Consider the following 57,671-nt stretch of genomic DNA (forward strand, 5'->3'; position numbering starts at 1 on the left):
CATGCCTTCTTCTCCTTGCCTCGCGGCGGGTAAGAGGCTAACTTAACGTTGTGATGCGTTAGAGTAGGCCTCGGGTTGATGGATATCGACTCGGGGCTTTTCTCTTTGTATCTTTCACGCAGGCTCCAGAGACAAAGATCCAGAGCACCCGCACGCAGTATATTCACCTCCCCCTCTCTTCCCGCGTTCCTTTTCACGTTAAATGTCTTTCTTGCGCAGCGACACGCAACGCCTTGCAAGGCGTTGAAAAAAGGCCCAGCAACGCTGGACCCTTGATGGCGAAGAAGGCAAAGTAGGGGTGAAGCTTACGACGTCTGCTTACGCAACAGATAAACGAAGTACGGCGCGCCGATAAAGGTCGCCAGTAACCCCGCGGGGATCTGATACGGAAACAGCAGCATCCGCCCGCACCAGTCGGCAAATACCATCAGCAAACCGCCCAACAGCGCGGCGATCACCATTTGCGGCAGCGCGCGGCGGAAGCCCAACATGCGCGCCATGTGCGGCGCCATCAGCCCGACAAAGCTCAGCGGCCCCACGGTCAGGGTTGCCATGGCGGTCAGCGTGGCGGCCAACAACAGGATGGTCAATCGCGCAGGCGTCAACGCAATCCCCACCGAACGGGCGGTGGCGCCGCCGAGCGGCAGAATGGTCAGCCAGCGGCGGCACAGCGGCGCCAATATCATCAATCCGGCGGCGATCAGCGCGGTGCGCAGCGCCTGCGCCGGCTCCACCGAATAGGTTGAACCGGAGAGCCAGGTCAGCAAGCCCCCCATACGCGGATCGCCGCTGGCCAGCAGCAGGAAGATGACGGTGGTAAAGGCGGTGCTGAGCGCGATGCCGGCGAGCAACATGCGTTCGGTAGAGAAACCGCCGCGGCCGGCGGCAATCATGATGATCAGCAGCGTAACGGCCGCCCCCAGACTGCCGGCGGGCAGCAGCCAAACGAAGGCGTCGCCCGGCACCATAAACAGCATCATCACGACGCCAAAAGCGGCGCCGGAGCTGATGCCCAACACTTCCGGGCTGGCCATCGGGTTGCCGGTCAGCTTCTGGATCAGCGTGCCGGCGACCGCCAGCATCATGCCCGCCGCCAACGCCGACAGCACCCGCGGCCAGCGCCACGGCAGCAAGGCGTCCAGCTCCTCGCCCAGGCTCCAGTGCCAGCCGCCGGCGTTTTTGCCCAGCATCAGCGCCAACGTCAGGCCGATCAACAGCACGACGCCGGCCAGCGCTGCCCAGCCAGGCAGATTCCCGCGCTCGGCAGGCACCTTGTCGCCAAGGTTCATCGGTGGCGGCGTGGCGGCGCTGCGCAAACGCGGCAGCAACCACAGCAGCAGCGGCGCGCCGAACAGCGCGGTGGCCGCCCCGGTCGGGATCTCACGCCACACCTGCGCCACCCCAATCATCACCTGATCGGTCAGCCACAGCAGCAACGCCCCCAGCAACGGCGCCAACATCATGCGATGCGCCAGGCGGCGAGCGCCCAGCATCTTCGCCATCAGCGGCGCAAACAGGCCGATAAAGCCGATAACGCCCACCGCGCTCACCAACATGGCGCTGAAAATGATGGCCAGCCCCAGGGCGCAGAAGCGCGCCATCGACAGCCCCAACCCCAGGTTGCGCGCCACGCCGTCGTCCAGCCCCAGCAGCGTCAGCGGGCGCAGCAATAGCGCCGCCAGCGCACCGGCCACCAGCAAACGCGGCAGGATAAACTGCACCGCGCTCCAGTCCTGTTGGTTCAACGCGCCAGTGCCCCACAGGAACATGCCCTGCAGCTGATCGTAATTAAACAGCGCCAACAGACTGTTGACTGCGCCGCAGTAAAGCCCCAGCACCAGCCCGGCCAGAATCAGCGTCACCGGCGACATCCGCTTGCCCCAGGCGACGCCGAACACCAGCCCGCCCACCGCGATCGCCCCCACCATAGCGGCCAGCTGACGAGTGAACTCGCCCCCCGGCAGCACCCACAGCGTGGCGATGGTCAGGCCGAGCTGCGCGCCGGCGGCCACGCCGAGCGTCGACGGTTCCGCCAACGGATTGCGCAACACCTGCTGGAACAATACGCCGACCAATCCCAGACCGGCCCCGGCCAACAGCGACACCGTCAACCGCGGCAGCAGGCTGTAATGGAACAGCATTTGCCGCACGTCGTCGATGTCCGGCGCGCTCAGCGCCCGCGCCCATTGCGCCGGCGGCAGTTGCTGCGTCAGGTTGTATATCGTCAAACCGCCTGCCGCCGCCAGCAACAGCAGGATCAGCGTCAGCGGCAATTTCCGAATGCCCGCATTCATGCCGCACTCTCCTGAGCCTGCGCCAACAGGCGGCAAAACCGCATCGTCGACAGCGTGGCACCGTAGAACCACACCGCCGGCACCTGCCGCAGCTGGTTTTGCCGCACGAAGGGCAATGACTGCCACAGCGGCGTCGCGCTGACCTTGTCCATCATCGCCTGATTGCCGTGATCGAGATAAATGACTCGGGCGTTACGCACCGTGGCCAACCGTTCAATCCCCACCACCGCCGTGCCCCAAAAGTCGGTTGGCTCCTGCCAGGCATTGCGGATGCCCAGTTGGTCCATCGCTTCCTGGAACAGGCTTTTCTGGCCGATGATCAACGCATGGCGGGTGTCGATCAGGGAAAACAGCAGCAACGGTTGCCGGGTGTAGCTTTGCAGGCGCTGACGCGCATCCTGCATAAAGCTGTCGAACTGCGCCAGGTGGTTTATCGCCCGGCTTTCTATGCCTAATCGTTGCCCCAGCGCCAGCAGCGACTGGCGGGCGACGGTCAGCGGTTTGCCGCTGCCGTCGTTGAAGCCGAAGCTCATGGTTGGCGCGATGGGTTGGATTTTTCGCGGCGTCGGGCCATAGCCTTGCGACAGCAACACCAGCGAAGGCTGGAGCTGCTGCAGCAGTTCGAGATTCGGTTCGGTACGCTGCCCGACGTCGACGACCGTCGCCGGCAGCTTCGGTTCCGCCACCCACAGGTTGTAGTTATGGACATCGGCCACCGCCAGCGGCGTCACGCCCAATGCCAACAGCAGCTCGATCGGCAGCCATTCCAGCGCCGCAACGCGCGCGATATCCGGCGGCGCATCCGCCGCTCGCCCGGGCAACGATCCCAACAGGGGCGACAGCGCCAGCGCCATCAACAGGCGGCGGCGCAGCGGATCGTGAGAAGAAGTGAATGCAGAGGACATCAGTAGACAAAACTCACCGGCGCGCCGCCGCTCGGGTGCGGCAACGTGCCCATAGGAATACCGTAAATTTGCTCCAGCACCGGCCCCTGCATCAGTTCCAGCGGGCCGCCCTGAGCGATCATTTCACCGCCGCGCAGCGCAACCAAATGGTCGCAGTAGCGCGCCGCCATATTGATGTCGTGCAGTACGGCGATCACCGTGAGATCGCGTTCGCGGCTCAGGCGCTGGATCAGCGCCAGCACCTCGACCTGGTGCGCGATGTCCAGCGCCGACGTCGGCTCGTCGAGCAACAGGCAGCGGCTATCCTGCGCCACCATCATCGCCAGCCAGGCGCGTTGGCGCTCGCCGCCGGAAAGGCTGTCCACCAGGCGGTGGGCGAACGGCTTCAGCCCCACCAGCGCGATGGCCTCTTCCACCTGTTGGCGATCGTTGGCGCCAAAACGCCCCAGCGCGCCATGCCACGGATAGCGGCCGACGGCCACCAGCTCGCGCACCGTCATGCCTTCCGCCGCCGGCAACTGCTGCGGCAGGTAGGCCACCTGGCGGGCGAAGGATTTGCTGTCCCACTGCGCCAACGGCTGCCGATTGAGCAAGACCTGACCGCCGCTGGGCGCATGGTGCCGCCCGAGCAGTTTCAACAGGGTGGATTTACCGGAACCGTTATGGCCGATCAGGCCGCAGACTTTGCCCTGAGGAAAACGGAGCGACAGCGGTTGCAACAGCACCCGGCCGGGAACGGCGAAGCTGGCGTTATCCAGTGCGAACGTCGCGCCGGGATTAAGAAGTTTGTCCTGCATAGATCCTGCTTTTTCCGGGGCGACGCGCCGCCGCCCCGGCTATCCGGTTAGAAACGGAAGGTTGCGGTGGCGACCACCTGGCGTTCTGCGCCCCAGTAGCAGGCGTAGTCGCGGTAGCAGCTCGATACGTAAGTCTTGTCGAACAGGTTGTTGATGTTGACGCCCACGGACGAGCCCGGCAGGCCAAAGCGCGCCAGATCGTATTTAATGGTGGCGTCCACCAGCGTGTAGTCCGGCACCTTGAAGGTGGTGTTATCGCTGTTGAAGCTCGAGCTGGAGCCAACGTAACGCACGCCGGAACCCAGCGTCAAACCGCTCACCGCTGTTTCGTGGAAGGTATAATCCGCCCACAGCGACGCCATGTGTTTCGGCACTTCGACGGTCGGTTTGCCCTGATAGGTGTTGTCCTTGGTGTACTTCGCATCGGTGTAGGTATAGGAGGCGATCAGGTTGACGTTGGCATTCAACGCCGCCTTGGCTTCCAGCTCCACGCCGCGCGAACGGATCTCGCCACTCTGCACGCTGAACTGCGCGTTATCAGGATCCGGTGTCAGGTTGTTGTTCTTGGTCAGCTGATACAGGGCGCCGGTCAGCACGATTGGGCGATCCTTCGGCACGTATTTCACGCCGGCTTCATACTGCTTGCCGATCGAAGGTTTGAACGTACTGCCCCCTTGCGTCGTGCCCAAATTCGGCTCAAACGACTCGCTGTAGCTGAAATACGGCGTCACGCCGTTGTCGAACAGATAGTTCAGGCCGCCGCGCCAGGTGAACTGCCGGTCGGTCTGCTGGCTCGTCGAACTCGCATCACGGTTGTAAGCGGAGGTCTTCGCCCAGTCATAGCGCCCGCCCAGCGTCAACAGCCACTGATTCCACTCCCCTTGCTCCTGCACATACAGGCCGGTTTGCTCCTGACGGTTCAGATAATGGTAGGGGAAGTTGATGTTGACCGCGTCATTCCCGTATTGCGGATGGGTCATGCTCAGCCCGTCCGCTGTGCCAAATGCGGCATTGATATCGTTACGCATGCGCATGTAGTCCACGCCGAACAACAGCGTGTGGTCGATATCGCCGGTTTTCACCTTCGCCTGCGCCTGAGTATCCACCGAGAAATTGTTCAGGTGCTCTTTCGACTGAACATAGGCGCGGTTAATCGTCGTCGGCGTCGCAGCAGAAACGCCACTGCCATAAATACTCTTCATGTCGGTGTCCAGCTGCAGATAGCGCAGGTTCTGGCGCACCGCCCAGGTATCGTTGAAGGCGTGTTCGAAGCTGTACCCGATCATCCGCTGTTTGCGGGAGGTATAGTTGCTGGCTTCGCCTTCGTTGAAATCGGTCGGCAGCTTACCGCCGTTCGGCAACGGGATCAGCGTGCCCTGCTTCGGCAACCAGCCGTAATAACCGGTATAAGGATCGTTTTGAATGTTGGCCAGCAGCGTGAAGTTGGTTTTGTCATCCGGGCGCCAGCTAAAGGACGGCGCGATCGCATAGCGCTTCTCTTTGCTCATGTTTTGCTGCGCATCGCTGTCTTTCGCCAGGCCGGTCAGGCGATAGGAGTAGATGCCCTGATCGTCCAGCGCGTCGCTGAAATCGAAACCGGTTTGGAACAGGTTATCGGTGCCCATCTTGAACTGGATTTCGCGCAGCGGCTCGGTGGTTGGCCGCTTGCTGACCAGGGCGACCAGGCCGCCGGGGTTGCTTTTGCCGTACAGCACCGAGACCGGGCCGCGCAGCAGCTCGGCGCGCTCGAGGAAATAAGGATCGATGGACGCTTCGCTGTAGTTATCGCCCAGCAGCCGCAGGCCATCCAGATACTGAGTGGTGTTGGTGGCCGGGAAGCCGCGGATCGCCACCGCGTCATAGGTCGTGGAGCTGCCGCGGCTGGCGAATACGCCCGGCGCATAGGCCAGCGCGCCTTTCACCGTATCCGGCTGGCGCATGTCCATCTCTTCACGCGTTACCACGGAAACGGACTGCGGGTTCTTCTCGATCGGCGTATCGGTTTTGGTGCCGGTGGCGCTGCGCTTGGCGACATAGGTGCCGACCGGCCCCCAGGCGCTTTCCTGCTGGGCGGTGTTGCTGCTGCCCACAACGGTAATCGTGTCTTCCTTGGCGGCCGGCTTGGCGTCGGCGGAAAAAGCCGGCATCGCCAGCGTACCCAACGCCGCAGCGACGGTGATCGCTAACGCGCTGACGGGGGTACGGCCCTGCTTGGCCGCGGATGATGAAAGACGCTTGGTCGGCATAGTTGATTTCTCTGATGAATTATTAAATGACGAATGTAAACGATAATAATTATTATAAGCGTCGCATTTTATGCAGAAGCCAAATTAAACTGCAAGCCGAATTCATAGGGCAAATAGGTTAAGGATTAGGCGCTTAGCCATGCGGTTAACAGGGAAATAAAACGAGCGGAAAAACAAAAAAGCCCGCAACCAAGGTTACGGGCTTAATAACAAAGAAAAAATTTTCACCGGGGCCGACGCCCCGGTAGCGATTACTGGCCGAACATATCCTTGATCCAGCCGGCGACGCCATCGCCATCTTTTTGCTCACCCGCCGCCGGTTGCTGCTGTTGCTGCACCGCCGCCTGGCTGGCCTGGCACAATCCCTGCGGATTGTCGGTCCAGACCGGGATGGTGCGCCAGCTGCCGCCGCCGCAAATGAAGTTGCCGGCAGAGTCGATACTCATCTGGTTAATGCCTTCCGGCGGCTGCAGCATCAGCGGCAGCGGCGTCTGGTTTTCCAGATAGCGACGATAGAGGGTCAACGCACCGTTGGCGCCGGTCAGCTTGGCCGGGCCGTTGTTGTCGCGCCCCACCCAGGCGATCGCCACTTCCTTGCCGTCGATGCCGGCGAACCAGCTGTCGCGCAGATCGTTGGTGGTACCGGTTTTCGCCGCCAGGTTATAGTTCGGGAACTTCACCGACAGCGAGCGGGAAGTCCCGCGCGCCACGCCCTGCTGCATCGCGTACAACGTCAGGTAAGCGGCCTGCGCCGGCACCATGCGTTCCGCCTGAGGGAAGCTCTGGTACAGCACCGTGCCGTCTTCGGCGATCACCGAACGCACCGCCGACAGCGGCGCACGGTTACCGCCGCTGGCGATGGTCTGGTACTCCTGAGCGACTTCCATCGGCGTCAGGCCAATCGCCCCCAGCAGCATCGAAGGCACCGGGTTGATCTCCGCTTTCGGGATACCCAGGCGTTGCAGCGTAGCGCTGATCTGATCCAGCCCGACCGACAGGCCGAGATTCACCGTCGGCACGTTCAGCGAGTTGGCCAACGCATCCACCAGCATCACCTGACCGCGGAATTTGCGATCGTAGTTGTTCGGCTGCCAGACGGCGCCGTTCGGCTGTTTCAGCGACAGCGGCGCATCCGCCAGCCAGGTGTTGAGGCGGTATTTGTCCGGCTCGGACAGCGCGGTCAGGTACGTTGGCGGTTTGGCCAGCGAGCCGACCAGGCGTCGCGCCTGCATGGCGCGGTTGAAACCGGCGAACTGCGGGTTGGCGCCGCCGACCATGGCGCGCACTTCACCGCTGAAGCGATCGACGATCACCATCGCCGCTTCCAGATCCTGCAGGTGACGCGCAGCGCGCAGCGCCGGGATGCCGTCTTCGACCGCTTTTTCCGCCGCGTCTTGCGACACCGGATCCAGCGTGGTGAAGATCTTCACGCCGGACAGGTCATTCACCTTATCGCCCAGCTTGGTCTGCAGTTCCTGACGCACCATCTGCATAAACGCTGGCTGCGGCGTAATGACGCCGCCTTTCGGCTGCACGCCCAGCGGACGCGCGCTCAGCATGTCATACAGCTCGCCGTCGATCACGCCCTGGTTCTGCAGCAGTTTGAGAACCAGATTGCGGCGTTCCAACGCCAGTTTCGGGTTACGCCACGGGTTATACAGCGACGCGCCCTTGACCATGCCGACCAGCAACGCCTGCTGATCGAGGCTCAGCTCATCCACCGGGCGGCCGAAGTAATACAGGCTGGCCAGCGGGAAGCCGCGGATCTGGTCGCTGCCGCTCTGGCCGAGGTATACCTCGTTCAGATACAGCTCCAGGATGCGGTCTTTGCTGTAACGGTAATCCACCAACAGCGCCATATAGGCTTCGTTGGCCTTACGCCACAGCGAACGTTCGTTGGTCAGGAACAGGTTCTTCACCAACTGCTGCGTCAGGGTGCTGCCGCCCTGCACCGCGCGGCCGGCGGTCAGGTTGGCCAGCACCGCGCGGCCGATGGAGTACGGGCTGATGCCGTCATGCTCATAGAAGTGGCGGTCTTCCGTGGCGATCAACGTATCCACCAACAGATCCGGGAAACCGGAGCGCGGCACGAACAGCCGCTGTTCGCCGTTCGGCGACTGCAGCATGGTGATCAGACGCGGATCGAGGCGGAAGAAGCCGAAGCTGCGGCCGCTGTCCAGGTTTTCGATCTTCGCCAGGCGGTTATTCTGGAAATCGAGGCGGGCGCGGATCTGCCCTTCTTTACCATCCGGGAAGTCGAACGGGCGGCGCAGCATCTCGATGCTGTTGGCCTGCACGGTAAACTCGCCCGGACGCGTCATGCGGCTGACCTGGCGGTACTGCATGCCTTCCAGCAGGTTAACCATCTCCTTCTTGCTGTACGGCATGCCCGGTTCCAGGTTGACCATGCGGCCGTACACCGCCGCCGGCAGCTGCCAGACTTTGCCGTCGATGCGGCTGCGGATCTGCGAGTCCAGGTAGACGCCATAGATCGCCAACAGGACGGCGAGCACCAGGATCAGTTTGATAAACAGGCCGAGCCAGCGGCGTTTTTTACGCGGCGGAGTCGCTTTCACCTTACGCGGCATGCGTTCCTCCTCCTCTTCATACTCGTCATCGTCATACTCGTCTTCTTCGTAATCGTCATAATCGTCGTCTCGGCGACGGCGCGGCGGCTTGCGCGACGCGGTGCTTTTTGGTTGTTTTCCTTTGCGCCCGATGGGCTCGCGGTCATCCCCAGCCATGGCTGTTGTTCTCCGAGCTTGCCGACACTGCCGGCCATAATGAGTCGTTTAATCTGTGCCGACGCCGTGGCGCTGAACAGAAGAAACATCTGAATTCCAAACCTTAAACGATCGCGGCCTACTGATATTTCTTCGTTCGGCGCGTCGGGGCCGCCGTGGCCGGATCGTCCGGCCAAACGTGTTTCGGGTAGCGGCCCTTCATCTCTTTTTGCACCTCGCGATAGGCGCCTTGCCAGAAGGCCGCCAGATCGCCGGTGATTTGCAACGGCCGGTGCGCCGGTGAGAGTAACTCAAGCACTACCGGGATGCGACCCTCCGCCAACATCGGGCTGCGCTGCTCGCCGAACATTTCCTGCAAACGCACCGCCAGCGCCGGCGGTTTGCCGGCCTCATAACGGATCGGCAGGCGGCTGCCGGTCGGCACAGTGTAATGAGTGGGTAATGCATTATCCAGCCGCTGTTTTTGCTGCCAGTCCAACAGCCGGGACAACGCCTCGGCGAGGTTGACCTGCTTCAATCCGCGCAGATCGCGCACGCCGTTCAGCGACGGCAGCAGCCACTGCTCCAGCGCCGCCAGCAGCGGCTCTTCATCCATCGCCGGCCACTCCGCCTCCGGCAGCCAGACTTGCGCGCACTGCAGGCGCACCCGCAGTTGTTCAGCTGCGCCCTCCCAGTTGAGCACCGCCAGCCCCTGCGCGCGCACCCAGTCGAGCAGCGCCTGCTGCAGCTCTTCGTCCGCCGGCTTGGCCAGCGGCTGCGCGCGCAGCGTCAGACGGCCGATCTGCTGGCGTTTCCAGGCGCGCAGCGTCCCCTTCTCTTCATCCCACTCCACCGCCGTGCGCTGCATAACCATCGCCGGCAGCTGCGCCGCCAACGCCTCGATATCGACCGGCAACGCCAACAAAATACGCGCATCGGGGCTGTTGTGGCCCTGCAACAGGTTGGGGACAATCAACCAGGGCGCGCGCGACAGCGCCTCGTCCTGGTTCATCGCCGCGCCCAGGCCGTTGGCCAGCAGGTAGCGGCCATCCTGACCGCGACGCTGGGCGATGCGATCGGTAAATGCCAGCGCCAACAGCCGCGGCGCCAAATCGGCGTCAACTTGCCCCGCACGTTGCGGCAGACGTTTGGCCAACTGTGCGGCGCGCTGCCGCCAGTTCGGCTGCGAGCGGCTCAGCCAATAACCGATATCCATCTGCCCGCCGCGCGGCGGTTCTTCCAGCAATGCCGCCAGCAACGCGGCCGTCGCCAGGCCGTCGGCGCTCAGCGCCGCGCCGGCGACCAGCATCGCCGCCAGCCGCGGTTCACATCCCTGAGCGGCCATTTGGCGCCCCGGCGCGGTGAGTTTGTCGCCGTCATCCGTGGCCCCCAGCCGGTGCAACAACGCCCTGGCCGCCGCCAATGCCGCTGCCGGAGGCGCGTCAAGCCAGGTCAGCTGCGCCGGATCATGGCACCCCCACTGCAGCAGCTCGAGCCAGAAGCCGGTGAGATCGCTCTGTAAAATTTCCGGCTCAGCATGTTCCACCGCGCGCTCCGCCTGCTCTTTGGCGAACAGATGCCAGCAAATGCCCGGTTCCAGACGCCCGGCACGCCCGGCGCGCTGCACCATCGAGGCCTGACTGATGCGCTGCGTCGCCAGCCTCGTCAAACCGTTGCGCACGTCGTAACGCGCTACGCGCTCCAGGCCGCTGTCCACCACCAGCCGAATGCCCTCGATCGTCAGGCTGGTCTCGGCGATGTTGGTCGCCAACACCACTTTGCGGCGGCCCGGCGCCGCCGGCTGAATCGCTTTTTGCTGTTGCGCCAGAGGCAGAGCGCCATACAGCGGGCAAAGATCGGTATCACTCGCCACTTCGCCGGTCAAACGTTCCAGCACCCGGTTGATCTCCGCTACGCCCGGCAGGAACAGCAGCAAAGACCCCGGCTGTTCGGCCAGCATGCGCTTCACCGCCGCCGCTACGCCATCCTCCAGCCGCTGATGGCTGGCCAACGGCTGATACAGGCGTTCAACCGGGAAACTGCGCCCCTCGGACACCACCACCGGCGCCTGCGGCAGCAGCTGCGTCATACGGGCGTTATCCAGCGTGGCCGACATGATCAGCAGTTTCAGATCGTCGCGCAGCCCTTGCTGCACGTCGAGCAGCAGCGCCAGCGCCAAATCGGCCTGCAGGCTGCGTTCGTGGAATTCGTCGAGGATCACCAACGACACGCCCTGCAGCTCGGCATCCTGCTGCAACATGCGGGTGAGAATGCCTTCCGTCACCACTTCCAGCCGGGTCTGCGGCCCGCTTTTGCTTTCGGCGCGCATGCGGTAGCCCACGGTCTGGCCGGGCTCCTCCCCCAGTTGCTGCGCCAGGCGATAGGCGACGTTCTTCGCCGCCAGCCGCCGCGGCTCCAGCATGATAATGCGCCCCGGCAACCCGGCCTTCGCCAGGAGCTGCAGCGGCAGCCAGGTGGATTTACCGGCACCGGTCGGGGCGTGCAACAGCACCTGCGGGGCAGACTGCAGCGCAGCCAGCAACTCATCGAGCACTGCGCTGACGGGCAATGAAGACACTGAATTCTCCGTAGTGGTTAGCGTTAAACGGCGTACAGTGTAGCATTAGCTTTATCCCCGTAACCTTTCAAACTGTTGCCGCGTTAGCTATAGTACGGAGCTCATTCGTGCGCCGCGCCCCTCGCGGGGCCGCTGCCAGTAACGTTTACCGCTGTTCCCGACCGTATTGTCATGCATTTGCCGAGCCCTTATGTCCAATTCGCGCCGCCTGTTTTTCGCCCTGTCCTTGCCTGACGCCCTGCAACAGCAGGTGGTCCGCTGGCGCGCCGAGGCGTTTGCACCGGAGGCCGGTCGGCCAGTGGCGGCGGCCAATTTGCACCTGACGCTGGCGTTTCTCGGTGAAGTCAGCGCACAGAAAGAACTGGCGCTGCGTAAGTTGGCCGGCCGTATCGCTCAACCCGGCTTCAGCATGCGGCTCGACGATCTCGGCCATTGGCCGCGGCCCGGCGTGGTCTGGCTCGGTACCCGCCGCGCGCCGCGCGGATTGCTGCAGCTGGCCGAGCTGCTGCGTTCGCAGGCCGCACGCAGCGGTTGCCATCAAAGCGCGCTGCCGTTCCATCCGCACATCACGCTGCTGCGCGCCGCTACCCAGCCGGTGGCGATCCCGCCGGCGACGCCGGGCTGGGCGTTCAGCGCCGACGCCTTTTCCTTGTATGAATCGGTGTTCGAAAACGGCCGCACCCGTTACCAACACCTTGAACAGTGGCCGCTGGCCAAGCAGGCATCCCCATGATTTTTTCTCCACCGCTGCGCTCCGCCACGCTGATCAAACGTTACAAACGCTTTCTGGCTGACGTGATCACCCCGGAAGGGGAAACCTTTACGCTGCACTGCGCCAATACCGGCGCCATGACCGGCTGCGCCACGCCCGGCGACACCGTGTGGTACTCCACCTCGGACAACCCCAAACGCAAATACGCCCACAGCTGGGAGCTGACCCATACCCAACAGGGGCACTGGATCTGCGTCAACACCCTGCGCGCCAACGCGCTGGTGCGCGAGGCGATCGAACACAATTTAATCAATGAATTATCCGGTTACAGTAAAATTAGCGGCGAAGTGAAATACGGCGGTGAAAACAGCCGTATCGATTTGTTATTACAGGCAGAAAATCGGGTTAACTGCTATATTGAAGTTAAGTCAGTCACATTACTGCAACAACAACGTGGTTACTTTCCTGATGCGGTAACGCTCAGAGGGCAAAAGCACCTGCGTGAGTTGCTCAGCGTGGTTGAAAGCGGGCAACGGGCGGTATTGTTCTTTGCCGTGTTACACAGCGGTATTGAGCAGGTCGCACCGGCACATCATATAGATGAGCGCTATGCGGCGCTGTTGGCACAGGTCCGGCAGTTGGGAGTGGAAGTGGTTTGCTATGGGGCAAAATTATCACCTGACGGTATTTATCTCTGCGATAAGCTGCCGTTTTTTATCGATTAGCGCAGCCGGGTCCCTATAAATAGACAACCGGCCAGCACGATCGCCAAATACGCCTTCCTTCACACGATTGTCAAGCGGGCGACAGGAATAATTGCCAACCTACCTTCCTTCTGTTATTTATAGCGGCCTGTTTTTCCCCCGCATTGGGGATTCGATAGTGCGTGTGTATGTAGGAGAAGCAACATGCAAGAAGGGCAAAACCGTAAAACCTCGTCCTTGAGCATTCTCGCCATCGCTGGGGTGGAGCCGTACCAAGAGAAGCCGGGCGAAGAGTACATGAACGACGCCCAGTTGTCGCATTTCAAGCGCATTCTTGAAGCGTGGCGCAACCAGCTCAGGGACGAAGTGGACCGTACTGTATCGCATATGCAAGAAGAGGCAGCCAACTTCCCTGATCCGGCCGACCGCGCTACTCAGGAAGAAGAGTTCAGCCTTGAACTGCGCAACCGTGACCGTGAACGCAAACTGATCAAAAAGATCGAGAAAACGCTGAAGAAAGTGGAAGACGATGATTTCGGCTACTGCGAATCTTGTGGCGTGGAGATCGGTATTCGTCGCCTCGAAGCGCGTCCGACCGCCGATCTGTGCATCGACTGCAAGACGCTGGCTGAGATCCGCGAAAAGCAGATGGCCGGCTAATACCGCTACTCTACATGATTGGAGCTGCATCATGGCGGCAAAAATGCGCATGCCGATGAGCTTACTCAAGTAAGTGATTCGGGTAAGCAGGCGCAGCTAACACAGATGCAGTTTCAAGCATAACGAGTATGTTACCGCTGCGGCGTGCGCATCCGCGTGCGCCGCACAGAGAAAAGGGAACCCCTCCCCTCTGATATGCAAGAAAGTCATTATGTGGGGCGCTTTGCCCCATCGCCTTCCGGGGATCTGCATTTCGGCTCGCTGATTGCCGCTCTGGGAAGCTACCTTCAGGCTCGCGCCCAACGCGGGCAGTGGCTGGTTCGCATCGAAGATATCGACCCGCCGCGCGAAGTCCCCGGCGCCGCCGCTCGCATCCTGTCCGCGCTGGAACATTATGGTCTCCACTGGGACGGCCAGGTCATCTATCAATCCCAACGTCACGACGCCTATCGCGCCGCGCTGGATCTGTTGCAGCGCCAGGGTCTCAGCTATTACTGCACCTGCACCCGCAGCCGCATCCAGCAAATCGGCGGATTGTACGACGGCCACTGCCGCGATTTGCAGCTCGGCCCGCAGGGCGCCGCCATCCGCTTGCGTCAGACCGCCCCCGTTTACCGGTTCCACGATCGCCTGCAGGGAGAATTGCACGCCGATCCGGCGCTGGCGGGAGAAGACTTTATCATTCGCCGCCGCGACGGGCTGTTCGCTTACAACCTGGCGGTGGTGATCGACGACCATTTTCAGGGCGTGACCGAGATTGTCCGCGGCGCCGATCTGATCGAACCGACGGTGCGCCAAATTGCCCTTTACCGCCAGCTGCAGGCGCCGGTGCCCGCCTATGTGCATCTGCCGCTGGCGCTGAGTGCCAACGGCATCAAGCTGTCGAAGCAAAACCATGCGCCGGCGTTGCCCGCTGGCGATCCGCGGCCGGTGCTGATCGCCGCGCTGAAATTTCTGCGCCAACCGCTGCCGGAAAGCTGGCAAGATCTTGACCTGCCATTATTATTGAGCTGGGCGATCGAACACTGGCGGTTGGAAAACGTGCCGCGTCAGGAGGCTATCCCTCTGGATGAAAACACGCCGGCATTCTCAAAGGAGCCATGGTGAGCTATGATTAGCCGCTATTTTTTGTTAGCTCCATTTTTATCAGTCACTATCGAGGTGTACCATTTTTACCCGAGTAGCCAACTTCTGTCGTAAGGTACTGACCCGCGATGACAAGCTGCCCCGCGACGACGCGGCGGCCGGCGATAAAAACGTAGTCCGCGAAGAGCGTGCCGCGGCGCCAAGCCGCCCTGCGCCGCAGCCGCGCGCCGCCGATAACGGCAGCAACGCCCCTGCCCGCCGCTCAACGCCGCGCAAGCGTCCGCCTTTCCCCCTCGCCGAGAGCAACGACTCGATGACCGTGATCCCGCGCGAACAGCACTCGATTTCGCGCAAAGACATCAGCGAGAATGCGCTGAAAGTGCTTTATCGCCTGAACAAGTCAGGCTACGAGGCTTATCTGGTCGGCGGCGGGGTGCGCGATCTGTTGCTCGGCAAAAAGCCGAAAGACTTCGACATCACCACCAACGCCACGCCGGAGCAAGTACGCAAGCTGTTCCGCAACTGCCGCCTGGTCGGCCGCCGCTTCCGTCTGGCGCACGTGATGTTCGGGCCGGAGATCATCGAAGTGGCCACCTTCCGCGGTCACCACGAACAGAATCAGGAATCCGACAAGAATTCCTCCCAGCAGGCGCAAAACGGCATGCTGCTGCGCGACAACATCTTCGGTTCGATCGAGGAAGACGCCCAGCGCCGTGATTTCACCATCAACAGCCTGTACTACGGCGTGGCGGATTTCACCCTGCGCGATTACGTCGGCGGCCTGAACGATCTGAAACAAGGCGTGATCCGCCTGATCGGCGATCCGGAAACCCGTTACCGCGAAGATCCGGTGCGCATGCTGCGCGCGGTGCGCTTCGCCGCCAAGCTGGATATGCGCATCAGTGAAGAGACCGCCGAGCCGATCCCGCGTCTGGCTTCGCTGCTGCATGAGATCCCACCGGCGCGTCTGTTCGAAGAATCCCTCAAGCTGCTGCAGGCGGGTTACGGTTTCCAGACCTACCTGAAGCTATGCGAATATCAGCTGTTCCAACCGCTATTCCCGCTGATCGCCCGCAACTTCACGCCGAACCACGATACGCCGATGGAGCGCATTCTGGTGCAGGTGCTGAAGAACACCGATCATCGCCTGCAGAACGACATGCGCGTCAATCCGGCCTTCCTGTTTGCCGCCATGCTGTGGTACCCGCTGCTGGAGCACGCGCAGAAACTGGCGCAGGAAAGCGGCCTGGCGTACTACGACGCCTTCGCGCTGGCGATGAACGATGTGCTCGACGAGCAGTGCCGCTCGCTGGCGATCCCGAAACGCATTACCACGCTGGTGCGCGATATCTGGCAGCTTCAGCTGCGCCTGTCTCGTCGTCAGGGCAAACGCGCGCACAAACTGATGGAACATCCGAAATTCCGTGCCGCCTATGATTTGCTGGCGCTGCGTGCGGAAGTGGAAGACAATCAGGAGATGCTGCGTCTGGCCGAGTGGTGGGGTGAGTTCCAGGACGCCACGCCGGCGCGGCAGAAAGCCATGCTGAGCACCCTGGGTGACGATCCGGCGCCGCGTCGCGCGCGTCAACGCCGTCCTCGTCGCCGGGCACCGCGTAAAGAAGGGGCATAATGATCCGCGTTTATATCGCGCTGGGCAGCAACCTGGCGCAGCCGCTGCAACAGGTTAACGCCGCGCTGGAGGCGCTGGAGCATCTCCCGCGCACCCGGCTGGTCACCTGTTCTTCGTTTTACCGCACCAAGCCGCTGGGGCCGCAAAACCAGCCGGACTTTCTCAACGCGGTGGTGGCGCTGGATACCCTGTTGCCGCCCGAACAGCTGCTCGACCATACCCAGGCGATAGAACGCAATCAGGGGCGCGTGCGCAAGGATGAACGCTGGGGGCCGCGCACGCTCGATTTAGACATCATGCTGTACGGCGACAAAGTGATCCATACCGATCGCCTGACCGTACCGCATTATGGCCTGAAAGAGCGCGAATTCATGCTCTACCCGCTGGCGGAAATCGCCCCCGATCTGATTTTCCCCGATGGCGAACCGCTCGCCAGCTGCCTCAAGCGCGTGCCGGAAAACGGCATGGCGCTGTGGCACTCGCCAAAACCGAAATCCTGACCCGCCTACAGCGCCAGCCGCGCGACGAACCCGCCTGTCGGGCGATTGGCGAAACTGACCTGTAAACCATGCAAGCCGGCGATACGCTGCACGATCGATAACCCCAGCCCGCTGCCGGTTTGCTCCTGTCCCGGCGGGCGATAGAAGCGTTCCCCCAACCGCGCCAGATGCTCTGTCGTCACCCCCGGCCCCTCATCCTCTACCGTCAGCGAGCGCTCGCTCAACGTCACGGTGACCGCGCCGCCCTGCGGGGTGTAACGCACCGCGTTGTCCAGCAAGTTGCGCAATAACAGTGACAGCAGCAGAGTCTGCCCCTGACGCACCGGCGGCGTTCCCTGCTGTTCATAACGCAGCGTCACGCCCGCCGCATGAGCCAGCCGATCCTGTTCCGCCAGGGTCATCATCACCAGTTCGTTCCAGTCAATGGGCGCCAGCTCGGCCAGATCCGACAGCGAATCCAGCCGCGACAACGTCAACAGCTGATCCACCAGCCGGGTGGCGCGATCGATGCCGACCGTCAGATTGTCCAGCGCGTGCTCGCGCATCGGCGCATCCTCCCCCGCCAACTGTACCACTTCGGTCTGCACCCGCAATGCCGCCAGCGGGCTGCGCAATTCGTGCGCGGCATCGGAGGTGAAACGCCGCTCCCGCACCAGCAACGCATTGATGCGGGCGAACAGCGCGTTGAGCGCATCCACCAGCGGGCGCACCTCGGTTGGCACCTGGCGCGCATCCAGCGGCGTGGCGTCATCGGGTGCGCGCCGACGCAAACCGGCGGCCACCGCACGCAGCGGCCGCAGCTCGCGCCCGACCATCAGCGCAATCAGCAACATCAGCACCGGCAGCGTCGCCAGCCAGGGCACCAATTGGCCGGTCACCATGCCCAGCGCCATATCGCGCCGGTAATCCCACTCCTGGCCGACCACGATGCGGTAGCGCCCGTCCGGGCTGGTCAACCATACCAGGCGCCAACTGTCGTCATCGCCTTTGCGTTCGCCGTCGGTAAAACCTTCACGCTCCCCGTCAAACAGGAAGTCGGCACCGTTCTCGCCGTCGTTGAGCAGCATCTTGCCTTGGCGATCGAAGATGGCGAACGCCAGCGCGTCATCATCTTGCTCGCCCCGTTTGCCATGATGCACCAGCTTCTTGGTTTTCGGCAGGCTGCGCGCGCTTTCATCGGCCAGCAGATCGCCGAGGTTGGCGGTCGCCAGCCGCTTGGCGAACAGCATCTGCTGGGTGTCGAACACTTCGTTGATGGTATTGCGCGACATCACCCAGGCCACCACGCTGGCAGTGCACCAGGTCAGCAGCGCCAACAGGCTGAAAATCAGGATCAGACGCAGCCGCAGGCTGAGGCGCTTCACGGGGCATCCCCCAGCGTATAGCCCACACCGTGGATAGTACGAATGAAGCCGTTGCCCAGCTTGCGCCGCAGGTGGTGAATATGCACCTCCACCGCGTTGCTGCTCACCTCGTCGTCCCAGTTGTACAGCTTCTCCTGGATCAACGGCCGCGCCAACACGCGCCCTTTGTTGTGCAGAAACAGCTCCAGCACCGCCAATTCGCGCGGCGTCAGCGTCACCGGTTCGCCGTTGCAACTCACGCTGCGGGTGGCGCTGTCGAACACCACGTTGCCGTGCGTCAGCTGTGGCATCAGTTGGCCGTGACGACGGCGGATCAGCGCCTGCAGGCGCGCCGCCACTTCGGCCAGCGCGAACGGTTTGCACAGATAGTCGTCGGCGCCGCTTTGCAACCCGCTGACCCGTTGCTCCAACGCATCGCGGGCGGTAAGGATCAGCACCGGCACATCCTGCCCGGCCTGGCGCCACTGGCGCAGGAGATCCAGTCCATCGAGGCCCGGCAGGCTGAGATCGAGGATCACCGCGTCATACGGCGCGCTGCCCAGGGCGTTTTTACCAACCGCGCCGTCGGTGAACCAGTCCAGATTGAAGCCGAGTTTGGTCAGCCCGGCCTTGATGCCGTCCCCGATCAGTTTGTCATCTTCGATCAGCAGAATTCGCATGAGTATCCCTTTTGAGTCATGACGCCATTGCACCACAAGGTTCTTAAGAACCGCTTAAGCATGGCGATCCGCGCTACCCACCCCGATCGGGTTACAGTAGAATGGCTGCACTTTTTTGCAGTCTGGGCCTGCGTAAGCCGCACGGCCCGTTTCAGGAGACGTTGTGATGAAACCCACCACCGTGACCCATTTGCGCCAGTGGAAACAGGAGCAACGCAAGTTTGCTACCCTTACCGCCTACGATGCCAGCTTTGCCAAGCTGTTTGAAGAGCAAGGCATTAAAGTCCTGTTGGTGGGCGATTCGCTGGGCATGACGCTGCAGGGCCACGACTCCACGCTGCCGGTCACCGTCGCCGACGTCGCCTATCACACGCGCGCCGTGCGCCGCGGCGCGCCGGCCTGCCTGTTGCTGGCCGATTTGCCGTTCATGAGTTACGCCACCCCGGAACAGACCTTCGCCAACGCCGCCGAGCTGATGCGCGCCGGCGCCAACATGGTGAAACTGGAAGGCGGCAGCTGGCTGTGCGACACGGTGAAAATGCTCGCCGAACGCGCGGTGCCGGTATGCGGCCACCTGGGGCTGACGCCGCAGTCGGTCAACGTGTTCGGCGGTTATAAGGTGCAAGGGCGCGACGAACTGGCCGCCAAACAGCTGCTGCAGGACGCGCGGAATCTGGAGCTGGCCGGCATTCAGCTGCTGGTGCTGGAGTGCGTGCCGACCGAGCTGGCACGCCAGATCACCGAAGCGCTCTCCATTCCGGTCATCGGCATCGGCGCCGGCAACGGCACCGACGGCCAAATCCTGGTGATGCACGACGCCTTCGGCATCACCGGCGGCCACACGCCAAAATTCGCCAAGAACTTCCTGGCGCAAAGCGGCGATATCCGCACGGCGGTGCAACACTACATTCAGGAAGTAGAGCAAGGCCTCTATCCGGCGGCTGAACACTCTTTTAACTAAGCGATGGTTCCAGGAGTCACCCAATGATTATTATCGAAACCCTGCCGCTGCTGCGTCAGCAGATCCGCCGCTGGCGCCAGGAAGGCAAGCGCATCGCACTGGTGCCGACCATGGGCAACCTGCACGACGGCCATATGACGCTGGTCGATGAAGCGCGCGCCCGCGCCGACGTGGTGGTGGTGAGCGTCTTCGTCAACCCGATGCAGTTCGATCGCCCGGACGATCTGGCGCGCTACCCGCGCACGCTGCAGGAAGACAGCGAGAAGCTGACCCGCCGCGGCGTCGATCTGGTGTTCGCGCCGGCCCCGGCCGCGGTCTATCCGCACGGGCTGGAGCAGCAAACCTATGTCGACGTGCCGGGCATCTCCACCATTCTGGAAGGCGCAAGCCGGCCGGGCCACTTCCGCGGCGTTTCCACCATCGTCAGCAAGCTGTTCAACCTGGTGCAGCCTGATTTGGCCTGTTTCGGCGAGAAGGACTACCAGCAATTGGCGCTGATCCGCAAAATGGTGGCGGACATGGGTTACGACATCGACATCGTCGGCGTGCCGACCGTGCGCGCCAAAGACGGCCTGGCCCTCAGTTCACGCAACGGTTACCTGACCGCCGAAGAGCGCAAGGTTGCGCCGCAGCTGAGCAAAATCATGAACGCGCTGGCGCAGCAGCTGGCCAATGGCGAGCGCCATGTCGAAACGCTGTTGGAACAGACCGCCGAGCAACTGCGCGCCGCCGGCTTTACGCCGGATGAGCTGTTTATTCGCGATGCCGACAGCCTGCAGCCGCTGACGGTGGACAGCCAACGGGCGGTGGTGCTGATGGCCGCCTGGCTGGGCAAAGCGCGGCTTATCGACAACCAGCAGGTTGACCTGACGCTGTAAGTCATTTTTTATACTGTCGTCATCCTGCCGCCCTGACCATAGGTAGACAATGGCGGAACGATCGGTGACGATAGAGATTGCAGGGATGCAGGAGAGATGTTCAACCCCAACGCCTGTGAAGGCCGATATTCAGTTAGGTAAAGCTATGATACGTACTATGCTGCAAGGCAAGCTGCATCGCGTCAAAGTCACTCAGGCTGACTTGCACTATGAAGGATCCTGCGCCATCGATCAGGATTTCCTGGAAGCGGCCGGCATTCTGGAATATGAAGCGATCGATATCTACAACGTGGATAACGGCCAGCGCTTCTCCACCTACGCCATCGCCGCCGAGCGCGGTTCGCGCATCATTTCGGTCAACGGCGCCGCCGCGCGCTGCGCCTGCGTGGGCGACAAACTGATCATCTGCTCCTATGTGCAAATGACCGACGCCGACGCCCGCCAACATCACCCGAAAGTCGCCTATTTCGAGGGTGACAACAACCTGCAGCGCAAGGCGAAAGCCGTGCCGGTTCAGGTCGCCTGACGGTAAAACGGGCGCCTCGCGCGCCCGTTCTTTTCCTTACTGCACCACCGTGCCCGGCTTGTTGGCTATCCGATCCGCCATGGTCTGGATCGAGTCGGTGCGCAGAATATACAGCCGCTTCAGCGTATAGGGATTATCCCCCGGCTTCACCTTGCCCTGCACCGTGGTCACCGCCAGATGGAAACCGGCGTCCTGTGCCGCCTGGATAGCCCGCTGGTTATAGCCGCCGAACGGGTAGGACAGATACAGCACGTGCGGGTTGAACTGCGACAGCGCGCGGCGCGAACGCTCAAAATCGAACTCGATATTGTGCAGCGAACGGCTCAGCAAAATCGGCTGGCGATTGCCGTCGGTGCGATGCAGGAAGTGGGTGTGCGACTGCACGTCGAACACGTCCTGAATCTGCTTGAGCTCCGAGACGCTCATAAACTGCAGCGAGTCCGGGTTCCATTTCTGCGGATGACGCTTGATGCGCGAAGAGATGATGAACGCCGTCGCGCGGAAACCGTAATCCTTCAATACCGGGTAAGCGTAGCGATAAACCGATTTCAGCCCGTCGTCGAAGGTCAGCACGATCGCCTTGCCCGGCAGGTTGATCTGATTCTTCAGGTAGGCTTCCAGCTGATACAGCGAAATGGTGTCGTAGCCCGCCTGCTTGAGGTAGGTCATCTGGTTGCTGAACGCCACGTCTGAGGTGGTGGTCGAAGTATGGCGGAAGCGCTTGTTCTCTTCGTTTTTCAGCAGGTGATGGTAAGTCAGCACCGGTATGCCGTTATCGATCTCGCAGTCCAGCTCATTGACGAACCCCAGCCGATCGCCGATGTTGACCTCGTACCAGGTATTGTTCAGCCGATCCTTCAGCTTGCCGATGATCGGATAACGCAGATTGCCTTCCAGCGTGCCGAAGACCTCGCTGTCCTTGTCCGCCGCGGTGTATACGTCGATCGCCTTTTGGGTGATCAGATTCTGGTTGGTCAGCGGCTTGTTCAGCTCGCCCAGATCGTCTTGCACCTTGCGCGACTTCTTCAGCTCGCGCACGTCGTCTTTATCGATAAAGCCGGTGCCGTGCCCGAATTTGAATTCGTAGTATTCCGCATCCGCCGGGAACACCTGGATCAGTTGCCCGCGCTTCACTTCCCCTACCGGGATCACATGCTCGCCCACCAGCGAATAGACTTCGCTGTCGCGCTGCGCTTCCATGTATTCAGATTTAACCGCGCCGTCTTCCGACAGCAGATTCGCCAGGCTCACAGGGGAAACCAACGACATCAGAATGCCGAGTAACCCAGTCGCCAACTTGTATTGAGGCCGCATGATGATGTTCTGCTTACGAGTGCGTAATGACAAAAATGAAGGAAATGTGGAGCGCCAGCATAGCACGATTTGAACAGCGGGGAACTAGCGGTTATTTGAGCGATTCTATTGATTTACGCGCCGCCTGCGCCAAATCGGGAAAAGCGCCCCCGCCGGGAAAACGAGGGCGCATCAGGATCAGCTGCGCAGGCCGCGGCCGCGTTCGATCAGGTACCAGGACAGCAGGTAGAACACCGTGATAAACGCCACCAGCACCGCCATGGTGAACGCCAGCGGCACGTCGTTGATGCCGAGGAAACCGTAGCGGAAACCGCTGATCATATAGACGATCGGGTTCAGCTTCGACACAGCCTGCCAGAACGGCGGCAGCAGCGACAGCGAGTAGAACACCCCGCCCAGGTAGGTGAGCGGCGTCAACACGAAGGTCGGGATCAGGCTGATGTCGTCGAAAGTGGTGGCGAACACCGCGTTGATCAGCCCCGCCAGCGAGAACAGGATCGCCGTCAGCAACAGCGTCAGCGCAATCACCCACCAGGCGTGCACCTGCAGCGGCACGAAGAACAGCGAGATGATGGTCACCAGCACGCCGACGCAGATACCGCGCGCCACGCCGCCGCCGACATAACCGGCGATCACCACGTGGGTCGGCACCGGCGCCACCAGCAGTTCCTCAATGTTGCGCTGGAATTTGGCGCTGAAGAACGACGACGCGACGTTGGCGTAAGAGTTGGTGATCACCGCCATCATGATAAGGCCGGGCACGATGAACTGCATGTAGCTGAAGCCGTGCATATCGCCGATGCGCGAACCGATCAGGTTGCCGAAGATGATGAAGTACAGCGTCATGGTGATCACCGGCGGCACCAGGGTCTGGATCCAGATGCGCGCGAAGCGGTTCACCTCTTTAGCCCAGATGCTCTGTAAGGCCACCCAATACAAACGCGTCATGCTTTCTCTCCATTGCCGTTAACCAGGGTGACAAACAGCTCTTCCAGGCGGTTCGCCTTGTTGCGCATGCTCAGCACCTGCACGCCCTGCGCGCTCAGCTGGGCGAACAGGCCGTTCAGCCCCTGTTCACGCATCACCTCCACTTCCAGCGTCGAGGTATCCGTCAGGCGGCTGCGGTAACCGTCCAGCTTCGGCAGCGGGCTTTTCGCCGCCAGATCGAGGATAAAGGTTTCCGACTTGAGCTTGGCCAGCAGCCCCTTCATCGAGGTGTTTTCCACCAGCTCCCCGTTCTGGATGATGCCGATGTTGCGGCACAGCATCTCCGCCTCTTCCAAATAGTGGGTGGTGAGGATGATGGTGGTGCCCTGGGCGTTCAGCTCTTTCAGGAAGCCCCACATCGAGCGGCGCAGCTCGATATCCACCCCGGCGGTCGGTTCATCGAGGATCAGCAGCTTTGGTTGGTGCATCAACGCGCGGGCGATCATCAGACGGCGCTTCATGCCGCCGGACAGCATGCGAGCACGCTCGTTGCGCTTGCCCCACAAGTCCAGCTGATTGAGGTACTTTTCGGCGCGCGCCATCGCTTCACGCCGCGTGACGCCATAGTAACCCGCCTGGTTCACCACGATCTGCAATACGGTCTCAAACGGGTTGAAGTTGAACTCCTGCGGCACCAGGCCAAGCTGGCGCTTGGCGTTGACGATGTCTTTATCGATGTCGTAACCGAACACCCGCACGCTGCCGGCGGTTTTATTCACCAGCGAGCTGATGATGCCGATGGTGGTGGACTTTCCGGCGCCGTTTGGCCCCAGCAGGGCATAAAAATCCCCCGCCTCGACGCTCAGGTCGATGCCGCGCAGCGCCTTGACGCCACCGGCGTAAGTCTTGGTCAGCTGCGCTAATTCCAGTGCATAATTCATATGTAAAATAGTACCTTATAACGATGAGTATGCCGCCGCGCCCCCTGTTTGCGAGGCTTGAAACAATAACAATAATCCTAGCATCGACGGCGTTTTCACTGCGTCGAATCCGTGCGGTAAATGAGGTTGCACCACTGTTCCGATTTCCAAATTGTGACGCTTACCCTATATTACCCCAACGCAATCTGTTCGTTACGGGTCAATCACCTCCATGAAAGAAATCGAAGAGCTTATCGCCAACAACCAGGCCTGGTCGGCCAATATCAGTCAGGAAGACCCGGATTTTTTTGAACGTTTAGCCCAGGCGCAAAAGCCCCGCTTCTTATGGATTGGTTGCTCTGACAGCCGCGTTCCCGCAGAACGCCTGACCGGCCTCGAGCCGGGTGAACTGTTCGTCCATCGCAACGTGGCGAACCTCGTTATCCACACCGATCTTAACTGCCTGTCGGTGGTGCAGTATGCGGTAGATGTGCTGGAGGTCGAACACATCATCATCTGCGGCCACCTGGGCTGCGGCGGCGTGCAGGCCGCGGTGGAAAACCCGGAGCTGGGGCTGATCGACAACTGGCTGCTGCACATTCGCGATCTGTGGTACAAGCACAGTTCGCTGCTGGGCGAGCTGCCGCCGGAACAGCGTTTCGACATGCTGTGCGAGATCAACGTCATTGAGCAGGTATACAACCTGGGCCACTCCACCATCATGCAATCGGCCTGGAAACGCGGCCAGAAGGTGATGATCCACGGCTGGGTGTACGGCATTCAGGACGGCCGTCTGCGCGATATGGAAGTGCTGGCGACCAGCCGCGAGAGCCTGGAGATGGGCTACCGCAAAGCGATAGCCAAACTGAAGCAGGATAAAGGCGTATAATCCCGCCGCGGGCGCGGCAGGCCGCGCCCCACATCAATTACTCGTCCAGCAGCACCACTTTGCCGACGTACGGCAGGTGACGGTAGCGCTGGGCGTAGTCGATGCCATACCCCACCACGAACTCATCCGGGATCGAGAAGCCGACATATTCGACCGGCACCTGCACTTCACGGCGCTCAGGCTTGTCCAGCAAGGTGCAAATCGCCAGCGATTTCGGCCCACGCAGCGCCAAAATCTCGCGCACTTTGTTCAGCGTGTTGCCGGAATCGATGATGTCTTCCACGATCAGCACGTCTTTGCCGCGAATGTCTTCGTCCAGATCCTTGAGGATCTTCACGTCGCGAGTGGTGGACATGCCGCTGCCGTAGCTGGAAGCCGTCATGAAGTCGACTTCATGCGGCACGTCAATCGCGCGGCACAGATCGGCCATGAACATGAAGGAGCCGCGCAGCAGCCCGACCAGCACCATGTCACTGCCGCTGTCGCGGTAATGTTCGGTGATCTGGCGGCCGAGTTCGGCGATACGGGTCTTAACTTCCTGCTCGGAAATCATTACGTCTACAGTGTGTTTCATAGTATTCAGGTCAGTTGCCGGAAGAAAGGCGCAGAGTTTAGCATAGCCTTTCGCCGGTGGCGACGCGAGCGCGCCGCCACCTGAGCGACGGGCCGCGATCATTCGCCGACGGTAAAGCCCATCATCATGCCGGTATCTTCGTGTTCCAACAGGTGGCAGTGGGCCATATACGCATGTTCACTGCTTGCCGGATGATCGAAGCGCACCAGCACTTCGCTGCGCCACCCTTCGACGCGCACTGTGTCCTTCCAGCCGCTGCGATGCGCCGCCGGCGGTTTGCCGTTCTCCGACAGGATCCGGAACTGGGTGCCGTGAATGTGGAACGGGTGCAGCATCATGTCGCCCTCGCCGGAAATGGTCCATTTTTCATACTGGCCCCGTTTGGCGGCAAACATCGGTTTGTTCATGTCGAAGGCCTTGCCGTTGATCATGTTGCCGTGGCTGAAGTCGAACGGTTTAGCGTTGCCCTGCGCGCCGCCATGATCCATCCCGGCCATCTTGCCATGATCCATGCCTTTCATGCTGCTCATGTCGCCGTGGTCCATGCCCTGCATGCCGCCCTTCTCCATGCCCTTCATGTTACCGTGGTCCATGCCTTTCATGTCTCCAGCGCCCGTCGCGCCATGATTCATGCTCATGCCGGCCATCGCCTGATGACCATAACGATCCATCAGCGCCTGCATGCCGAGCATATCCAGCTGCGGATCCATCATCAGCTGCAGCCAACGCTCCTGGATGCCGGCAGTGGCAGGCAATGTCGGCAGCTTCACCAGGCTGTCCGGCATGGTTTTGATGCCCTGCGCCAACGACGGCTGAATGCGCAACACCGGCAGCGGCCGATCGAACGGCGCCAGCGTCATGCCCATCTGTTTCACCGGCAACGTCACGATGTCGAACGCTTTCCCGTCGGAGGCATCGACCAGCACTTCAAAGCGCTCGCCCATCAGCATCGGCAGCTCGGTCAGCTTCACCGGTTCCGCCAGGAAACCGCCGTCGCTGGCGATGACGTACAGCGGACGGTTGTCACTGGCCGCCAGATTCAGCGAGCGGGCGTTGCAACCGTTGAGGAAACGCAAACGCAGCCAACCGCGCGGCGCCAGATGTTGCGGGTACTGCGCGCCGTTGGTAAACATGCGATCGCCAAACCAACCCACCGCCGCGCTCATCACGTCCAGGCGATATTCGATCTGGGCATCTTTGCCCAAGCGCTTATCCTGCAGGATCACCGGAATGTCATCCTGCCCCCAGGTTTTCGGCAGCGGCAGTTTGGCGCTTTCATCGTCTTCCAGCAGCACCAGCCCCGCCAGCCCCATCATCACCTGGCTGCCGGTTTTACCGTGGGTATGCGGGTGGAACCAGCAGGTGGCCGCCGGTTGATCGACGGTGAAATTCACCGTGCGCGTTGCGCCGGGATGGATCAACGCCTGCGGGCCGCCATCGACGTCGCCGGGGATTTCCAGGCCGTGCCAGTGGACGGTACTGGCTTCCGCCAGGCGGTTTTTGATATCGACCGTCACCGGCTGACCCCGCTGCAGCTTCACCGCCGGCCCGAGCAGCGCGCCGTTGAATCCCCAGGTTTTGGTGGCGGCGCCGGGCAACCAGCGGGTTTCCCCCGCCTGCAGCGCCAGCGCAATCTTTCCCTGCGCGTCGGGCGTTAACAACGGGGGCACCGGCAGGGCCGGCCGCTCGGCCGCTAAGGCGGCCCGGCTCCATAACGGCAATGCGCTCGCGGCGCCCAATGCAGCGGTCAATTTAATAAAATCACGGCGTAACATCGCTGACTCCCTTTTCTCAGTGACATAACTCAACGCGGCCAGCCTAAACCTTCCCCCAGGCGGAAGGTCAAGCCTTTTCTGGCGGTATTTTAAGCTATGCCTCACAATCAAGAGCGCGCCGTGGGTGAGCGCTATGGCAGCGCCCGTCAGCAATAAAATTTGGTGCCTTTACAGGCAAGTGTGGTAACGTCTGCAGACGACAAACAGGCCTATTTCATGATGAAAAAAACAACGTTAACGATGCTGTTGCTGGCGATGCTGGGCTTCTCCAACGCCAGTCTGGCGCTGAATGAATCCGAGGCGGAAGATCTGGCCGATCTGACGGCGGTATTTATTTATTTGAAAAATGATTGCGGCTACAACGATTTGCCAAATGCGCAAATCAAGCGCGCCATCGTCTATTTCGCGCAACAAAACCGCTGGGATTTGAGCAACTACAACAGCTTTAACATGAAGGCGCTGGGCGAAGACAGCTATCGCGATCTGAGCGGCATCGCCATTCCAACGCCCAAGAAGTGCAAATCGCTGGCGCGCGACTCCCTGAGCCTGCTGGCCTACGCCAATTAATCTTCCCCCTCGCCCGTCCGCCCTCCGCTCTCTCTGTCTGAAATTCAACCGTGCATCGCCAGGCAGAGTTAGCTATGATGTTGCGCCGATTTTTCATGGCTGTTATTACGGAGTTTCCCGCACATGACCCAGAAAGAAATTTGGTACGAAACGCTGCATACGGGCTTCGGCCAGTACTTTTCGGTAGAGAAGGTGCTGTACCGCGAGAAGACCGATCATCAGGATCTGGTGATCTTCGAGAACCCGGTGCTGGGGCGCGTGATGGCGCTCGACGGCGTGGTGCAAACCACCGAGCGTGACGAGTTCATCTATCACGAAATGCTGACCCACGTGCCGCTGTTGGCGCACGGCCAGGCGAAGAAAGTGCTGATCATCGGCGGCGGCGACGGCGGTATGCTGCGCGAAGTCAGCCGGCATCCTGGCGTTGAGCAGATCACCATGGTCGAAATCGACGCCGGCGTCGTCGAGTTCTGCCGCCAGTACCTACCCAACCACAGCGCCGGCGCCTATGACGATCCGCGCTTCAAGCTGGTGATTGACGACGGCGTCAACTTCGTGAATCAAACCGACGAAACGTTCGATGTGATCATCTCCGACTGCACCGATCCGATCGGCCCCGGCGAAAGCCTGTTCACCTCGGCGTTTTATGAAGGCTGCGCCCGCTGCCTGAATGAGGGCGGCATTTTCGTCGCGCAAAACGGCGTCTGTTTCCTGCAGCAGGACGAGGCGGTCAACAGCCACGCCAAACTGAGCCGCTACTTTACCGACGTCAGCTTCTATCAGGCGGCGATCCCGACCTATTACGGCGGCATCATGACCTTCGCCTGGGCGAGCCAGAACCCGGCGCTGCGCCAGCGCGATCTGCCTACCCTGCAACAGCGCTTTAACCAAAGCGGCCTACACTGCCGTTATTACAACCCGGCAATTCACGTCGGCAGCTTTGCCCTGCCGCAATATTTGCTCAATGCCCTGAACGTAACACGTTAAGCGAGAAGATAAAGGAGGTGGCCCAAATTGCATAAGCTAAAACTGCACGGCTTCAACAACCTGACCAAGAGCCTGAGTTTTTGTATTTACGATATTTGTTACGCCAAAACCGCGGACGATCGCGATGGCTATATCGCCTACATAGACGAACAATATAACGCCAACCGGCTGACCGAGATCCTGAGCGAAACCTGCTCGATCATCGGCGCCAATATTCTGAACATCGCGCGTCAGGACTACGAGCCGCAGGGCGCCAGCGTCACCATCCTGGTCAGCGAAGAGCCCATCGATCCGAAAGACGTCGATACGTCGGAACACCCAGGCCCGTTGCCGAATACGGTCGTCGCGCACCTGGACAAAAGCCATATCTGCGTGCACACCTACCCGGAAAGCCATCCGGAAGGCGGGCTGTGCACCTTCCGCGCCGATATCGAGGTCTCGACCTGCGGCGTCATTTCGCCCCTCAAGGCGCTGAACTACTTAATTCACCAGCTGGAATCCGACATCGTCACCATGGACTATCGCGTGCGCGGTTTTACCCGCGACGTGAACGGCGTGAAACATTACATCGATCATGAGATCAATTCGATCCAGAACTTTATGTCGGAAGACATCAAGGCGCTGTACCACATGATGGACGTGAACGTTTACCAGGAAAATATCTTCCATACCAAGATGTTGCTGAAGGATTTCGATCTGAAGCACTACCTGTTCAACGCGGAACCGGAGGCGTTGAGCGCAGCCGAACGCAAGCAGATCACCGATCTGTTATGGAAAGAGATGCAGGAAATCTATTACGGCCGCAATATTCCGCATCTGTGATGGAAAGGGCGCGGCGCGCCGCGCCCTGATGCTTAGTACTTCAGCATGAAAGAACGATAGGCCTTCAACACCAGCAGGAAATCCTCAACGCCGCAGAATGAGAGGCTTTCTTCGTCGTAGTAGTTCATCCCCTCTTCCATTTCGTCGCCCTCGAACTCCAGCTGATTGGCGCGGATCATCACTTCTTCACCATCCATCAGCAGCGTATATTCATGGCCTTCCAGCTGCCATTGGCGCTCGCTGCCTTTGACCTCGGCCGCGCCGGCTTCAATGCGGTCCAGCAGGTTGAAATCGCCTTTGACTTCTTCATTGATCCAATGGCCAATCGCTTCATGCCCCATCGAAAATCTGACGATCACCTGACCGGTGACGTCACGCAGAAATTCGTAATCCATAGCATGCCCTCCTGAGCCTTTTTTCTTAGTGTAAACATAAATGGCGGACTAACTCAGTGAGCGCTCGCAAAGTTGGCAACTGAGCAAAATAAAACGGGAGGCCAAGGCCTCCCGTTAAACAGTTGCGCAATATAGCGGCTTACACGGCGGTTTGGAAGATCACGCCGTCGGCTTTTTCGGTGTACTGACCCAGTTGGTCAAAGTTCAGGTAGCGGTAGGTATCCGCCGCCGTCTTATCGACCTGCGCCATATAGGTCTGGTACTCGTCCGGCGTCGGCAGGCGGCCCAGCAGGGACGCTACCGCGGCCAGTTCGGCAGACGCCAGATAGACGTTGGCGCCGGTGCCCAGACGGTTCGGGAAGTTACGGGTTGAGGTGGAAACCACCGTCGCGCCGTCCGCCACGCGCGCCTGGTTGCCCATGCACAGCGAGCAGCCCGGGATCTCGATACGCGCGCCGCTCTTGCCGAAGACGCTGTAGTAGCCTTCTTCAGTCAGCTGAGCCGCATCCATCTTGGTTGGCGGCGCCACCCACAGACGGGTCGGCAGCTGGCCCTTGTGCTGATCCAGCAGCTTGCCCGCCGCGCGGAAGTGGCCGATGTTGGTCATGCAAGAACCGATGAACACTTCATCGATTTTGCTGTTGGCCACGTCAGACAGCAGGCGCGCATCGTCAGGATCGTTCGGCGCACACAGGATCGGCTCTTTGATCTCGTTCAGATCGATGTCGATCACCGCTGCGTATTCCGCATCCGCATCGCCTTCCAGCAGCTGCGGATCCGCCAGCCATTTTTCCATGCCCTGAATACGGCGCTCCAGCGTACGGCGATCGCCGTAGCCTTCGGAGATCATCCACTTCAGCAGCACGATGTTGGAGTTCAGGTACTCTTCAATCGGCGCCTTGTCCAGCTTGATGGTACAACCGGCGGCGGAACGTTCGGCGGACGCATCGGTCAGCTCAAACGCCTGCTCGACCTTCAGATCCGGCAGGCCTTCGATCTCCAGAATGCGGCCGGAGAAGATGTTTTTCTTGCCCTTCTTCTCGACGGTCAGCAGCCCCTGCTGGATCGCGTAGTAAGGGATGGCGTGCACCAGATCGCGCAGGGTGATGCCCGGCTGCATTTTGCCTTTGAAGCGCACCAGCACCGACTCAGGCATATCCAGCGGCATCACGCCGGTCGCGGCGGCAAACGCCACCAGGCCGGAACCGGCCGGGAAGGAGATGCCGATCGGGAAGCGGGTGTGGGAATCGCCGCCGGTGCCGACGGTGTCAGGCAGCAGCATGCGGTTCAGCCAGGAGTGGATCACGCCGTCGCCCGGGCGCAGCGAGACGCCGCCGCGGTTCATGATGAAGTCAGGCAGCGTGTGGTGCGTGGTCACGTCGACCGGTTTCGGGTACGCGGCGGTGTGGCAGAACGACTGCATGACCAGATCGGCGGAGAAGCCGAGGCAGGCCAGGTCTTTCAGCTCATCGCGGGTCATCGGGCCGGTGGTGTCCTGAGAGCCGACGGAGGTCATCTTCGGCTCGCAGTATTCGCCAGGGCGAATGCCGGCGACGCCGCAGGCGCGGCCGACCATTTTCTGCGCCAGCGAGAAGCCTTTGTTGCTGGCGGCTACCGGTTTGGCGATGCGGAACACGTCGCTGTGCGGCAGACCCAGCGCTTCGCGCGCCTTGGTGGTCAGGCCACGGCCGATGATCAGCGGGATACGGCCGCCGGCGCGCACTTCATCCAGCAGCACGTCGGTTTTCAGCTCGAAGTTGGCGATCAGCGCGCCGGTTTCGTGGTTGCGCACTTCACCTTTGTACGGGTAAACGTCGATCACGTCGCCCATGTTCAGCTCGGACACGTCCACTTCGATCGGCAAGGCGCCGGCATCTTCCATGGTGTTGAAGAAGATAGGCGCAATCTTGCCGCCCAGCACCACGCCACCGCCGCGCTTGTTCGGCACGTGCGGGATGTCGTCGCCCATGAACCACAGCACCGAGTTGGTGGCGGATTTACGGGAGGAACCGGTGCCGACCACGTCGCCGACGTAGGCCAGCGGGAAGCCTTTCTTGTTCAGCAGCTCGATCTGTTTGATCGGGCCGACGCTGCCCGGCTGATCCGGCACGATGCCTTCACGTTCGTTTTTCAGCATCGCCAGCGCGTGCAGCGGGATATCCGGGCGCGACCAGGCGTCCGGCGCCGGAGACAGGTCATCGGTGTTGGTTTCGCCGGTCACTTTGAACACGGTGACGGTGATCTTTTCCGCCAGCTCCGGGCGCGACAGGTACCATTCGGCATCGGCCCAGGACTGCATGATCTGCTTGGCGTGCGCGTTGCCGGCTTTCGCCTTCTCTTCCACATCGTAGAAGTTGTCGAACATCAGCAGCGTGTGGGACAGCGCTTTGGCGGCGATCGGCGCCAGCTTTTCGTTGTCCAGGGCTTCGATCAGCGGATGAATGTTATAGCCGCCCTGCATGGTGCCTAACAGTTCAATGGCTTTCTCGGGGGTAACCAGGGGGGATGTCGCTTCACCTTTGGCGATGGCCGCCAGGAAACCTGCTTTGACGTAGGCGGCTTCGTCGACGCCCGGTGGAACACGGTTAATCAGCAGGTCTAACAGGAATTCTTCTTCGCCTTTTGGCGGATTCTTCAGTAGTTCGACCAGCGCGGCCATTTGGGTGGCGTCTAGCGGCTTAGGGGCGATGCCCTCAGCAGCACGCTCGGCTACGTGCTTACGGTATTCTTCTAGCACGACGTTCTCCTCGCTCTCATTGTCATTTATTGTGCCTGGCGTATATGCAAACCGGGTTTATACCCTTTGGGTTTCACTCTGTGGCTAGGCGATCGGCCCGTAAAGGCCCCGAAACGGTGATTGGGGCAAACAAGCACGGTCAAACAGCGTTACAGCATGAAAGACTGATGGGTAGAGCGCACGGCGATATTGATGCCATCTATCCTGACGGGGCACTGCTGTCGATGTCCTGGACTGTAAGGTACAGTGCCCGGTTCCGCTCAGCCAGCATATCAGGATTTGAAACGGTTGTTAATTCGTTCACATAAAAGCAACATTAAATCTTTGCTGAATCGTTGAGCGCAGCGTAATCGGCTGCCGGACAAACAGGGCATTATATCCACATAATTAAAAAGGATATAAGCATGAGGATCGGAATTTGGCGCAGCGGCCACAAAAAACCGCGTTCTGCATCTGAGCAAAAAAAACGGCCCCTTCTCAGGAGCCGCTTGTTAACCGGTCAAACCAGCAGAATTACTTCTTCTTGGCTTTCGGGTTAGGCAGGTCGGTGATGCTGCCTTCGTAGATTTCCGCCGCCAGGCCCACGGATTCGTGCAGGGTCGGGTGAGCGTGGATGGTCAGCGCGATGTCTTCCGCGTCGCAGCCCATCTCGATAGCCAGACCGATTTCACCCAGCAGCTCGCCGCCGTTGGTGCCGACAATCGCGCCACCGATGATGCGGTGAGTTTCTTTGTCGAAGATCAGTTTGGTCATGCCGTCTGCACAGTCGGAAGCGATCGCACGGCCGGAAGCCGCCCACGGGAAGGTGGAGGTTTCGTAGCTGATGCCTTTCTCTTTCGCTTCTTTCTCGGTCAGACCCACCCACGCCACTTCCGGCTCGGTGTAAGCGATGGATGGGATCACTTTCGGATCGAAGTAGTGCTTCATGCCGGCGATAACTTCTGCGGCGACGTGGCCTTCGTGCACGCCTTTGTGCGCCAGCATCGGCTGGCCGACGATGTCGCCGATGGCGAAGATGTGCGGCACGTTGGTGCGCAGCTGTTTGTCGACGTTGATGAAGCCACGCTCGTCAACTTCAACACCGGCTTTGCCGGCATCCAGCAGTTTGCCATTCGGCACGCGGCCGATCGCCACCAGCACCGCGTCGTAACGCTGTGGCTCTGCCGGCGCTTTTTTACCTTCCATCGTGACGTAGATGCCGTCTTCTTTGGCTTCTACCGCGGTCACTTTGGTTTCCAGCATCAGGTTGAACTGCTTGCTGATACGTTTGGTGAAGACTTTCACCACGTCTTTATCTGCCGCCGGGATAACCTGATCGAACATTTCAACGACGTCGATCTGTGAACCCAGCGCATGGTATACGGTGCCCATTTCCAGGCCGATGATGCCGCCGCCCATAACCAGCAGACGCTCTGGGACGGTTTTCAGCGCCAGCGCATCGGTAGAATCCCACACGCGTGGATCTTCATGAGGAATGAATGGCAGTTGGATCGGACGAGAACCTGCAGCGATGATGGCGTTGTCGAAGTTGATGGTGGTTGGGCCGTTTTCGCCTTCAACAACCAAGGTGTTAGCGCCGGTGAACTTGCCCAGGCCGTTGACCACTTTCACTTTACGGCCTTTCGCCATGCCAGCCAGACCGCCGGTCAGCTGAGTAATGACTTTTTCTTTCCAGACGCGCACTTTGTCGATGTCGGTTTTCGGCTCGCCGAAAACGATGCCGTGTTCGGCCAACGCTTTGGCTTCTTCGATCACTTTGGCAACGTGCAGCAGTGCTTTGGAAGGGATACATCCCACGTTCAGGCAAACCCCGCCCAGAGTGGAATAACGTTCAACCAGAACGGTTTCAAGACCTAAGTCAGCGCAACGAAAGGCTGCAGAGTAACCTGCCGGGCCCGCCCCAAGTACCACGACCTGAGTTTTAATTTCAGTACTCATCATGACCTCTTAATTGATTGTCCGGCGGGTCAGACGTCATTTTTATTGCTAATCGATCTCATAACGCCCTTCATCCACCGGGACGCTTACACCGCGAGCAGTTTACAGAATTGTTAATAATCTGCAAAGCGTGTTCGAGTGACCCGTGTCTCAACAATTTTGTCGAGTTATGCAAAATCCGACAAAACTGCTACAGAATCGTCAGGGGCGCAGCATGCTGCGCCCCTTTTGCATTACATCACCAGACGGCGAATGTCGGACAACATGTTGTTGATGATGGTGATGAAGCGCGCACCATCGGCACCGTCGATAACGCGGTGGTCGAAGGACAGCGACATCGGCATCATCAGGCGCGGCATGAACTCTTTACCGTTCCAGACCGGCTCCATCGCAGACTTGGAGACACCCAGGATAGCCACTTCCGGCGCGTTGACGATCGGCGCGAAGTGAGTTGTCCCGATGCCGCCCAGGCTGGAGATGGTGAAGCAGCCGCCCTGCATCTCGCCCGCGGTCAGCTTGCCGTCGCGCGCTTTCTTGGAGATGGTCATCAGCTCGCGAGACAGCTCGGTGATGCTCTTCTTGTTCACGTCCTTGAACACCGGAACCACCAGGCCGTTCGGGGTATCTACCGCCACGCCGATGTTGATGTATTTCTTCAGCGTCAGCTTCTGACCGTCTTCGGACAGCGAGCTGTTGAAGCGCGGCATCTGCTCCAGAGCGGCAGCGACAGCTTTCATGATGAACACGACAGGCGTGAACTTCACGTCCAGCTTGCGCTTGGCCGCTTCTTCGTTCTGCTGCTTGCGGAACGCTTCCAGATCGGTGATGTCGGTTTTGTCGAAGTGAGTCACGTGCGGGATCATCACCCAGTTGCGGCTCAGGTTCGCGCCAGAGATCTTCTGGATGCGGCCCATTTCGACTTCTTCGATCTCGCCGAACTTGCTGAAGTCCACTTTCGGCCATGGCAGCATGCCTGGCAGACCGCCGCCGGCAGCAGCCGGGGCCGCTTCAGCGCGTTTCACCGCGTCTTTCACGTAAGCCTGAACGTCTTCGCGCAGGATGCGGCCTTTACGACCGGTGCCTTTCACTTTCGCCAGGTTAACGCCGAATTCACGCGCCAGACGACGAATGACCGGAGTCGCGTGCACGTAGGCCGCGTTCTCGGCGAACTCGCCTTTGTCTTCAGCTTTCGCAGCCGGAGCGGCGGCTTTAGCGGCGGCCGGCGCCGGCGCAGCGTCCGCTTTAGCGGCTGGAGCGGCGGCAGCGGCAGGCGCAGCGCCTTCCACTTCGAACACCATGATCAGGGAGCCGGTTTTCACTTTGTCGCCGGTCGCGATCTTGATCTCTTTCACGGTGCCCGCGAACGGCGCTGGCACTTCCATGGAGGCCTTGTCGCCTTCCACGGTGATCAGAGACTGCTCGGCGGCAACCTTGTCGCCCACCTTGACCATCACCTCGGTCACTTCGACTTCGTCACCGCCGATATCCGGCACGGCGACGTCTTTAGCCGCAGAGGCCGCAGGCGCTGCGGCGGCAGCCGGTGCTTGCGCCGCAGCCGGGGCCGCAGCGGAAGCGGCGCCGGCCACTTCGAACACCATGATCAGGGAACCGGTTTTCACTTTGTCGCCGGTCGCGATCTTGATCTCTTTCACGGTGCCCGCGAACGGCGCAGGGACTTCCATGGAAGCCTTGTCGCCTTCCACAGTGATCAGGGACTGCTCGGCTTCCACCTTGTCGCCCACTTTCACCAGGATCTCGGTCACTTCGACTTCGTCAGCGCCGATATCCGGCACGGCAACGTCTTTGGCCGCAGCGGCAGCCGGAGCAGCTGCTGCTGCCGGTTTTTCTTCCGCTTTCGCCGCCGGTGCAGCTTCCGCTGCGCCTGCCGCTTCGAAGATCATGATCAGTTTGCCGGTTTCGGTTTTATCGCCGACCGCCACTTTGATCTCTTTCACCACGCCCGCCTGCGGGGAGGGCACTTCCATGGAAGCCTTGTCGCCTTCCACGGTGATCAGCGATTGTTCCGCTTCAACTTTATCGCCGACCTTCACCAGAATCTCGGTGATTTCGACTTCATCTGCACCGATGTCCGGTACGTTGATTTCGATAGACATTATTCAGTACCTCTTAGGCCAGACGCGGGTTAACTTTTTCCGGGTTGATGTCGAATTTCTTGATTGCATCAGCAACCACGGAAGCTTCGATCTCACCGCGTTTAGCCAGTTCACCCAGAGCAGCAACCACCACGTAGGACGCATCGACTTCGAAGTGGTGACGCAGGTTTTCGCGGCTGTCCGAACGACCGAAGCCGTCGGTGCCCAGTACGCGATAATCGCTGGCCGGCACATAAGTACGAACCTGTTCGGCGAACAGTTTCATGTAGTCGGTAGAGGCTACCGCCGGCGCGTCGTTCATCACCTGAGCGATGTAAGGCACGCGTGGCGCTTCGGTTGGGTGCAGCATGTTCCAACGCTCGCAATCCTGGCCGTCGCGCGCCAGTTCGGTGAACGAGGTCACGCTGTAGGTGTCGGAACCCACGCCGTAGTCCTTCGCCAGGATCTGCGCAGCTTCGCGCACGTGGCGCAGGATGGCGCCGGAGCCCAGCAGCTGCACCTTGCCTTTGCTGCCTTCCAGCGTTTCCAGCTTGTAGATACCCTTGCGGATACCTTCTTCCGCACCCTGCGGCATCGCAGGCATGTGGTAGTTTTCGTTCAGCGTGGTCAGGTAGTAGTACACGTTTTCCGGGTTGTCGCCATACATGCGCACCAGACCGTCGTGCATGATCACCGCCACTTCGTACGCGTAAGCCGGATCGTAAGAGATGCAGTTAGGGATGGTCAGAGACTGAATGTGGCTGTGGCCATCTTCGTGCTGCAGACCTTCGCCGTTCAGGGTAGTACGGCCCGAGGTCCCGCCGATCAGGAAGCCGCGCGCCTGTTGGTCGCCCGCTGCCCAGCACAGGTCGCCGATACGCTGGAAACCGAACATCGAGTAGTAGATGTAGAACGGAATCATCGGCAGATCGTTGGTGCTGTAGGACGTCGCTGCGGCCAGCCAGGAAGAGGCTGCGCCCAGTTCGTTGATGCCTTCCTGCAGGATTTGGCCTTTCTCGTCTTCTTTGTAGTAAGCAACCTGCTCACGGTCCTGCGGAGTGTACTGCTGGCCGTTCGGGCTGTAGATACCGATCTGACGGAACAGACCTTCCATACCGAAGGTACGCGCTTCGTCGGCGATGATTGGCACCAGGCGATCTTTGATCGACTTGTTCTTCAGCATCACGTTCAGGGCACGCACGAAGGCGATAGTGGTGGAGATCTCTTTGTTCTGCTCTTCCAGCAGCGAGCTGAAATCTTCCAGCGCCGGCATTTCCAGCTTCTGGGTGAACTCAGGCAGACGCGTCGGCACGTAGCCTTTCAGCGCCTGGCGACGTTCGTGCAGGTATTTGTACTCTTCGGACTCTTTCTCGAAGGTGATGTACGGCAGTTTTTCGATGTCAGCATCGGCAACCGGCACGTTGAAACGATCGCGGAAGTGGTGAACCCCTTCCATGTTCATTTTCTTCACCTGGTGAGCGATGTTTTTACCTTCCGCGGTTTCACCCATGCCGTAACCTTTGATGGTGTGGGCCAGGATAACGGTCGGTTTGCCTTTGGTGTCCTGCGCTTTTTTCAGTGCAGCGAAGATTTTCTTCGGATCGTGACCACCACGGTTCAGCGCCCAGATTTCGTCGTCGGTCATGTCTTTGACCAGCGCCGCGGTCTCCGGGTAACGGCCGAAGAAGTGCTCGCGCACGTAAGCGCCGTCTTTGGATTTGAAGGTCTGGTAGTCGCCGTCCAGGGTCTCGTTCATCAGCTGAACCAGTTTACCGCTGGTGTCTTTGCGCAGCAGCTCATCCCAACGGCCGCCCCAGATCACTTTCAGCACTTGCCAGCCTGCGCCGGAGAAGATGCCTTCCAGTTCGTTGATGATCTTGCCGTTACCGGTGACCGGGCCGTCCAGGCGCTGCAGGTTGCAGTTGATGACGAACACCAGGTTGTCCAGCTTCTCGCGGGTGGCGATGGTGATGGCGCCTTTGGATTCCGGCTCATCCATCTCACCGTCGCCCAGGAAGGCGTAAACGGTCTGCTCAGAGGTGTCTTTCAGGCCGCGGTGTTCCAGGTATTTCAGGAACTTCGCCTGATAGATGGCGCTGATTGGGCCCAGGCCCATGGATACGGTCGGGAACTGCCAGAATTCCGGCATCAACTTAGGATGCGGGTAAGAGGACAGGCCGTTGCCGTGCACTTCCTGACGGAAGTTGTTCATCTGTTCTTCGGTCAGGCGGCCTTCAAGGAAGGCGCGCGCGTAAACGCCCGGAGAGATGTGGCCCTGGAAGTAGACCAGGTCGCCGCCGTCTTTCTCGTTGCGTGCGCGGAAGAAGTGGTTAAAGCAGACTTCATAGAAGGTCGCGGAAGACTGGAAGGAAGCCATGTGGCCGCCCAGCTCCAGGTCTTTCTTGGATGCGCGCAGAACGGTCATGATCGCGTTCCAACGGATCGCAGAGCGAATGCGGCGTTCCAGATCCAGGTTGCCTGGGTAAGCCGGTTCGTCTTCTACCGCGATGGTGTTGACGTAGTTGTGCGCTGCAGCACCGGCCGCAACGTTAACGCCGCCTTTGCGGGCTTCTCCCAATACCTGATCAATCAGAAACTGAGCTCGCTCAACACCCTCTTCACGGATGACCGATTCGATCGCCTGCAGCCAGTCGCGGGTTTCGATCGGATCCACGTCATTGTTTAAACGTTCTGACATGGTGGTATTCCTTATCTGTCTAATGGTTTGTTTGGAGCCTGTCTTCCTGTGTTCTGTGCCAAAACACACGAAGACAGGCCCATCAGTTTAGTTGCCGCTTAAGTACTTAACTAAGTACCTCGAACTTAACCCCCGCAGGCTGGTGTACCCTGAAGAGGACAGCTCTTAATCCTTGCGTTGCTGGAGACGCCGCAGCGATCTCTCGCGCCGAGTATGCTCCCGGCTGAGATCCAGCAAGATTTCCTCGATAAACGCCAAGTGGCGATGCGAGGCTTCACGGGCCTTTTCCGGCTCGCGTGCCACAATCGCCTCAAAAATTCCGGCGCGGTGGCTGCTCACTTTTGCCAACATCTCACGGCGCGAGTAGAGCAATTCAAAGTTCTGACGCACGTTCTGTTCCAGCATCGGCCCCATGCAGCGTAGCAGGTGAAGTAACACAACGTTGTGAGCGGCTTCAGTCACGGCGATTTGATACTGCATGACCGCATCGGCTTCGGCGTCGAGATCGCCGCTGTCTTGAGCCTGTTGAATCACGATGTGGCAGTCGCGGATGCGCGCCAGATCTTCATCGGTGCCGCGCAGCGCCGCGTAATAGGCGGCAATGCCTTCCAGCGCGTGACGGGTTTCCAGCAGATCGAACTGTGATTCGGGATGGTCGGCCAGCAGCTCGGCCAGCGGATCGCTGAAGCTCTGCCACAGATTAGTTTGCACGAAGGTGCCGCCGCCCTGACGGCGCAGGAGCAGCCCTTTCGCTTCAAGGCGCTGAATGGCCTCTCTCAGAGAAGGACGGGAGACATCAAATTGTTTCGCCAGCTCGCGCTCCGGAGGCAGTTTTTCGCCTGGGCGCAGTGTCCCCTCGAGGATCAGGTATTCGAGCTGTTGCTCGATAACATCTGACAACTTGGGTTGGCGGATTTTGCTGTAGGCCATGAGTGAATTCTTCTCTGCGAATGGCGCGGAGTCAATTGGTAATACCAATTTCAAAAACGTGACGGTAAAGTAACAAAGTATTCACCTCCTGTCCATACGGGCCTTGATCGAAATCAGGTTACCCGCACATTTTAACACCCCGCTGAAAACCCCGCTGCAAACCGGTAACGCCGTGATGGTATTACCATTTACGCGGCGGGTTGGGGATTTAACTTTTACCAAACCTTACGCAAGGCAGAGTGCAAACTTTTTGCCCGAGTTTTATTGCATGGTTATTACGCTTTAATGAATGGCTATTTGGCGAACAGCGCAACGGCGGTTCGTTCATTATTTGAACGCGGCCCACCGTTCAGATCTACGTTATTTTTGCGCATTATGTGATTTGTTGCTTATTTCATGCACTGAATCCCCCCTGCCGTCACACAACCCGCATTTTGTTTCCTAAACTGCTGCAATCTTAATCACTCACACGACAAAGCAGGTGCAAACCGACGCGCATAACATTATTCTCTGCCAAACGGTAGCGGCGCCGTGGAATTAATAGCTATAACGCCGTAAATAAAACAAAACACACATCGTAACCACTGCTTTACAGGCAGGTGGGCATTCACAACGACAGAGGGTTAGATTGATGGATGGTCAACAGCATGGTGACCAGCTGAAGCGCGGCCTGAAAAACCGCCATATTCAGCTCATCGCCTTAGGTGGCGCAATCGGCACCGGGTTATTTCTCGGTATCGCTCAAACAATAAAAATGGCCGGCCCGTCAGTGCTCCTCGGCTACGCCATCGGCGGCTTCATCGCGTTTCTGATCATGCGCCAGCTGGGGGAAATGGTGGTGGAAGAACCGGTCGCCGGTTCCTTCAGCCACTTCGCCTACAAATACTGGGGCAACTTCGCCGGCTTCGCCTCCGGCTGGAACTATTGGGTGCTGTATGTCCTGGTGGCGATGGCGGAGCTGACGGCGGTCGGCATCTACGTACAGTACTGGTGGCCGGAGATCCCCACCTGGGTTTCCGCCGCGGTATTCTTCCTGGCGATCAATGCCATCAACCTAGCCAACGTGAAAGTTTACGGCGAGATGGAGTTCTGGTTCGCCATCATCAAAGTGGTGGCGATTATCGGCATGATCGTGTTCGGCGCCTACCTGCTGTTCAGCGGCATGGGCGGCCCGGAAGCCACCGTCACCAACCTGTGGGCGCAGGGCGGGTTCTTCCCGAACGGCGTCATGGGCCTGGTGATGGCGATGGCGGTGATCATGTTCTCCTTCGGCGGCCTCGAGCTGGTCGGCATCACCGCCGCCGAAGCCGACAACCCGCAAAAAAGCATTCCGAAAGCCACCAATCAGGTGATCTACCGCATCCTGATCTTCTATATCGGTTCGCTGGCCATTCTGCTGTCGCTGTACCCGTGGGGCAAAGTGGTTGAAGGCGGCAGCCCGTTCGTGCTGATCTTCCACGCGCTGAACAGCAACCTGGTGGCGACCGTGCTGAACATCGTGGTGCTCACCGCCGCGCTGTCGGTCTACAACAGCTGCGTCTACTGCAACAGCCGCATGCTGTACGGCTTGGCGCAGCAGGGCAACGGCCCGAAAAGCCTGCTGAAGGTCGACGGCCGCGGCGTGCCGGTGGTAGCCATCGGCATTTCCGCCCTCGCCACCGCGCTGTGCGTGCTGATTAACTACCTGATCCCGGGCCGCGCCTTCGAACTGCTGATGGCGTTAGTGGTATCGGCGCTGGTGATCAACTGGGCGATGATCAGCCTGGCGCACCTGAAATTCCGCGCCGCCAAAAACCGCGAAGGCGTGGTGCCGAAGTTCAAAGCGTTCTGGTACCCGTTCAGCAACTACCTGTGCCTGCTGTTCATGGCCGGCATCCTGGTGATCATGTACCTGACGCCGGGCATTCAAATCTCGGTGCTGCTGATCCCGGTATGGGTGGCGATCCTGGCAGTCGGTTACGCCATCAAACAGCGCAGCCAACGTGTCGACGGCGTCACCAGCCGTTGAATCCCGTGACCGCGCAATAAAATGGCCCGCAGATGCGGGCCATTTTTTTCGTCTGAACGCCGCTTACTTGCGCAGCGCTTTCACCTGCTCGGCGGTGACGTCCGCCGGCAAACCGCCCCAGGTCACCCGCAGGTAATTCACCAGTTCCGCCACTTCAGCATCGCTCAGACGCTCGCCGAAGCCCGGCATACTCTGCATGCTTTCACCGTTCGGGAACTGCTGGGCCGGCAGGCCGTCCAGCACCGACACGATCAGGTTCTTGCCGTCCGCCTGGCGCAGCGTGGCGTTATCGCGCATCGCCGGTGCCACATGCGGTTTGCCCTCACCTTCGCGCGCATGGCAACCGGCGCACTGATCCAGATAGGTCATGCGCCCGGCATCGCTGCCCTGGCCCATTTTCACCGGCACCGCCGCCGGCGGCTGCTCGCCCATCAGATACAGCGCCAGCGCCTGATGATCTTCCGGCGTCAAATGACGGGTGCTGAGATCCACCACCATATGCATCTCACTGAAGGCCGAACCCTGCGGCGCGAGGCCAGTGCCGAGGAAGCGGCTGACGTCCTGCGGCGTCCAGCCGCGCTGCGCCAAGCCGTGCGGCGTAATGTCCGGCGCCATGAAGCGGCCGAGATCGCCGCCCTGCATCGGCTTGCCGAGATCCATCTGTCCCAGCGCGCCGCGCGGCGTGTGGCATTCGCCACAGTGGCCCAGCACGTCGGCCAGATAGCGGCCGCGCTGCCATTGCGGCGAGCTGCCCTGCGAACTGGCCGGCAGCGGATCCTGGCTGCGGAACAGCAGATTCCAGCCGATCAGCGCCATGCGCTGGTTGAACGGGAACGGCATGTCGTTGGCCGGAATGGCCACGTCCACCGCCGGGCGCGTCATCAGGTAAGCGTAGATGTCATCGGCGTCCTGACGCGAAATGCCCTTGTACGAGGTGTAAGGCATCGCCGGGTACAGGTGCCGTCCGCCCGGCGCCACGCCCTGCGTCAGCGCCAGGAAGAAGTCGTCCTTGCTCCAGCGCCCGATGCCGTGGTCGGCCGACGGCGTCAGGTTGCTGCCGTAAATCGTGCCGAACGGCGTGTCCAGCGGATAGCCGCCGGCCAACGGCGCCCCGCCGCTGGCGGTATGGCAGGCGGCGCAGTCGGCGGCCTGCGCCAGATAGCGGCCGCGCGCGATCTGTTCGGCGCTGGCGGTCACCTGCTGCACCGGGCCGTCGTAACGGCGGTTTTCCCGCCACCACAACAGCGCAATCACCACGATCGCCACCAGCACAATCAACATTGCGAGACGTTTTTTCATTGCGCCGTCTCCTTCAGCAGGCCCGGCGTTTTCAGCACCACGTCGCGCACCGCTTCGTAGTAGCGCACGTAGCCGGTGCAGCGGCAGATGTGGCTGTCCAGCGCCTGCTCGATGGCGTTCTCCAGCTGATCGCGGGCGATCGGCTCACGCTTGAGCTTTTCCACGAAGATGGTGGCGGCGTTGACGAAGCCTGGCGTGCAGTAGCCGCACTGGAAGCTGTAGTGCTCCAGAAACGCCTGCTGGATCGGCGACAGCTCAACCACCTCCCCCTGTTCGTCCACCCTGGCGTGGCCTTCGACGGTGCGCACTTTCTTGCCGTTGAAGAAATGCGCGCCGGTGATGCAGGTGCGCACCTCTTCGCTGGTGCCGCTCGGGTGATCGACAATAGCCACGCAGGCGTGGCAAATGCCCTGCCCGCAGCCGAGGCGCGAACCGGTCAAATCGAGATACTCGTGCAGGAAATCGATCATCATCAAGCCTTCCGGCACCTCGATCGGGCCGTACTGTTTCTCGTTGATGGTCAGGGAAATCGGCTGGGTTTTAATGCTCATTGTAATACCTCACGAATATTTTCTGCACGAACGGGCAAATCACGGAAACGGTGGCCGGTGGCGTCGGCAATGGCGTTGACCAGTGCGGCCACGATCGGGATCATCACCACTTCCGCCATGCCTTTCGGCGGATCGGTTTCCGACAGCGCCGGCAGGATGTCGCCGCTCTGTTTCCATACCGCCACGTCGCTGGCGCGCGGCAGGTGGTAACGGTTGAAGTTCCAGGTGCCGTTGCCCGGGCCGTCTTCGTACAGCGGTAAATATTCGTGCAGCGCATGGCCGATGCCCATCGCCAGCCCGCCCTGCAGTTGGCCGGAAACCAGTTCCGGCACGATCAGGTTGCCACACTCCATGATTGAGTGGTGATTCAGCAACTCCACCTGGCCGGTGGCGATATCCACCGCCACTTCCGCCAGCGTGCCGACGGCGCTGTAGTAGGTCACCGCCGCATTGTTGCGCTGGGTCGGCGGGTAGTAGACCTGCCCGCGCGCCAGCGGTTTGAATTCGCCGCCGGCGTTGCGCAGCGCCATGCCGTCGATCGGCAGGCGTTCGCTTTTGCCGTTCAACGTGAAATCGGCCTCCGCCCACTGCCAGCGGTTGAACACATGCACCGCCGCGCCGGTGACGCCGCCCATCTGATAAGCCGTCTTGGCCAGCAGCTCGAGGCTCAGCACCGACATGCCCGCCGCCGTCAGGCCGCCTTCGACCCAACGCGCATCTTCGCGCCGCACCACCAACGGCGCCGCCTGGCCGCCGCCGATACCAGCCTGCCACAGCGCCATCGCCGCCGGCCACAGGCCGTGATCGAAGATCAGGCGCGCCGCTTCGCGGGTGCTGTGCGAGAAGTAATAGGCCGAGTTGCTGGCGCTCGACGGCGAACAGTAGCTCGGCGTCCAGTTGGGGTTGGTTTGCAGCTTGTCCTGCTCTTCCTGCGACATCAGGTAAGGATCGCCGCTGGTGACCATCGGCAATACCGACCAGTCGGTGACCGAGAAGTGCGCTTCGTCGGCCGGTTTGCCCAGCCACTGCGCGCACAATACCGACTGCGAGGTCGACATGCCGGTGCCCATCTCCGCGCCACTGTGATGCAGGATGATGCGGCCGTCTTCGCTCAGCTCCACCCGGGCGAACGAGGTTTCCGCCCCGGTGCCGAAGTCTTTCTGCACGCAGCCGAAGCCGACGCCATAGCGCTTGCCGGGATGACGGCTCTCAAACTCGGCCTTGCGTTCGGCGCGCTTAAGCCATATCTCATGCTTCGCCGCCTTTTCCAGTACTTCATCGGCGCGGATCGCACCGGCCGGGATCGCCCCCTGGGTGTTTTTCATGCCGGATTTCAGCACGTTGCGCAGGCGGAACTCGATCGGGTCAATCTTCAGCTCGGCGGCCAACTCATCCACCATCATCTCGGTGGCGGCCATGCTCTGCAGCGTGCCGTAACCGCGCGCCGAACCAGCGTCGATGGCGCGTGAAGCCAGCCCGACCGACGACAGATCGCTTTTCGGGAAGTAGTAAATCGACTGGGCGGCGGTTGCGCCGACCATCACCACCGAAGGGGTAAAGTTGCTGCGGCCGCCGCCGTCCGCGGTCATGTCACCGAGGAACGACTGCATGACGCCGGTCTGCTTATTCACCGCGATGCGGTAGTTCATGTCGAACGCGTGGCGCTTCAACGCCGTCTGGAACTGTTCGAAGCGATCGTTGGCCAGGCGCACCGGGTGACCGTCGCCGTACATCGCCGCCACCGCGCCGTAATACGGGAAGTTGTAGTGGTCTTTCGAGCCGTAGCCCACGGTGTAGCACGGGTGCAGGATCAGCTGTTTCACCGGCGGATTGCGCTTGGCCAGCATGCGCGGCATCTCGTCGGCCACTTCCTGCGGCGACTGCGTCGGCACCACCAGATGCAGGGTTTGCGTCTGCGCGTCGAACCAGCCGTTGGCGTTGTCCGGCTCCAGCGCCGAGGTGTCTATCGACTGCGTGGTGTAGCGGCGCGACATTACCAGCCAGTCGGCCGGCGGATTCGCCAACTCGTCGGCGATCATCCCTGCATAGCGCATGCCCTCCTGATCCAGCTTGCCGCCCTCGCGCCCTTCCGGCCACACCGGCAGGTGTTTTTTCATCGACACCGGGAAGATCGGCGTGTCCTTCAGGCTGGAGAAGCGATCGTCGTCGAACGGCTGTTCTCCCCCCACCCGCACATAGCGGAAGCTGCCCCAGGGATCGCGCTCGAGCGGGCCGGTCACCGCGCCGTATTTGATGGTTTCTTCGCGGAATTTCAGCTTGTCCTTGGCGAAGCGGAAACGGGCGAAGTCGTGATAGATCAGGATCGCCACCGCCTGGCCGAGGTAGGCCGGGGTTTTGCCGCTCGGCAGCAGCATGTCATCACCGTAGAACGCCGGAAAGGCCAGGCCGTCGCGCGCCAGATCTTCCGCCGTCACCAGGCGATCCGGCTGCAGATCGTCCCCCAACAGCGACAGATCGACCCCTTCGAACAACCGGTCGGCCTTGGTCACGCGCAGAATGAAGGCGTGCGCCTGTTTCTGCGGCCAGTGCGGCATGTCCACCGCGCGGATGTCGCGCGCGAACACCTTCTGCCCCATGACCTTGGCGCGGCCGTCGATACGGAAACGCACGCGCTTGGCCTGCGGATCCCAATTGGGCGACTGGAGGATTTTTTGCTCGAACAGCGCGGCGTAGGCGCGGCTGTACAGGGGCGCGAGGTACACGGATACCCCCGCAATCACGGCGCTTTTGATAAAGCGACGCCGCGACGGGTTGAAATTGCTCATAAATAAGTCCTTCACGTCTTTCTTGTAATTGGTTTTTGTTCGCGGTGTTGTTGCGCAAACGCTGACGACCTTGCCGTAGACGTCATAAGCATATGCTTATAACTAAAATTATGTGATGATTAACAGGCTGTTTTCAACAAAAAAACATTTGCAAAACACATAAGGTTTGTACGCTAATAAATAATTTGCGCAAACGCGGGCTTGAACCATGATCACGGGCATCATTATTACCGCCGCCGGACGCGGGGAGCGCTTTATTCGGGCCGGCGGCCAGGGCAACAAACTGAACGCCGGGTTTGCCGATGCGGTGGGCGAGCGGCGTTCGCTGTTCGAACACACCCTGCGCCAGGCGCTGGCTTCCGAGCTGCCGGTGCAGGTGGTGACCCGTCCGGATAATCTGCCGGTGCTGGCAGCCTGCGCCGCCAATCAGGTGCCGGTTACCCTGCTCGCCAGCGCGGGCCTCGGCGACTCGATCGCCGCAGGCGTTGCGGCCACGCCGCACTGGCAAGGCTGGCTGATTCATCTGGCCGATATGCCGTTCGTCGGCGCCGATGTCTTCCGGCAGGTGGCGAGCGCCTTACGGCAACACGCGATCGTACGCCCCAGCTATGCGCAACAGCCCGGTCACCCGGTCGGCTTTTCCGCCCTATTGCGCAAACAACTTTGCCAACTGCGCGGCGATAATGGCGCCCGTGGGCTGCTGCAAGGCGCAACGGTGCACCTGTTGCCACTTGAGCACCCCGGCGTCGTGCAGGATATTGATCTTCCATCGCAACTTCCGGCCAGCGAGTAAATTCACCTATGCAACATCTTGATGTCACCGTGGTCAGCCAGGCGATAAGCTGGCTGCAACACCAGCCGGTCTGGTTATGCACCGTCCTCAGCACCTATGGTTCTTCGCCGCGCTCGCCGGGCGCGCTGATGGCGGCGACCCGCGACGGCCGCTACAGCGGTTCGTTGTCGGGCGGGTGCGTGGAGGAGGACTTTCTGCGCCGCGTAGCCGCCGGGGAGTATCAGGCGGCCAGCCAGGTGATCCGTTACGGCGAAGGCGGTATGACGCCCAACGTGGCGCTGCCGTGCGGCGGCGTGCTGGACGTGCTGATCGAGTATCTGCCGGCGGGAGAAGCCAGCGTCGCTTACCTGCGACGCATCGCCGGCGCGCTGGAAGGGCATCACGCGTTGATCAAACGCCTGACGCTGCCCCACGCCTGCCACAGCCTCGAGCAGAGTCATTTCACCAGCGCCACCCAGGTGGAACGCCGGCTCGAACAGATTACCCTGCATATCGCGGCTGCACCGCGCCTGCTGATCGCTGGGCTGTCCAGCGTGGCGCTGTACTGCGCCGATTTCGCCGTGGCGCTGGGGTTTGAGGTGCTGGTTTGCGAGAATCGCCCGGAGGCGCTGGATAACTTCGCCGCCGAGTTAAAACCGGGCGTGACGCTGCTGCGCCAGTTTCCGGCCAAGTTCATTGAGGACGGCGGTTGCCACGCCAATACCGCCGTCGTGGCGCTGACCCACGATCCGCGTATGGACGATCTAACGCTGATGGAAGCGATCCACACTCCGGCGTTTTACATCGGCGCCATGGGATCGCTGAGAAACAGCGCGCGGCGGCGCCAGCGGTTGCAGCAGATTGCCGAATTCACGCCGCAGGAGTTGGAACGCATCCATGCGCCGATCGGCCTGCCGCTGGGCAGCAAAACGCCGGCGGAGATCGCCCTGGCGGTGATGGCGGCGATCGTGCAGCAGAAAAACCGGCGGCCGGCCGCCGACGGGATCAGTGCAGCGGCACCACCGGCACCAGATGCTGCAGCTCCAGATGCAGCTCCTCTTTCCCGCTCAGCGAATAGCTGAACACCGTCATGTCCGGCCCGTCACCGCGGGCCAGCCCCATTTCGGGCAGCACCTGCGTGTAAATTTTAATGATGTGATCATTGAGCGCCACCGGCTTGCCGGAATAGCGAAAACGGCAAAACTCGCCGTGGATCTCCGGCAGCGGCTCCAGCGTCACGCCTTCACGCAGCGGATAGTCCGTCGTCACGCCCAGGGTATAGTCGACCCTGACCCGCTCGCCGTCCGGCACCAGTTGGGTAAACGAATAGGTTTGCGTCGGGCGCTCGCCCAACAAGGTGTAAAACTGCGCCCGCAGCGCGCTGCGCTGCGGCAGATGCGACTTATCCAACCTCTCTATGTCCAGGTGGTAAGCGTACTGCTTGCCGTGAAAAGCGTATTGCCCTCTGGCGATGCTGACGCGTTCAACCTCAATATCGCCGGGCTGGCTGGCCGCGAGTGAACGCACCAGATTGCTGAAGTCCTGTTTGCGGGCATGACGATAAACGCTGGGCGACTCGGCGAAGTGTTTCTTGAAACAGCGCGAGAACGTCTGCTGATTATCGAATTGATATTCAACCGAAATGTCCAGAATGCTCTTCTGCGTGAAGCGCAAGGCGAAGGCGGCGAGGTAGAGGCGACGAGCGCGGATGTAGGAGGCTAACGACAATCCGGTCTGCTTCTTGAACATGCGCTGCAGGTACCATTTCGTATAGCCTGACTTGGCGGAAACGATATCCAACGACAGCGGATTGGTCAGGTTGTCTTCAATCCAGACCAGCAATTCCTTGATGTGACTTTCCTGCGTTCCCATGTGCTTGCCGAACCTTATGTTACCGATATTCCATTAGTCGAATTTTAGTGCTATCCGCGTAGGGTATACAGGTTAAAACTCGCCGTCCAGCAAGCTACAGGACTTTACACAGTCCCCCTTCACCGCCCGCGAGCGGCGAAGGGGGCAACGCTTATTTCAGGCAGCTGGCGCATTGGCCAGCCTGGATCTTCTGGAAGAAGTCATTGCCTTTGTCATCCACCAGGATAAACGCCGGGAAATCTTCCACTTCGATTTTCCAGATCGCTTCCATGCCCAATTCAGGGTACTCCACGCACTCCAGGCTCTTGATGCTCTGCTGCGCCAGCACCGCCGCCGGGCCGCCGATGCTGCCGAGGTAGAAGCCGCCGTGCTTGTGGCAGGCATCCGTCACCTGCTGGCTGCGGTTGCCTTTCGCCAGCATGATCATGCTGCCGCCGTGAGATTGCAGCAGATCGACGTAGGAATCCATACGCCCGGCGGTGGTCGGCCCCAAGGAACCGGACGCATAGCCTTCCGGCGTTTTAGCCGGGCCGGCGTAGTAGATCGGGTGATCCTTGACGTACTGCGGCAGGCCCTCACCGCGATCCAGGCGCTCTTTCAGCTTGGCGTGCGCGATATCGCGGCCAACGATGATGGTGCCGCTCAGCGACAGGCGGGTGGAAACCGGGTACTGCGACAGCTGTTTGAGGATCTCGGCCATCGGACGGTTGAGATCGACCTTGATCGCCTCGCCTTCCCCGGCCTGGCGCAGCTCCTGAGGAATGAATTTACCCGGATTGTGCTCCAGTTTTTCCAGCCAGATGCCGTCGCGGTTAATCTTGCCTTTGATGTTGCGGTCCGCCGAACAGGAAACGCCCATGCCGACCGGGCAGGAGGCGCCGTGGCGCGGCAGACGCACGACGCGGATATCGTGCGCGAAGTATTTGCCGCCGAACTGCGCGCCCAGCCCCAGGTTCTGCGCCTCTTGCAGCAATTCCGCTTCGAGTTCCAGATCGCGGAACGCCTGACCATGCTCGTTGCCTTCGGTCGGCAGGCCATCGTAATACTTGGTCGAGGCCAGTTTGACTGTTTTCAGCGTCGCTTCCGCCGAGGTGCCGCCGATGACGAACGCCACGTGGTACGGCGGGCAGGCCGCAGTGCCCAGCGTGCGCATCTTGTCGACCAGGTAGTTTTTCAGCTTGCCCGGCGACAGCAGCGCCTTGGTTTCCTGATACAGATAGGTTTTGTTGGCTGAACCGCCGCCCTTGGCGATGCACAGGAACTTGTACTCTTCGCCGTCCACGCTGTAGAGATCGATCTGCGCCGGCAGGTTGCTGCCGGTATTGACCTCTTTGTACATATCCAGCGCGGCGTTCTGCGAATAGCGCAGGTTCTCTTCGATGTAGGTGTTGTACACCCCACGCGACAACGCTTCTTCATCGCCGCCGCCGGTCCAGACGCGCTGGCCCTTTTTGCCGACGATGATCGCCGTGCCGGTGTCCTGGCAAGTCGGTAAAATACCCTTGGCGGCGATTTCTGAGTTACGCAGAAATTGCAGCGCAACGTACTTGTCGTTTTCGCTGGCGTCCGGATCTTTGAGGATATCGGCCACCTGCTGTTGGTGCGCCGGGCGCAGCATGAACGACGCGTCGTGGAACGCATGCTGGGCAAGCAGGGTTAACGCTTCAGGGGCAACTTTCAGTATTTCCTGGCCTTCAAACTCGCTCACGGAAACGTGGTCGCGGCTCAGCAGGTAATATTCGGTATCGTCTTTCTTCAGCGGGAACGGATCTTGATAGTGGAACGGTTTATTCGACATTGATCTCTCACTTGCAACATCAGCTGCGTTAAATTCACACTTGCGGCGCGCGAGGCGGCGCCTTGTCAAAAAACTGCCTTCACCTTACGTATTTTTAATCAGTCAGTTATTGCGCCAAATCGCAAAATAACCGCTCTTTGCGTAAGGGATTGCCACAGGCGGCGTTTCAACCTTGCTCGGTGAGAACTGCGGGTACAGGCTCATCATGCACGCTTTATTATCCCGCAGTTAACACATTGATTACAATCCATCGGTGGCGATCGCTTTATCAATGTGGCGAAAAAGCGCCGGATGCGATTTGCGCCGGTGCGTATTGTCAGCCGCCGCGCCATTGCTTAAGCTAGCCGCAATGAACAAACCGAGAATCCCCATCGCGCTGCAACAAGCGGTGATGCGCTGCCTGCGAGAAAAGCTGCAGTTGGCCCGCCGGCATTTTGCCGTCGAGTTCCCCGAACCCAGCATCGTCTATCAGCAACGCGGCACCAGCGCGGGCACCGCCTGGCTGCAAAGCTGGGAAATCCGCCTGAACCCGGTGCTGCTGCTGGAAAACCAACAGCCGTTTATCGATGAAGTGGTGCCGCACGAACTGGCGCACCTGCTGGTGTTTCGCCAATTCGGCCGGGTGGCGCCGCACGGCCGCGAATGGCGCTGGATGATGGAAAGCGTGCTGCTGACGCCCGCCAGCCGCACTCACCGTTTCGAAACCGCCTCGGTGCAAAGCAAGACCTTCCCCTACCGCTGCGCCTGTGGGCAGCACCAGCTCACCATTCGCCGCCATAACCGCGTGCTGCGCGGCGAAAGCGAATACCGCTGTCGCCGGTGCGGCGAAAAACTGAAATTTCTTGCTAGCGAGAACCTTTAGTTAAACGATTTATACGTTAAAACAAGCAAATATCGCCATTTGCCACTACCGGCAAGTTCCGTTACCCTGCCTGCTTTTCCAATTTTGAGCTGTTTTGGAATATGCTTCGCAGAATTTTGTTTATGGCGGTTTTCGCCGCAGGCGCCGTACAGGCGCACGGCATCAATAACTTCTCTCAGGCCAAAGCGGCGGCGGCCAAGATTAACCGGGATGCGCCGGGCAGCTTTTACTGCGGCTGCCGCATCGACTGGCAAGGCAAGAAGGGCATCCCGGATCTCGCCGGCTGCGGCTATCAGGTGCGTAAAAACGCCCAGCGCGCGCAGCGCATCGAGTGGGAACACGTGGTGCCGGCCTGGCAGTTCGGCCACCAACTGCAGTGCTGGCAAGACGGCGGACGCAAAAACTGCAATAAGGACGCCACCTATCGCCAGATAGAAACCGATCTGCACAACCTGCAGCCGGCGATCGGCGAAGTGAACGGCGACCGCAACAACTTCATGTACAGCCAATGGAACGGCGGCGCAGGCCAATACGGGCAGTGCCCAATGAAGGTGGACTTCAAGAATAAACAGGCGGAGCCGCCCGCCCGCGCCCGCGGCGCCATTGCCCGCACCTACTTCTACATGCGCGATCGCTACCAGCTGCGGCTGTCACGCCAGCAAACCCAACTGTTCGAGGTGTGGAACCGGCAATATCCGGTGAGCCAATGGGAATGTCAGCGTGAAGCACGTATCGCCAAGGTGCAGGGCAACCACAACCCCTATATTCAACAGGCTTGTCAGCAGCGGAAAAGCTAACCTACTATAGCCTTTATCTTTCATGGCGCCGCCAACCCGCGGCGCCGTTTCGTCAGGATCAGACTACCCATGCGCATACCCCGCATTTACCATCCGCAGCCGTTGACCGACCGGGCGGAGATCGCCCTCAGCGAGGACGCCGCCAACCACGTCGGGCGCGTGCTGCGCATGAGCGCCGGCCAGGCGCTGCAGCTGTTCGACGGCAGCAACCAGGTGTTCGACGCCGAGATAGTCCGGGTGGACAAAAAGAGCGTGCTGGTGCGCCTTGGCGACGCCCGCGTGGAGGACATCGAATCGCCGCTCAACCTGCATCTGGGCCAGGTGATCTCGCGCGGCGAGAAGATGGAGTTCACCATCCAGAAATCCATCGAGCTGGGCGTCAACGTCATCACCCCGCTGTTTTCCGAGCGCTGCGGCGTCAAGTTGGACGGCGAGCGTCTGGCGAAGAAAATCCAACAATGGCAGAAGATCGCCATCGCCGCCTGCGAACAGTGCGGCCGCAACCGCATTCCCGAAATCCGCGAGGCGATGTCGCTGGAGGCCTGGTGCGCCGAGCAGGACGGCAGCCTGAAACTCAACCTGCACCCGCGCGCCAGCCACAGCATCAACACGCTGCCGCAGCCGGTAGACCGCGTTCGCCTGCTGATCGGCCCGGAAGGCGGTTTGTCCGCCGACGAAATCGCCATGACCACCGACCACGGATTTACTGATATTCTGCTGGGACCACGCGTTCTGCGTACCGAAACCACAGCGCTCACCGCCATTACCGCTCTGCAGGTCCGCTTCGGCGACCTGGGTTAAAGGAGAAAAGATGATTAAGCTCGGCATCGTGATGGATCCTATCGATTCCATCAACATCAAGAAAGACACCAGCTTCGCTATGCTGCTCGAAGCGCAGCGCCGCGGTTACGAATTGCACTACATGGAGATGAACGATCTCTATCTGCACGCCGGTGACGGGCGCGCCCGCACCCGCCTGCTGAGCGTGAAGGAAGACAAGGAGAGCTGGTTCAGCTTCGGCGCCGAGCAGGATCTGGCGCTGCACGATCTGGACGTGATCCTGATGCGCAAGGATCCGCCGTTCGATACCGAATACATCTACGCGACCTACATTCTGGAACGCGCCGAAGTCAAAGGCACGCTGGTGGTCAACAAGCCGCAAAGCCTGCGTGACTGCAACGAGAAGCTGTTCACCGCCTGGTTCTCGGAACTGACGCCGGATACGCTGGTCAGCCGCAGCGCCGCGCACATCCGCAAATTCCACCAGCAGCACGGCGACGTCATCCTGAAGCCGCTGGATGGCATGGGCGGCGCGTCTATCTTCCGCGTGAAGCAGGACGATCCTAACCTGTCGGTGATCATCGAAACCCTGACCGAACACGGCAGCCGTTTCTGCATGGCGCAGAACTTCCTGCCGGCGATCAAGGACGGCGACAAACGCATTCTGGTCGTCGACGGCGAGCCGGTGCCCTACTGCCTGGCGCGCATTCCGGCGCAGGGCGAGACCCGTGGCAACCTGGCGGCCGGCGGCCGCGGCGAAGCGCGTCCGCTGAGCGAGAGCGACTGGAAAATCGCCCGCGCTGTCGCGCCGACGCTGAAAGAGAAAGGGCTGATCTTCGTCGGCCTGGACGTGATCGGCGATCGCCTGACCGAAATCAACGTGACCAGCCCAACCTGCGCGCGCGAAATTGAGGCGGCATTCCCGATCTCGATTACCGGCATGCTGATGGACGCGATTGAAAAGCGCCTGGCGGCGAAGTAATGCGTCATGCGGGCGGCCTGCCGCCCGCTATCCTGCATCGCGCCCGCCAAAGCACGCCTTTCCGGCAGCGGCTTGAAAGGCGGCGGGTATAGCCGCATACTGGCGGCTGTTTATTTTCTCACCCATTGATTACCTTATACTAACGCCATGAATTTACAGCACCATTTTCTGATCGCCATGCCAACGCTGCAGGATCCTCGCTTCAAGCGCTCGGTGATTTACATTTGCGAGCACAATGAAGAAGGCGCCATGGGTTTGGTGATCAATAAACCGGTGGAGCAGTTCACGGTAGCCACGGTGCTGAGCAAGCTGAAGATCATGCCGCCTGCGCGCGATCCGGCCATCAGCCTGGACAAGCCGGTGTTCGCCGGCGGCCCCCTGGCGGACGATCGCGGATTTATCCTGCATACGCCGCGCCACGGCTTTGGCGCCAGCATTCAAATTTCCCCCAACACCATGATCACCACCTCGAAAGACGTGCTGGAAACGCTCGGCACGCCGGAGCAACCGGACGACGTGCTGGTGGCGCTGGGTTATGCGGGTTGGGAAAAGGGCCAGTTGGAGCAGGAAGTATTGGAAAACGCCTGGCTGACCATCGAAGCCAACACCGACATTTTGTTCCGCACGCCGATCGCCAGCCGCTGGCGCGAGGCGGGGAACCTTTTGGGTATCGACATTCGCAGCATCGCCAACCACGCAGGACACGCCTGATGAGTAACCGCACCATTATCGCCTTCGACTTTGGCACCAAAAGCATCGGCGCGGCCGTCGGCCAGGAGTTGACCGGCAGCGCCCGCGCCCTGCCGGCTTTCAAAGCGCAGGACGGTTCGCCGGACTGGCTGAAAATCGAAAAACTGCTGAAGGAGTGGCAGCCGGATTTGGTGGTGGTCGGCCTGCCGCTGAACATGGACGGCACCGAACAGCCCGTTACCGCCCAGGCGCGCAAGTTCGCCAACCGCCTGCACGGCCGCTTCGGCATCCAGATCGATCTGCATGACGAGCGTCTGAGCACCGTGGAGGCGCGCGCCAACCTGTTCGATCGCGGCGGCTTCCGCGCGCTTGATAAAGGCAGCGTGGATTCCGCCTCCGCGGTGGTTATCCTCGAAAGCTGGTTCGAACGGCAGCTGGGCTAAACGCCCGTTCCCTCCCCCGCGCAGTCCCCCAACACACCGGCGTCGATCCGCTGCTGCAAACCTTGCTCAAAGGTTTGCATGCCGGACTGCGCGCCGGTTTGCAACACGCTCGCCAACTGATGCGTTTTCCCTTCACGGATCAGGTTGCTGACCGCCGCCGTCGCCGTCAGCACTTCAAAGATCGCCACTCGTCCGCCGCCGGGGCGCCTCATCAGCTTTTGCGCGATCACCGCTTGCAGGCTGCCCGCCAGCTGGGCGCGCACGTAGGGTTTCTCTTCCGCCGGAAACACGTCCACCAGCCGTTCTACCGCCTGCGGCGCGCTGCGGGTATGCAGCGTCGCCAGCACCAGGTGGCCGGTCTCCGCCGCAGTGAGCGCCAGCCGGATGGTGGCGGTATCGCGCAGCTCGCCCAGCAGGATCACATCCGGATCTTCGCGCAGCGCGGCGCGCAACGCCGCATCGAAGCTGTGGCTGTCGCGGCCGATCTCCCGCTGCTGGATCAGCGATCGCCGGCTGCAATGCAGGAACTCGATCGGATCTTCCAGCGTCAAAATATGCCGCTGCTGGTGCCGGTTGATCTCGTCGATCATCGCCGCCAGCGTGGTGGACTTGCCGCTGCCGGTGGCGCCGGTGACCAGGATCAATCCGTCGGCGCGCCGCAGCAGCGCCGGGACGATGGCCGGCGCCGCCAGCTCGGCAAGCGAAGGCGATTGCCCGGCGATACGCCGCAACGCGAGAGAAATCCCCGCGCTTTGTTGAAAAACGTTGGCGCGCAACCGCTCCCCGCTCGGCCTGTGCAACGCCAGATCGACCTGCCCCAGCCGCCGCAGGCTCTCGCGCTGCTGCGCATTCAGCAATCCATCGCAGAGGGCCTGCACGCCTTGCGCCGTCAGCGTTTGTGCCGCCGCCAGCGGCTGCAGTTCACCGTCGATGCGCAACATCGGCGGATGACCGGCACAAAGGTGCAGATCGGAAGCATTATGCTTTACACTAAGGGCCACGAATTCATCGATATCCATATCACTCTCCCGGGTCAATAATGAGCACTATCCAACAGAACCTGCAGGATGTCAGAAACCGCATCGCGGCCGCCGCGCAAAACTGCGCGCGGACGCCGGAAGACGTTGCTCTGCTTGCAGTCAGCAAAACCAAACCTGTGGCGGCGATCGAAGAAGCCATCGCCGCCGGCCAGCGCGCCTTCGGCGAGAACTACGTGCAGGAAGGGGTAGACAAGATCCGGCA

At 60.6% G+C, this 57,671-nt stretch carries 48 protein-coding genes (1 of these 48 only partly in view); 23 read left to right on the forward strand and 25 right to left on the reverse strand.

Features of this window, described 5'->3' with window-relative positions; genetic code table 11:
- Positions 1-305: 305 nt before the first annotated feature.
- The 6 genes from fhuB to hrpB all read right to left on the reverse strand — a co-directional run bounded on the left by fhuB (position 306) and on the right by hrpB (position 11,543).
- Entirely contained in the window at positions 306-2,294 is a 1,989-nt protein-coding gene (fhuB, locus tag CPH57_RS17075; RefSeq protein ID WP_046687784.1) for a Fe(3+)-hydroxamate ABC transporter permease FhuB, read from the reverse strand.
- The gene (fhuD, locus tag CPH57_RS17080) at positions 2,291-3,199 is read right to left on the reverse strand and encodes a Fe(3+)-hydroxamate ABC transporter substrate-binding protein FhuD (protein ID WP_033644708.1); all 909 of its coding nucleotides are present in this window, start codon (positions 3,197-3,199) and stop codon (positions 2,291-2,293) included. The genes fhuB and fhuD overlap by 4 nt, the downstream gene beginning before the upstream one ends.
- Positions 3,199-3,996, reverse strand: coding sequence for a Fe3+-hydroxamate ABC transporter ATP-binding protein FhuC (fhuC, locus tag CPH57_RS17085; RefSeq protein ID WP_033644707.1), 798 nt, complete (start codon positions 3,994-3,996; stop codon positions 3,199-3,201). Before fhuC ends, fhuD begins: the two co-directional genes overlap by 1 nt.
- Before the next feature lie 47 nt (positions 3,997-4,043).
- Positions 4,044-6,242, reverse strand: a complete 2,199-nt coding sequence (gene fhuA / locus CPH57_RS17090; protein WP_096242590.1) for a ferrichrome porin FhuA — start codon at positions 6,240-6,242, stop codon at positions 4,044-4,046.
- 251 nt (positions 6,243-6,493) lie between these two features.
- Positions 6,494-8,986, reverse strand: coding sequence for a bifunctional glycosyl transferase/transpeptidase (gene mrcB, locus CPH57_RS17095; RefSeq protein ID WP_033644705.1), 2,493 nt, complete (start codon positions 8,984-8,986; stop codon positions 6,494-6,496).
- Between the two features lie 118 nt (positions 8,987-9,104).
- Positions 9,105-11,543: an ATP-dependent helicase HrpB gene (gene hrpB / locus CPH57_RS17100; protein ID WP_172428012.1), complete on the reverse strand. Its 2,439-nt coding sequence runs from the start codon at positions 11,541-11,543 to the stop codon at positions 9,105-9,107.
- A gap of 190 nt (positions 11,544-11,733) precedes the next feature.
- Here hrpB and thpR point away from each other — a divergent pair, with 190 nt between their 5' ends.
- The 6 genes from thpR (at position 11,734) to folK (ending at position 16,835) form a co-directional block, all read left to right on the forward strand.
- Entirely contained in the window at positions 11,734-12,276 is a 543-nt protein-coding gene (gene thpR, locus CPH57_RS17105) for an RNA 2',3'-cyclic phosphodiesterase (RefSeq protein WP_042785353.1), read from the forward strand.
- Positions 12,273-12,980: a DNA/RNA nuclease SfsA gene (sfsA, locus tag CPH57_RS17110; protein WP_004937572.1), complete on the forward strand. Its 708-nt coding sequence runs from the start codon at positions 12,273-12,275 to the stop codon at positions 12,978-12,980. The genes thpR and sfsA overlap by 4 nt, the downstream gene beginning before the upstream one ends.
- 183 nt (positions 12,981-13,163) lie before the next feature.
- The gene (gene dksA, locus CPH57_RS17120; RefSeq protein WP_004937569.1) at positions 13,164-13,619 is read left to right on the forward strand and encodes an RNA polymerase-binding protein DksA; all 456 of its coding nucleotides are present in this window, start codon (positions 13,164-13,166) and stop codon (positions 13,617-13,619) included.
- Positions 13,620-13,814: 195 nt separating this feature from the next.
- On the forward strand, positions 13,815-14,726 hold the full coding sequence (gluQRS, locus tag CPH57_RS17125; protein WP_096242592.1) for a tRNA glutamyl-Q(34) synthetase GluQRS: 912 nt from the start codon (positions 13,815-13,817) through the stop codon (positions 14,724-14,726).
- Between the two features lie 61 nt (positions 14,727-14,787).
- Positions 14,788-16,335: a polynucleotide adenylyltransferase PcnB gene (pcnB, locus tag CPH57_RS17130; RefSeq protein WP_071883579.1), complete on the forward strand. Its 1,548-nt coding sequence runs from the start codon at positions 14,788-14,790 to the stop codon at positions 16,333-16,335.
- The gene (gene folK, locus CPH57_RS17135; RefSeq protein WP_004937558.1) at positions 16,335-16,835 is read left to right on the forward strand and encodes a 2-amino-4-hydroxy-6-hydroxymethyldihydropteridine diphosphokinase; all 501 of its coding nucleotides are present in this window, start codon (positions 16,335-16,337) and stop codon (positions 16,833-16,835) included. The genes pcnB and folK overlap by 1 nt, the downstream gene beginning before the upstream one ends.
- Positions 16,836-16,840: 5 nt before the next feature.
- Here the strand turns inward: folK and qseC are convergent, their stop codons facing one another.
- Together qseC and qseB are read right to left on the reverse strand one after the other, a co-directional pair.
- Positions 16,841-18,199, reverse strand: a complete 1,359-nt coding sequence (gene qseC, locus CPH57_RS17140; RefSeq protein WP_047573704.1) for a quorum sensing histidine kinase QseC — start codon at positions 18,197-18,199, stop codon at positions 16,841-16,843.
- Positions 18,196-18,858 (reverse strand): quorum sensing response regulator transcription factor QseB, encoded by a 663-nt coding sequence (qseB, locus tag CPH57_RS17145; protein WP_033651337.1) that lies wholly within the window; start codon positions 18,856-18,858, stop codon positions 18,196-18,198. Before qseB ends, qseC begins: the two co-directional genes overlap by 4 nt.
- Positions 18,859-19,024: 166 nt before the next feature.
- On the opposite strand from qseB, the gene panB reads away from it, so the two are divergent.
- From panB to panD, 3 genes are all read left to right on the forward strand, one after another.
- Positions 19,025-19,819: a 3-methyl-2-oxobutanoate hydroxymethyltransferase gene (gene panB / locus CPH57_RS17150; protein ID WP_042785355.1), complete on the forward strand. Its 795-nt coding sequence runs from the start codon at positions 19,025-19,027 to the stop codon at positions 19,817-19,819.
- A 23-nt stretch (positions 19,820-19,842) separates the two neighbouring features.
- Positions 19,843-20,697 (forward strand): pantoate--beta-alanine ligase, encoded by an 855-nt coding sequence (gene panC, locus CPH57_RS17155; RefSeq protein ID WP_033651336.1) that lies wholly within the window; start codon positions 19,843-19,845, stop codon positions 20,695-20,697.
- A 145-nt stretch (positions 20,698-20,842) separates the two neighbouring features.
- On the forward strand, positions 20,843-21,223 hold the full coding sequence (gene panD / locus CPH57_RS17160; RefSeq protein WP_004937544.1) for an aspartate 1-decarboxylase: 381 nt from the start codon (positions 20,843-20,845) through the stop codon (positions 21,221-21,223).
- 36 nt (positions 21,224-21,259) lie between these two features.
- Here the strand turns inward: panD and CPH57_RS17165 are convergent, their stop codons facing one another.
- The 3 genes from CPH57_RS17165 to CPH57_RS17175 all read right to left on the reverse strand — a co-directional run bounded on the left by CPH57_RS17165 (position 21,260) and on the right by CPH57_RS17175 (position 24,405).
- Positions 21,260-22,537, reverse strand: a complete 1,278-nt coding sequence (locus CPH57_RS17165; RefSeq protein ID WP_033644697.1) for a polysaccharide deacetylase family protein — start codon at positions 22,535-22,537, stop codon at positions 21,260-21,262.
- A gap of 177 nt (positions 22,538-22,714) precedes the next feature.
- The gene (locus CPH57_RS17170; RefSeq protein WP_033644696.1) at positions 22,715-23,485 is read right to left on the reverse strand and encodes an ABC transporter permease; all 771 of its coding nucleotides are present in this window, start codon (positions 23,483-23,485) and stop codon (positions 22,715-22,717) included.
- Positions 23,482-24,405: an ABC transporter ATP-binding protein gene (locus tag CPH57_RS17175; protein ID WP_033644695.1), complete on the reverse strand. Its 924-nt coding sequence runs from the start codon at positions 24,403-24,405 to the stop codon at positions 23,482-23,484. The genes CPH57_RS17170 and CPH57_RS17175 overlap by 4 nt, the downstream gene beginning before the upstream one ends.
- 211 nt (positions 24,406-24,616) lie before the next feature.
- Between CPH57_RS17175 and can the strand changes: the two genes are divergently transcribed.
- Entirely contained in the window at positions 24,617-25,273 is a 657-nt protein-coding gene (gene can, locus CPH57_RS17180) for a carbonate dehydratase (protein WP_015379031.1), read from the forward strand.
- A gap of 37 nt (positions 25,274-25,310) precedes the next feature.
- On the opposite strand, the gene hpt is transcribed toward can, so the two are convergent.
- Complete coding sequence (gene hpt / locus CPH57_RS17185; RefSeq protein WP_048234659.1) at positions 25,311-25,847, reverse strand: hypoxanthine phosphoribosyltransferase; 537 nt, start codon at positions 25,845-25,847, stop codon at positions 25,311-25,313.
- 98 nt (positions 25,848-25,945) lie between these two features.
- Positions 25,946-27,622 (reverse strand): multicopper oxidase CueO, encoded by a 1,677-nt coding sequence (cueO, locus tag CPH57_RS17190; protein ID WP_033644694.1) that lies wholly within the window; start codon positions 27,620-27,622, stop codon positions 25,946-25,948.
- 219 nt (positions 27,623-27,841) lie between these two features.
- On the opposite strand from cueO, the gene CPH57_RS17195 reads away from it, so the two are divergent.
- The 3 genes from CPH57_RS17195 (at position 27,842) to speD (ending at position 29,998) form a co-directional block, all read left to right on the forward strand.
- On the forward strand, positions 27,842-28,189 hold the full coding sequence (locus tag CPH57_RS17195) for a YacC family pilotin-like protein (protein WP_033644927.1): 348 nt from the start codon (positions 27,842-27,844) through the stop codon (positions 28,187-28,189).
- A 123-nt stretch (positions 28,190-28,312) separates the two neighbouring features.
- Complete coding sequence (gene speE, locus CPH57_RS17200) at positions 28,313-29,176, forward strand: polyamine aminopropyltransferase (RefSeq protein ID WP_033651332.1); 864 nt, start codon at positions 28,313-28,315, stop codon at positions 29,174-29,176.
- A gap of 27 nt (positions 29,177-29,203) precedes the next feature.
- Positions 29,204-29,998, forward strand: a complete 795-nt coding sequence (speD, locus tag CPH57_RS17205) for an adenosylmethionine decarboxylase (protein WP_004937510.1) — start codon at positions 29,204-29,206, stop codon at positions 29,996-29,998.
- 32 nt (positions 29,999-30,030) lie between these two features.
- Here the strand turns inward: speD and yacL are convergent, their stop codons facing one another.
- From yacL to pdhR, 6 genes are all read right to left on the reverse strand, one after another.
- Entirely contained in the window at positions 30,031-30,393 is a 363-nt protein-coding gene (gene yacL / locus CPH57_RS17210; RefSeq protein WP_004937507.1) for a protein YacL, read from the reverse strand.
- A gap of 139 nt (positions 30,394-30,532) precedes the next feature.
- A complete protein-coding gene (acnB, locus tag CPH57_RS17215) occupies positions 30,533-33,130 on the reverse strand; it encodes a bifunctional aconitate hydratase 2/2-methylisocitrate dehydratase (protein ID WP_033644692.1) in 2,598 nt (865 codons plus the stop codon).
- Between the two features lie 513 nt (positions 33,131-33,643).
- Positions 33,644-35,068, reverse strand: a complete 1,425-nt coding sequence (gene lpdA, locus CPH57_RS17220; RefSeq protein WP_033644926.1) for a dihydrolipoyl dehydrogenase — start codon at positions 35,066-35,068, stop codon at positions 33,644-33,646.
- A 233-nt stretch (positions 35,069-35,301) separates the two neighbouring features.
- On the reverse strand, positions 35,302-37,182 hold the full coding sequence (gene aceF, locus CPH57_RS17225) for a pyruvate dehydrogenase complex dihydrolipoyllysine-residue acetyltransferase (protein WP_033644691.1): 1,881 nt from the start codon (positions 37,180-37,182) through the stop codon (positions 35,302-35,304).
- 13 nt (positions 37,183-37,195) lie between these two features.
- A complete protein-coding gene (gene aceE, locus CPH57_RS17230) occupies positions 37,196-39,859 on the reverse strand; it encodes a pyruvate dehydrogenase (acetyl-transferring), homodimeric type (protein WP_033644690.1) in 2,664 nt (887 codons plus the stop codon).
- Positions 39,860-40,024: 165 nt separating this feature from the next.
- The gene (gene pdhR / locus CPH57_RS17235; protein WP_004937490.1) at positions 40,025-40,789 is read right to left on the reverse strand and encodes a pyruvate dehydrogenase complex transcriptional repressor PdhR; all 765 of its coding nucleotides are present in this window, start codon (positions 40,787-40,789) and stop codon (positions 40,025-40,027) included.
- 631 nt (positions 40,790-41,420) lie between these two features.
- Here pdhR and CPH57_RS17240 point away from each other — a divergent pair.
- Positions 41,421-42,797 carry an amino acid permease gene (locus CPH57_RS17240; protein WP_004937488.1) on the forward strand — a complete coding sequence of 459 codons (1,377 nt, stop codon included), beginning with the start codon at positions 41,421-41,423 and terminating at the stop codon, positions 42,795-42,797.
- Between the two features lie 63 nt (positions 42,798-42,860).
- Here CPH57_RS17240 and CPH57_RS17245 read toward each other — a convergent pair whose 3' ends face one another.
- The 3 genes from CPH57_RS17245 to CPH57_RS17255 are packed head-to-tail and all read right to left on the reverse strand — an operon-like array spanning position 42,861 to position 47,433.
- Entirely contained in the window at positions 42,861-44,096 is a 1,236-nt protein-coding gene (locus tag CPH57_RS17245) for a cytochrome c (protein WP_033644689.1), read from the reverse strand.
- The gene (locus tag CPH57_RS17250) at positions 44,093-44,647 is read right to left on the reverse strand and encodes a (2Fe-2S)-binding protein (protein WP_015379038.1); all 555 of its coding nucleotides are present in this window, start codon (positions 44,645-44,647) and stop codon (positions 44,093-44,095) included. The genes CPH57_RS17245 and CPH57_RS17250 overlap by 4 nt, the downstream gene beginning before the upstream one ends.
- A complete protein-coding gene (locus CPH57_RS17255; RefSeq protein WP_047026450.1) occupies positions 44,644-47,433 on the reverse strand; it encodes a xanthine dehydrogenase family protein molybdopterin-binding subunit in 2,790 nt (929 codons plus the stop codon). The genes CPH57_RS17250 and CPH57_RS17255 overlap by 4 nt, the downstream gene beginning before the upstream one ends.
- 208 nt (positions 47,434-47,641) lie before the next feature.
- Here CPH57_RS17255 and CPH57_RS17260 point away from each other — a divergent pair, with 208 nt between their 5' ends.
- Entirely contained in the window at positions 47,642-48,226 is a 585-nt protein-coding gene (locus CPH57_RS17260; protein ID WP_089197422.1) for an NTP transferase domain-containing protein, read from the forward strand.
- A gap of 8 nt (positions 48,227-48,234) precedes the next feature.
- Positions 48,235-49,287 (forward strand): XdhC family protein, encoded by a 1,053-nt coding sequence (locus tag CPH57_RS17265; protein ID WP_047573689.1) that lies wholly within the window; start codon positions 48,235-48,237, stop codon positions 49,285-49,287.
- Here CPH57_RS17265 and CPH57_RS17270 read toward each other — a convergent pair.
- Complete coding sequence (locus CPH57_RS17270; RefSeq protein ID WP_096242593.1) at positions 49,211-50,077, reverse strand: helix-turn-helix domain-containing protein; 867 nt, start codon at positions 50,075-50,077, stop codon at positions 49,211-49,213. The two genes, CPH57_RS17265 and CPH57_RS17270, sit on opposite strands and share 77 nt — an antisense overlap.
- 151 nt (positions 50,078-50,228) lie before the next feature.
- Positions 50,229-51,875 (reverse strand): class I fumarate hydratase FumA, encoded by a 1,647-nt coding sequence (gene fumA / locus CPH57_RS17275; protein WP_033644683.1) that lies wholly within the window; start codon positions 51,873-51,875, stop codon positions 50,229-50,231.
- A gap of 349 nt (positions 51,876-52,224) precedes the next feature.
- Between fumA and CPH57_RS17280 the strand changes: the two genes are divergently transcribed.
- The 6 genes from CPH57_RS17280 to ruvX all read left to right on the forward strand — a co-directional run bounded on the left by CPH57_RS17280 (position 52,225) and on the right by ruvX (position 56,429).
- Positions 52,225-52,737: a SprT family zinc-dependent metalloprotease gene (locus tag CPH57_RS17280; protein ID WP_033644682.1), complete on the forward strand. Its 513-nt coding sequence runs from the start codon at positions 52,225-52,227 to the stop codon at positions 52,735-52,737.
- 101 nt (positions 52,738-52,838) lie between these two features.
- Positions 52,839-53,534, forward strand: coding sequence for a deoxyribonuclease I (gene endA / locus CPH57_RS17285; RefSeq protein ID WP_033644681.1), 696 nt, complete (start codon positions 52,839-52,841; stop codon positions 53,532-53,534).
- 69 nt (positions 53,535-53,603) lie between these two features.
- A complete protein-coding gene (gene rsmE / locus CPH57_RS17290; protein ID WP_033644679.1) occupies positions 53,604-54,335 on the forward strand; it encodes a 16S rRNA (uracil(1498)-N(3))-methyltransferase in 732 nt (243 codons plus the stop codon).
- Between the two features lie 10 nt (positions 54,336-54,345).
- On the forward strand, positions 54,346-55,296 hold the full coding sequence (gene gshB / locus CPH57_RS17295) for a glutathione synthase (RefSeq protein WP_033644677.1): 951 nt from the start codon (positions 54,346-54,348) through the stop codon (positions 55,294-55,296).
- Between the two features lie 147 nt (positions 55,297-55,443).
- A complete protein-coding gene (locus CPH57_RS17300; protein WP_004937452.1) occupies positions 55,444-56,007 on the forward strand; it encodes a YqgE/AlgH family protein in 564 nt (187 codons plus the stop codon).
- The gene (gene ruvX, locus CPH57_RS17305; RefSeq protein ID WP_015379046.1) at positions 56,007-56,429 is read left to right on the forward strand and encodes a Holliday junction resolvase RuvX; all 423 of its coding nucleotides are present in this window, start codon (positions 56,007-56,009) and stop codon (positions 56,427-56,429) included. Before CPH57_RS17300 ends, ruvX begins: the two co-directional genes overlap by 1 nt.
- On the opposite strand, the gene CPH57_RS17310 is transcribed toward ruvX, so the two are convergent.
- Positions 56,426-57,448: a type IV pilus twitching motility protein PilT gene (locus CPH57_RS17310; RefSeq protein ID WP_096242594.1), complete on the reverse strand. Its 1,023-nt coding sequence runs from the start codon at positions 57,446-57,448 to the stop codon at positions 56,426-56,428. The genes ruvX and CPH57_RS17310 overlap by 4 nt on opposite strands.
- Positions 57,449-57,468: 20 nt before the next feature.
- Between CPH57_RS17310 and CPH57_RS17315 the strand changes: the two genes are divergently transcribed.
- On the forward strand, positions 57,469-57,671 hold the 5' end (the start) of the coding sequence (locus CPH57_RS17315; RefSeq protein WP_089197424.1) for a YggS family pyridoxal phosphate-dependent enzyme. 505 nt of this gene lie beyond the right edge of the window; only the first 203 of its 708 coding nucleotides appear in the window; it begins with the start codon at positions 57,469-57,471; its stop codon lies beyond the right edge, outside the window.

Source organism: Serratia sp. JKS000199, assembly GCF_900215455.1.
GTDB classification, from domain to species: domain Bacteria; phylum Pseudomonadota; class Gammaproteobacteria; order Enterobacterales; family Enterobacteriaceae; genus Serratia; species Serratia ureilytica.

What these genes read in the sequence shown, in the direction of transcription:
- fhuB (WP_046687784.1), bottom strand. Translation starts at nt 2,294, where the DNA reads ATGAATGCGGGCATTCGGAAATTGCCGCTGACGCTGATCCTGCTGTTG.
- fhuD (WP_033644708.1), bottom strand. Translation starts at nt 3,199, where the DNA reads ATGTCCTCTGCATTCACTTCTTCTCACGATCCGCTGCGCCGCCGCCTG.
- fhuC (WP_033644707.1), bottom strand. Translation starts at nt 3,996, where the DNA reads ATGCAGGACAAACTTCTTAATCCCGGCGCGACGTTCGCACTGGATAAC.
- fhuA (WP_096242590.1), bottom strand. Translation starts at nt 6,242, where the DNA reads ATGCCGACCAAGCGTCTTTCATCATCCGCGGCCAAGCAGGGCCGTACC.
- mrcB (WP_033644705.1), bottom strand. Translation starts at nt 8,986, where the DNA reads ATGGCTGGGGATGACCGCGAGCCCATCGGGCGCAAAGGAAAACAACCA.
- thpR (WP_042785353.1), top strand. Translation starts at nt 11,734, where the DNA reads ATGTCCAATTCGCGCCGCCTGTTTTTCGCCCTGTCCTTGCCTGACGCC.
- sfsA (WP_004937572.1), top strand. Translation starts at nt 12,273, where the DNA reads ATGATTTTTTCTCCACCGCTGCGCTCCGCCACGCTGATCAAACGTTAC.
- dksA (WP_004937569.1), top strand. Translation starts at nt 13,164, where the DNA reads ATGCAAGAAGGGCAAAACCGTAAAACCTCGTCCTTGAGCATTCTCGCC.
- gluQRS (WP_096242592.1), top strand. Translation starts at nt 13,815, where the DNA reads ATGCAAGAAAGTCATTATGTGGGGCGCTTTGCCCCATCGCCTTCCGGG.
- folK (WP_004937558.1), top strand. Translation starts at nt 16,335, where the DNA reads ATGATCCGCGTTTATATCGCGCTGGGCAGCAACCTGGCGCAGCCGCTG.
- qseB (WP_033651337.1), bottom strand. Translation starts at nt 18,858, where the DNA reads ATGCGAATTCTGCTGATCGAAGATGACAAACTGATCGGGGACGGCATC.
- panB (WP_042785355.1), top strand. Translation starts at nt 19,025, where the DNA reads ATGAAACCCACCACCGTGACCCATTTGCGCCAGTGGAAACAGGAGCAA.
- panC (WP_033651336.1), top strand. Translation starts at nt 19,843, where the DNA reads ATGATTATTATCGAAACCCTGCCGCTGCTGCGTCAGCAGATCCGCCGC.
- panD (WP_004937544.1), top strand. Translation starts at nt 20,843, where the DNA reads ATGATACGTACTATGCTGCAAGGCAAGCTGCATCGCGTCAAAGTCACT.
- CPH57_RS17165 (WP_033644697.1), bottom strand. Translation starts at nt 22,537, where the DNA reads ATGCGGCCTCAATACAAGTTGGCGACTGGGTTACTCGGCATTCTGATG.
- CPH57_RS17170 (WP_033644696.1), bottom strand. Translation starts at nt 23,485, where the DNA reads ATGACGCGTTTGTATTGGGTGGCCTTACAGAGCATCTGGGCTAAAGAG.
- CPH57_RS17175 (WP_033644695.1), bottom strand. Translation starts at nt 24,405, where the DNA reads ATGAATTATGCACTGGAATTAGCGCAGCTGACCAAGACTTACGCCGGT.
- can (WP_015379031.1), top strand. Translation starts at nt 24,617, where the DNA reads ATGAAAGAAATCGAAGAGCTTATCGCCAACAACCAGGCCTGGTCGGCC.
- hpt (WP_048234659.1), bottom strand. Translation starts at nt 25,847, where the DNA reads ATGAAACACACTGTAGACGTAATGATTTCCGAGCAGGAAGTTAAGACC.
- cueO (WP_033644694.1), bottom strand. Translation starts at nt 27,622, where the DNA reads ATGTTACGCCGTGATTTTATTAAATTGACCGCTGCATTGGGCGCCGCG.
- CPH57_RS17195 (WP_033644927.1), top strand. Translation starts at nt 27,842, where the DNA reads ATGAAAAAAACAACGTTAACGATGCTGTTGCTGGCGATGCTGGGCTTC.
- speE (WP_033651332.1), top strand. Translation starts at nt 28,313, where the DNA reads ATGACCCAGAAAGAAATTTGGTACGAAACGCTGCATACGGGCTTCGGC.
- yacL (WP_004937507.1), bottom strand. Translation starts at nt 30,393, where the DNA reads ATGGATTACGAATTTCTGCGTGACGTCACCGGTCAGGTGATCGTCAGA.
- lpdA (WP_033644926.1), bottom strand. Translation starts at nt 35,068, where the DNA reads ATGAGTACTGAAATTAAAACTCAGGTCGTGGTACTTGGGGCGGGCCCG.
- aceF (WP_033644691.1), bottom strand. Translation starts at nt 37,182, where the DNA reads ATGTCTATCGAAATCAACGTACCGGACATCGGTGCAGATGAAGTCGAA.
- aceE (WP_033644690.1), bottom strand. Translation starts at nt 39,859, where the DNA reads ATGTCAGAACGTTTAAACAATGACGTGGATCCGATCGAAACCCGCGAC.
- pdhR (WP_004937490.1), bottom strand. Translation starts at nt 40,789, where the DNA reads ATGGCCTACAGCAAAATCCGCCAACCCAAGTTGTCAGATGTTATCGAG.
- CPH57_RS17240 (WP_004937488.1), top strand. Translation starts at nt 41,421, where the DNA reads ATGGATGGTCAACAGCATGGTGACCAGCTGAAGCGCGGCCTGAAAAAC.
- CPH57_RS17245 (WP_033644689.1), bottom strand. Translation starts at nt 44,096, where the DNA reads ATGAAAAAACGTCTCGCAATGTTGATTGTGCTGGTGGCGATCGTGGTG.
- CPH57_RS17250 (WP_015379038.1), bottom strand. Translation starts at nt 44,647, where the DNA reads ATGAGCATTAAAACCCAGCCGATTTCCCTGACCATCAACGAGAAACAG.
- CPH57_RS17255 (WP_047026450.1), bottom strand. Translation starts at nt 47,433, where the DNA reads ATGAGCAATTTCAACCCGTCGCGGCGTCGCTTTATCAAAAGCGCCGTG.
- CPH57_RS17260 (WP_089197422.1), top strand. Translation starts at nt 47,642, where the DNA reads ATGATCACGGGCATCATTATTACCGCCGCCGGACGCGGGGAGCGCTTT.
- CPH57_RS17265 (WP_047573689.1), top strand. Translation starts at nt 48,235, where the DNA reads ATGCAACATCTTGATGTCACCGTGGTCAGCCAGGCGATAAGCTGGCTG.
- CPH57_RS17270 (WP_096242593.1), bottom strand. Translation starts at nt 50,077, where the DNA reads ATGGGAACGCAGGAAAGTCACATCAAGGAATTGCTGGTCTGGATTGAA.
- fumA (WP_033644683.1), bottom strand. Translation starts at nt 51,875, where the DNA reads ATGTCGAATAAACCGTTCCACTATCAAGATCCGTTCCCGCTGAAGAAA.
- CPH57_RS17280 (WP_033644682.1), top strand. Translation starts at nt 52,225, where the DNA reads ATGAACAAACCGAGAATCCCCATCGCGCTGCAACAAGCGGTGATGCGC.
- endA (WP_033644681.1), top strand. Translation starts at nt 52,839, where the DNA reads ATGCTTCGCAGAATTTTGTTTATGGCGGTTTTCGCCGCAGGCGCCGTA.
- rsmE (WP_033644679.1), top strand. Translation starts at nt 53,604, where the DNA reads ATGCGCATACCCCGCATTTACCATCCGCAGCCGTTGACCGACCGGGCG.
- gshB (WP_033644677.1), top strand. Translation starts at nt 54,346, where the DNA reads ATGATTAAGCTCGGCATCGTGATGGATCCTATCGATTCCATCAACATC.
- CPH57_RS17300 (WP_004937452.1), top strand. Translation starts at nt 55,444, where the DNA reads ATGAATTTACAGCACCATTTTCTGATCGCCATGCCAACGCTGCAGGAT.
- ruvX (WP_015379046.1), top strand. Translation starts at nt 56,007, where the DNA reads ATGAGTAACCGCACCATTATCGCCTTCGACTTTGGCACCAAAAGCATC.
- CPH57_RS17310 (WP_096242594.1), bottom strand. Translation starts at nt 57,448, where the DNA reads ATGGATATCGATGAATTCGTGGCCCTTAGTGTAAAGCATAATGCTTCC.